The organism is Pseudomonas lijiangensis (genome assembly GCF_018968705.1).
Taxonomy (GTDB): Bacteria; Pseudomonadota; Gammaproteobacteria; order Pseudomonadales; family Pseudomonadaceae; genus Aquipseudomonas; species Aquipseudomonas lijiangensis.
The window spans coordinates 2223295-2280773 of record NZ_CP076668.1; the positions used below are offsets into that span (position 1 = coordinate 2223295).

The following is a 57479-nucleotide window of genomic DNA, read 5'->3' on the forward strand; positions in this document are numbered from 1 at the left end:
GCACCGCCCGACCACATTCATGGTGGGGTTATGGGAGGCTATGCAGAGGGTGTGCCAGTTTGCCGGAAGGCCTGTTTTCAGGGGATAGAGGCGTACAGGCGCAATGCAGGCCCGCTTTGCATTGGTGCGTCATGGGTGTCGATGCTGTAAATCTGTGCATGAATCAACCAGGGGCAATGAAGCACTTTGTGGGAGGCAGCTTGCTGGCGACTTCAGCGTACGACGCAGAATATCTGCCAGTTTCAAGCCTTTTTCGCCAGCAAGCTGCCTCCCACAAGTGTTGTTCGTTGTATTACTCTGCGTTACCCCATCCAGACCCATCGCCATGAACATCACCCTCACTGAAGTCCAGCCTGCCGATATCCCGCGCACCATCGATTTTGTCATGGCGGCCCGGGCCGAAATATTTCCGATGCTCGATGCCAGCGTCGTTCCGGCCGATCTGGCAGCCTTCGAGCAGGTGTATCTGAATGCGCAGGACGGCAGGTTTCTGATCGCCTGCTGCGAAGGCGAGATCGTCGCGGCCATCGGCTATCTGCCTTATGACCATCGCTTCGCCCAGCTGGATTACGCCGGGCGCAGGACGGTGGAGATCGTGCGTCTGTTCGTCAGTCATGAGTTCAGAGGGGCCGGGCTGGCAGGGCGGTTGTATGGAGCGCTCAAGGCGCATGCCGATGCCAGCGGCGTGGAGGTGTTGTATCTGCACACCCATCCGTTTCTGCCGGGTGCGATCCGCTTCTGGGAAAAGCAGGGTTTTGTAACGGTCGATGTGGAGGACGATCCAGTCTGGCAGACAACGCATATGCATTGTCTGCCTTGAGACGTGCCTGATTCGTTCAGGTCTTACCAGAGTGCAATTTCATAGGTGAGGTAGAGCCGGTTACTGTCACGGCCCCGTGCGTAATCCGAACGGTAGACATAGTTGCGCAGCTTCATGCCCAGCCCCTTGAAGGTTCCGCTCTGCAGCACATAGGCCAGCTCGGCATCGCGCTCCCATTCGTGCAGCCTCGCCGAGCCGGACTTGCCATTGTCGCCACTCAGGTATTTGGTCGAAAACGACAGGCCCGGTATGCCGACGCGGGAAAAGTCGTAGCCGTAACCGAGCATCCAGGTCTTTTCATCTTCTTCGATGAATTTGCCGATCCCGACGTTGGTGAATGAGTACACGGTTGCGCCGCTTATATAAGGCAGGCCCGCATCCCCGCTCAATCTCTGGTAACCGCCACTGAAGCTGTGTCCGGCCAGAGCGTAGGTCAACTGCCCGCTGAGCATGTCGTTATCGATCTTGCCATCCCGCGCCGCGCCGGCATCCACGCTATGGAAATAGCGCAGGTCGCTGGTCAGCACGCCTTTGCCAATCGGCAGGTCGTGCTGGATCGAAGCGAAGTTCTGACGATAGAAATCTTCAAGCTCGCCATAGAAGTAGCTGAGACGAATGTTCTTGCCGAGCTTGTAGTCCCCGCCGATGTAAGAGAAATCAGAACCTTTACCGGTAAAACCGTCGGGAATGATCGAGCGGCTGTCCGAGGAGTCCCGCAGCTTGAACTGATCCAGATGGCCGCCGGTGAGGGTCAGGTTCTCGATGTCGTTGCTGGTGAACTGGGTGCCCTGATAAGTCTGCGGCAACAGGCGCGCGTCGTTGTAAATCAGCACCGGGGTCTTGGGGAGCAGGGAGCCGTATTTGACCGTGGTCTTTGCCAGGCGCACCTTTGCGGCGGCACCCAGGCTGGAAAACTCATCCGCTGCACGGCCGTCAGCATGCACCGGCAGTAATCCTGTACCGCTGCGGCCCTTGCCGGAGTCGAGCTTGACGCCCAGCAGCCCGAGCGCATCCAGGCCAAAGCCAACGGTTCCCTGGGTAAAACCGGACTGGTAGTCGAGCAGAAAGCCTTGTGCCCACTCGGTGCGCTCGCTTTTTGCTGTACTTGCCGCACGGGCGCTCAGGCCGTTTTCATCCCGGAAGTTTTCATTGAAGTAGACATTGCGCAGTTGCAGCTTCAGCTTGCTGTCTTCAACGAAACCCGCTGCGCCGACACTGGCGCAGGGCAGGGCGCCCAGCACGGAAAAAAGGGCTCCACGTTTAATCATGCTCATGCTCGGTACTCATTGTTGTTATTGGAAGTGCAGTGATCTGCGGGTCCCTTTCAGGACCCGTGAGCCGTTGTGATTCAGGGCAAGGGTCAGACGAACAGCGTCAGGGCTCCGGTCAGCAAGGCCAGGGCCGTGATCACAAGGGAGGTCAGCACCGCCCACTTCAGGGTGGCCTTCTGGAATTCACCGATGTCTCTGTCGATCATGCCGACCAGCAAGAGGGTCGAGGCCACCAGCGGGCTCATCAGATGGACCGGCTGGCCCAGAATCGAGGCCCTGGCAATTTCCAGCGGGCTGATGCCGTAAGCGGCTGCGGCATTGGCCAGGATCGGTACCACGCCGAAGTAATAAGCGTCGTTGGACAGCACAAAGGTCAGCGGCATGCTGGTGAGGGCGACCACCAGCGGGAACAGATGCCCCCATTGCGGAGGAATCCAGTCCACCAGGGTCTGGGCCAGGGCATCGACCATTTTGGTGCCGGAAAATATCCCGGCGAATACCCCGGCTGCGAACACCAGCAGAACCACGGTCATGGCATTGCCGGAGTGGGCCAGAATGCGTTCTTTCTGCACATCCAGTTGCGGGTAGTTGATCATCAGTGCGATGACGAAACCGATCAGGAACAGCACGGCCGAGTGCATCAGGCCTGTTACCAGCGCAACCATCACCGCAATGACCAGTGCCAGGTTGACGTACGCCAGCCTGGGGCGTTTATGCGGCGTATCGCCGAGGATTTCGTCGATGTAGCAGTGACCGCCACCGCTTTGCAACTGCACGTTGCCAATGCGCTTGCGCTCGGCACGGCCCAGCAGAAACGCCGTGAACACCACCCAGGCGGCACCGCCGATCATGGTCGGCAGCAAGGGAATGAAATACTCGCCTGCATCCAGGCCCAGCGCTGCAATGGCGCGGGTTGCTGGCCCGCCCCAGGGCGTCATGCCGCTCATGATGCTCAGTGACAGCATGGCGATGATGCCGAGGATCATCGGGTTCATGCCAATGCGCTTGTACAGAGGCAGCATGGCCGCGCAGGTGATCATGTAAGTGGTTGTGCCATCTCCGTCGAGGGCGACAGTCAACGACAGCAGCGCAGTGCCCACCGCGATCTTCATCGGGTCGCCATTGACCCGCTTGAGGATCTTGCGGATCAGCGGGTCGAACAGGCCCGAGTCGATCATCAGGCCAAAGAACAGAATGGCGAACAGCAGAAGCGCTGCGGAAGGGGCGACCATTTTCAGGCCGTCGAGCATCATCTTGCCGGTGGTGCCGCCAAAGCCGCCAATGATTGCGAAAACGATAGGCACCAGGGTCAGTGCGACAATCGGGGACAAGCGTTTGGACATGATCAGGTAGGTGAACACCACGACCATGGCCAGGCCAAGGAAGGCAAGCATATGGATATTCTCTTGTTGTTATTCATGGACAAGCGAATGCAGCCGGGCCTGCCGGGCATCGCATGAACGATGCCTGACCTGCTCGAATGGTTATCGGTTGGGGTATGTGTGGGTCAGATGCGCTCGGCAGCCTGGGGTGCGCTGTCCCATTGCGGGGTTTCAGGCGTAGCCGCGATGGCTTTACCGTCAAGCCGCCGCATGAGCACTTCGCGGTCGCAGGCCTTTTCCGACAGGGAGATCACCACGGTCGCGACGGCGTTGCTGGCCAGGCTGGTCAGCGCCCGGGCTTCGGACATGAAGCGATCGATGCCGATCAGCAATGCCAGACCTGCCAGGGGAATGTCGTGGATGACCGTCAGGGTCGAGGCCAGGGCGACAAAACCGCTGCCGGTCACGCCCGCCGCACCCTTGGAGGACAGCAGCATGATTGCCAGCATGGTCAGGGTCTGGGTCATGCTCAGTTCGATATTGCACGCCTGGGCAATGAAGATGGCGGCCAGGGACAGATAGATCGCCGTGCCGTCCAGGTTGAACGAGTATCCCGTTGGCAGTACCAGGCCGACGACGCCTTTCTTGCAGCCCAGTGCCTGAAGCTTTTCCAGCATGCGAGGCATCACAGGTTCGGTCGAGGACGTGCCGAGCACCACCAGGAACTCTTCGCGGAAGTAGCGCAGCAGTTTCCAGAGGCTGAAGCCGTGAGCGCGACAGATCCCGCCCAGTACCACGAACACGAAGAAGCCGCATGCGATGTACAGGGTCATGATGAGCTTGGCCAGCGAGCCCAGTGAGGTAATGCCGTATTGACCCACGGTGAATGCCAGGGCACCAAAGGCACCGACCGGAGCGAAGCGCATCAGGTAGGAAAAGATCTTGAAGACCATGTGCGAGGCCGATTCCAGCACATTGAGCACTGGCTTGCCGCGCTCGCCCAGGGACGAGAGTGCGAACCCGGACAACACGGCGATAAACAGCACCGGCAAGACTTCACCCTTGTTGAACGCGCCGATGAAGGTGTCCGGGATAATGTGCATGAAAAAGTCCACGACACCCAGCTTCGCGGCGGAGTCGGTGTACTGGCTCAAACCGGCAGTGCTCAGTTTCGCCGGATCGATGTTCATGCCCACGCCTGGCTTGATCACATAGACCGCAATCAGTCCGATGAACAGGCTGATCACCGTCAGGGCCAGAAACAGCAGCATGGTCTTGCTCATCAGGCGCCCGAGAGAGCGCTTGTCGCTCATGCCGGCAATGCCGGTGACGATGGTGCAGAACACCACCGGTGCGATCATCATTTTGATCAGCTTGATGAATGCATCGCCCAGCGGTTTGAGAGCGATGGCTTGTTGAGCCCAGAAATGACCGACCAGAACCCCGAGGATTACGGCGCAGATAATCTGAAAGTAGAGCGATTTAGCGATTTTCATGTTGCATCACCCATTATTGGAGTTGTTCTGATGCGGTACTCAGTATCAGGCAGAGCAGTGTGCAGCGATAAACAATGTCAGCCCGCCAGCCGTTGTGCGACAGGGGCGTAGACCTCGCCGGAGAAAAGGCGACGTGCCGTTCTCACCACCGAAGCCCGGATGGTCTGTCCGTTTTCACCGACGTACGCCAGGGCGACCTGGATCGAACCGCTCGGATGCTCGATCCGGACTTCTTGCAGGCGCGGAGTCTGGGCGCTACCCAGCAGTCGGGCAACCACGGTGTCTTCACTGACGCAGGCTGTGGCCAGGCCGATGGAGCCAGTGATCGCCAGGGCCTTATGACAGTTATGCGGCATGAAATAGCGAACCTTGAGGGTGCCGCCTGCATCGGGCCGCGAAACCAGTACGGGTTTGGGGATCACCTTTTCGCTGACATCGCCCAGGCCCATGGCCAGTCCTGCCTGCAAACGCAAGGCTTCGAGCTTGCGAAGGAAATCCTTGTCGGCGTCGAGTTCGGCAGGCGTTTCGTCTCCACGCTTGCCCAGCAGGGACGCTTCGATGATGACCATGGGCATGGCCATGTCGATACAGGTCACGGGCACGCCGTCGAAGAGGTCGGTCTGTTTGCCGGTTGGGAACAGCTTGCCGGTCTTGCTGCCTGCTGCGTCCAGGAAAGTCAGTTGCACCGGGGCTGCGGTGCCCGGTACTCCGTCGATGCTGGTCTGGCCTTCGTAGCTGACCTGGCCGCCAGGGGTGCGGACATCGGCGCAGACGAACGTGCCGGTATTGAGGTTGCGGATGCGAACCTGAGTGACATCGCCAGTTGCCTCGACCAGACCCTGTTCCACTGCAAACGGGCCGACGGCGCAAAGCATGTTGCCGCAGTTGGGCGCAGTATCGACACGGCGCTGGGAAACCATGACTTGCACGAACAGGTAGTCCACATCGGCATCTTCATGAGTCGACGGGCTGACGATTGCCACTTTGCTGGTCTGGGGGCTGCCACCACCGATTCCGTCGATTTCCAGCTCATGGCCAGAGCCCATGAGAGCCAGCAGCAGTTCATCGCGCTCAGCGGTCGAAGAGGGTAAATCACTGGCAAGAAAAACCGGCCCTTTGGAAGTGCCGCCGCGCATCAGGACGCAGGGAATCGGTTGCATAGTTTTGGACTCTTATTGATCAATTGGGGTAATTGATGTGTTGGAAGCAAGAGTCCCATGGATTTTTAAGCGTATCCAATGCAAAGATCGTAGCTATTATTCCACTTCAGGCAATAATACTCCGCTGGTCTTGAACGCCCATCACAATCCACCAAAAGGAAAATAATGTGGAATATGAGCTGCAAGATATTCGATCGTTCGTGAAAATCGCTGAACTTGGCAGCTTTCACGAAGCTGCCGAAGTGCTGCATATTTCCCAGCCTGCACTCACCCGGCGAATCAAGAAGCTCGAGCAGGGGCTGGGCACATCATTGCTGGATCGCACCACTCGCCGGGTCAGCCTGACCAGTGTCGGACGCGACTTTTTCCCCAAGGCGCGACGACTTCTGGATGACTTCGAGGACTCGATCCTCAATATCCGGGAGTTGGCAGAGCGCCAGATCGGTCAGGTGACCCTGGCCTGTATTCCTACGGCCGCTTTCTACTTTCTGCCTTCGGTGATCCGCCTGTACAACGAGCGTTATCCCAAGATCCGCATCCGCCTGCTGGACCTCAGTGCCAATGAAGGGCTGGAAGCTGTTTTGCGAGGGGAGGCGGATTTCGGCATCAACATGATGAGCGGGCAGCATCCCGATATCGAGTTTGTGCCTCTCGTCAAAGAGCCTTTCGTGCTCGCCTGCCGACGTGACCATGAGTTGGCAAAGCGTGAGTCGGTTGCCTGGATGGAACTCAGTGAATATCGTCTGATCGGCGTTGGCCGCCTGAGCGGCAACCGGATGATTCTCGACCATGCACTGGCCGGTCTGAGCTGGCGGCCAAAGTGGTTTTATGAAGTGCAGCACTTGTCGACGTCGCTGGGCATGGTCGAGGCCGGGCTAGGCATCTCCGCCATGCCCAGCCTGGCCATGCCGGCTGAAGGGCATCCCACGCTGGTCAGCGTTCCATTGGTGGACCCGGTGGTTGACCGGACCCTGGGGCTGGTTTCCCGGCGCGGCGCTTCGCTTTCGCCCGCTGCCGAAAAATTCGTGGCCATGCTGCTGGAGCAATGGCCTCAGTAAGGAGCGCGCCGATCAGTTAAGGTCAATGAATCACTTTGTGGGAGGCAGCTTGCTGGCGACTTCAGCGTACGACGCAGAATATCAGCCAGTTTCAGGCCTTTTTCGCCAGCAAGCTGCCTCCCACGAGTTTTGTTTGGGCATTAACGGGTCAGCAAGGCCGCAGGCGCAGTATCCGTGCACCATCGAACGGATCGGTCAGCCAGTGGGCCCGTACTCCGAAAGTGGCGTGCAGGCGTTCAGGCGTCAGCACGTCCACAGGCTTGCCCAGCGCAACCATGCGACCGTTTTCCATTACCGCCACGCGGTCACAGCCCAGCGCCTGATTGAGGTCGTGCAGGGCGATGACGGTGGTGACCGGCAAGGACTTGATCAGCCCCGGAATCGACAGTTGATGCTGGATATCCAGGTGGTTGGTCGGCTCGTCCAGCAACAGGATCTGTGGGCGTTGCGCCAGTGCCCGGGCGATATGGGTGCGCTGGCGTTCGCCACCGGACAAGGTATGCCAGGCGCGTTTGATCAGGTGCAGCATGCCGACATCCTGCAAGGCCTGACGGACAATGGCGTCATCTTCGTCGCTCCAGGGTTCCAGCGCCGACAGCCAGGGCGTGCGACCCAGTTCGACGGCATCCAGTACGGTGATGGCGTCGCTGGTCTCGGCCTGTTGCTCGACCACCGCCAACTGTCGGGCGATATCCCGGCGCTTCATGCTGTTCAGTGCCTGCCCATTGAGCTGTACCTGACCGCTGGAAGGCGTCTGAATACCCGACAGCAGCTTGATCAGGGTCGACTTTCCCGAACCATTGGGGCCGACAATGCCCAGGGTTTCTCCGGGCGCAATGCTCAGGTTCACGTCCTTGAGCAGGATCTTGTCCTTGAGCCAATAACCCAGGCCCGAACAGCCGAGTGCCGGGGTGTCGACGATGGGCGAGAAGGCGTTCATCGTGTGGTTTTCCCCCGGATAAGAATCAGCGCAAAGACCGGCGCGCCGATCAGCGCGGTAATGACACCGATCGGCAACACCTGGCCCTTGATCAGGGTGCGGGACAGGATATCGGCGGCAATCAGGAACAGCGCACCGCACAAGGCGCTGAGCGGGACCAGACGGGCATGACGTACTCCGGCCACCATGCGTACGGCATGGGGAATCACCAGACCGACAAAGCCGATGGAACCGACGATGGACACCATCACTGCCGTGACCAGTGTCGCCGAGGCGATCAGCACGATTTGCACGCGCCGCACCGGAATGCCGAGGGACGCTGCCGAATCGCTGCCGAAGGTAAAGGCATCCAGCGCTCGCCGATGCCACAGGCAGACCAGCAAGCCAACCACCACCACCGGCACCGCCAGCCATACCGAATGCCAGCGCACGCCACTGAGATTGCCCAGCAGCCAGAACATGATGCCCCGTGCCTGCTCGGCGCTGGCTGACTTGGTGATGAGAAACGAAGTCAGTGCATGGAAGAGCTGTGAGCCGGCGATGCCAGCCAGAATGATGTGCGCTGCTGCGGTCGGACCATGTGAAGAGCGAGCGAGCAGGGCGACCAGGGAAAAAGCCGCCACGGCGCCCACGAAAGCCCCCGCCGACATGGAAATGGCCCCGGCACCCAGCCCCATGATTGCTACAAGCACCGCACCGGTCGAGGCGCCCGCGGAGATGCCCAGCAAATACGGATCGGCCAGCGGGTTGCGCAGCAGCGATTGCAGCACGACCCCGGAAATCGCCAGCCCTGCGCCACAGGCCGCAGCCACGATGGAGCGGGTCAGGCGATAGTTCCAGACGATGCCTTCGTCGATAGGGTCGAGCACGTACCCTGCTGCCCAGAGCTTGTTTGCCAGTACCTGGAAGACCACAGGCATGCTGATGGTGGTTTCGCCGATGGCTGCACCCGCCACGATGGCCAGCAGCAGAACGGCTGTCACCCAGAGCATGTGGCCGAGCGCAGTGGTCAGTTTCATTGGGCGGCGTTGTAGCGATTGGCGGCTTCGGCCAGTTCTTCGATACCGGTAAACAGCCGGATACTGGCCTGCATGGCATCGGCATCGATGATCACGATACGGTCATGCTTGACCGCGTCCATGTTGCGGGTCACCGGGTCGGACTTGAGGAATTCGAGTTTCCTGCGGTAGTCGTCGGCCGGAAAACGACGGCGGTCCATGCGCGCGATCACCAGAATGTCCGGATTGGCCTTGGCGATGGTTTCCCAGCCCACGGTCGGCCATTCTTCGTCGGATTCGACGATATTGCGCATGCCCAGGTTATTGAGCATGAAGTCCGGGATGCCCTTGCGGCCTGCAACGTAAGGATCAATGTTGATATCTGCGCTGGAGAACCAGAACACCGCGGACACATCCCGTTCCTTGTTCTGTTTGACGTTGGCGACCGCGTGGGCCAGGCGATTGCGCAGCTCTGCAACCAGTTGTTGCCCGCGATCCTGCACGTCGAATATCTGGGCGAGCTGTTCGATGCTCTTGTAGATGGTGTCGATGCGGAAGGGCTCAAGGCGTGTGCCATCAGCGCCTACCAGATTGTCCTTGCCTTCGCAGTCGGACGGCATGATGTAGGTCGGGATCTTCAAATCATGAAACTGCTGGCGTGTGCCGACCACGCCCTGGGCACCCACCATCCATTCAAGCTGGACGGGCACCAGTTCCGGGCGCTTGCCGATGACGGCCTCGAAACTCGGGTCGTTGTCCGCCAGGCGCTCGACCTTGTCGTTCTGTGCCTTGAAACGTGGCAGCACATCGTTGAACCACAGCGAAGTGCCCACCAGTCTGTCGCCCAGGCCCAGTTCGTAGAGCATTTCAGTGCCGGACTGGCCGATGGTCACAGCCCTGCGTGGCGCGTGCTCGAAGGTCAGCTTCAGGCCACAGTTCTCGACGGTCAGCGGGTACTGTGTGGGAGCAGCGAGGCTCGGGGTGGACAGGCTCAAACCGGCGATGAGTGCCGCAAGGCGAGGCAGTGACATGTAATGCGATCTCCGTTTCGTACGTGCAAGGCGCAATGTACAGACAGGAAACACATCCCTCGGCACTGCACAAAAGGCAGGGCAAGGCAGCCATGAACCGGCGCGCGGATGTCCTTCCCGGACACCCCGCCGGTCAGTTAACGTGCAGGTCGGCAGGTCTCCTGACTGGCATGTCATCACCTTGACTCCAGCCTTCCCGGAAAATCACCAGTGGCTGTCATGGAGCTGGCTCGATGCCTACAGTTGCGGGGGCAGTTTCGTTTGAGTCTGCACAGATGCGCAGCCCTCGAATTCCCTGTTAGTTCCTCTCGGAAACCGACGGGGCGCGATGGTAAACGATAAGCCTTCTTAGTGGCTAATCCTTTGCGCGAAAGCGCTGCAGGCAGTTGATCAGGTGCAGGCGCATCGCCGCCCTGGCCGCATCGCGATCCTGATGGGCGATGGCCGAGTAGATCTGCTCCTGTTCGCGCTGCTGGATCTGCGGGTCATCCATGAGCCGAGTCGACGGCACATTGCCGAAGCCGACCCGTGCGCGAGGCAGAATGCTGTTGCCCAGTTGCGTCATGACATCGGTAAAGAAACTGTTGGCGGTGCACTGCACGATGCAGCGATGAAACTCGAAGTCGGCCTGGGTCGTATCGGTTTCGTTCTGGTCGCAGCGATGCAGCTCGTCCAGCGCCTGTCGGATGGCTTCGAGTTGCTCCGGCGTGCGCCGTTGTGCGGCGAGGGCGGCGGATTCCGGTTCCAGGCTCAGGCGCAACTCGATGATGGCCGCGGCATCGGGAGGGCTGCCGGAGATGGCTTCCGGAATCTGGAAGTCCCGCGGGCGCGAAGCATCGACCACGAAGGTTCCGATGCCGTGACGGGTTTCTACCAGCCCCTCGGCCTGAAGACGCGACATGGCTTCGCGAACCACGGTGCGGCTGACACCGGTTTCCCGGATGATGACCTGCTCGGTGGGCAGCTTTTCACCGCTCTTGATCTCGCCTTCGCGGATCTTGCGCGAGAACTCGGCGACCAGTTGCTGGGTCAGGCTGGAGCGACGACCTGTCGGGGAAGAAGGGTGTTCCATGGGCGGGCTGATCGGGTCCGTGTCGGGTTGCTGAGTATAACCGTAGTCATGGTGTGTTTTGTGTCGTGATCGCAGCCTATACTGCGGCATTAGATCGAATTGAGGCTGCAATGTCGGACAACGTCGTTTCCTCGCAGAAAAACCATCGCCGTCTGGCTGAAACCCTGGTCGACCGTTTCGCCCAGCGCATGCGCGATGGCGTGCTGCAGCGTGGCGAGAAGCTGCCTTCCGAGATCCACATCATGGAAGCCGAAGGCGTCAGCCGAACGGTGGTGCGCGATGCCCTGTCGCGGATGCAGGCGGCAGGGTTGGTGGAAACGCGCCACGGGGTAGGGACCTTTGTGTTGGACATGCCGCCACCTGAAGGCTTTTCGGTCGGGCCGGCGACCATCGCGACCCTGTCCGACGTGCTCAATCTGCTGGAGTTTCGCATCAGCCTTGAAGTCGAAGCGGCCGGGCTGGCTGCGCAGCGTCGCAGTCCTGAAGCCTTGCTGGAACTCAAGCGGGCTTTCGATGCGCTGCTTGAAGGCCCGGAAAAGTCCGGGACTACCATCAATGCCGACTTCCAGTTTCACCTCAAGATCGCCAAGGCTTCGGGCAATGCCTACCTGATCGACATCATGAAACACCTGGGCACCAAGCTGATTCCGCGCACCCGCATGAATTCCGCCTACACCGGGCAAAGTGATCGCAGCGCCTACCTGGCCGGGATCAACGCCGAGCATCGGCAGATCTACAACGCGATTGCCGAAGGCAATGTGGATGCGGCCCGCTCGGCCATGTACCTGCACCTCAACGGCAGCCGCATCCGGTTGCGGCGTACTCATAGCGAGTAGAAAGTTTGTTCGCGATTGAATTGTCTGTTGTGGGAGCGGACTTGTCCGCGAAGACGGCTTCCCATACAGATAAATCTGTGTGGGATGTTCCGGCCCTTCGCGGATGAATCCGCTCCCACGGCTGTAGGAGCCAACTGGTGATGAAGAATCAGAGGAAGTTGTACTGAATCCCCACCCGTAACCTCAACTGACGCTTGTCATCCTCGGAATCGACCTTGATGTCGCCGACCTCGAAGAACGGCACCCATTGCTTGCTCCAGCGATACTTGAACGCCGCATTCTGTTCGTAGTCGCTGGTGCCGTTGTCGTAGCGGATGTAGTCGGCATCGAAATAGGTGAGCTGGTACTCGTAGGTCCATGGCCCCTTGGTCGAGTAGTTGATCCAGATGTCATAGCGATTGATTGACTGGTTATCCATCGCATTGTCGGGCATGGATTCGTTGATCTTGTCCCGGTCCAGCTTGATCGAGTCATAGCGGTAGCGGCCTGAAATGCTCAGCGTATCGGTGACTTTGTAGCCGACCTTGATACCGGTCTTGTAAGACGTGGACTTCTCGATGCTTTCCAGGGCCAGGGAAGGCGTCACGGTCCATTGGTCGTTGAGCTTGTGCTGATAGCTGATCGTCAGCTCATGGCCGTTGCCGACGGTATTGTCGAACGCCACATCCTGGCGGTCGCCCGCCGTCTTGTACTTCAGCTCACCTTCAAAACCCCAGCTGCTGTCCAGGCGTGTGCCGAACTTGACCCGGTCGGAGTGCATGCGGGTGCTTTCCGCGTATTGATGTCGATAGTTGATGTAGCCGCTGTCGGCATAGCTCCAGGCAGATGGCAACAGGGCGGACAGGGAGAGCAGAGCGATTGATTTTTTCATTTTTTTATTCTTGTTTGATTGAAGGTCTGGGTGTGTTGGAGCAAATCGCGGGCAGCCGAATCCCGCAGCCGTTCTGGCCTGGGGTCACGCTGTCAGCGGTGTTCGGTTTTTCAGGTCGTCAGGCGACGACCCCTCAGCCGGTGAGTCGTACGTCCATGTCGCGGCTGGCCTGGATCAATAATCGGGAATACTCGTGCTGCGCCTGGTTGTTCACCAACTGGCTGCTGTCGAGGGTTTCCAGCACCTGGCCCTGCTGCATGACTGCAACCCGGTCGCAGAGGTGCGCCACGACGCCGAGGTCGTGAGTCACCATCAGGTAGGTGAGGCCTTGTTGCTGACGCAGGTCGGCCAGCAGATTGAGGATTTCGGCCTGTACCGAGACGTCCAGCGCCGAGGTGGGTTCATCCAGCAGCAGGACGCGGGGTTCCAGGATCAATGCCCGGGCAATGGCCACACGCTGGCGCTGGCCGCCCGACAGTTGATGCGGATATCGAAAGCGGAAGCTTTCATTGAGGCCCACCCGTGACAGCACTTCGCAGACACGCCGGTCGCGCTCGCCGATGCGATGGATGCTCAGAGGCTCCTTGAGCGCCGCATCGATGGTGTGACGCGGGTGCAGCGAGGCGTAGGGGTCCTGAAAGACCATCTGCACGGTCCGGTAATGGCTGGCGTCCAAGTGACGGCTTACCGCCCGACCGGCCACGCTCAGGTTGCCGGTCCAGTGCTGGTATTGCCCGGCCAGGCAGCGCAGGACCGTGGTCTTGCCCGAACCCGATTCGCCAACCAGCCCGAACGACTGGCCTTCTGCGACTTGCAGATTAACGTCACGCAACACCTGATTCAGTCCTGGACCAGTACCAAAACTCAGGTTCAGTGAATCGACTCTGATCATTGCCATGGGATCATTCTCAGTGGGTGAGCCAAAGGGGATCGCGTTGCAGGACCGGCAGGCTGGCGCGTGGACGATCCAGGCTGGGCAGGGCGGCAAGCAGGCCCTGGGTGTACGGATGACGGGCGTGGTCCAGTTCGCTGGCCGCCAGGGATTCCACAACCCGCCCGGCGTACATCACCAGAACCCGGTCACAGAAGTGCCGAACCATATTCAGGTCATGGCTGATGAAAATCAGCCCCAGGTCGCGTTCGCTGACCAGTTCTTCCAGCACATTGAGCACCTGACGACGCACCGAGACATCCAGTGCCGAAGTGGGCTCGTCGGCGATGATCACTTGCGGATCGGTAATCACCATCATGGCGATCATGATCCGTTGCCCCATGCCGCCGGAAACCTCGTGAGGGTAGAGGTCGTAGACCCGTGCCGGGTCGCGGATATGCACCTTGGCCAGCATGTCCAGGGTGCGCTCGCGGGCTTCCCGTGCCGACACCTTGTGATGGGCCAGGTAGGCCTCGGCAATCTGCTCGCCGACCTTGATCACCGGGTTCAGCGAATATTTGGGGTCCTGCATGATCATCGACATGCGCCGACCGCGAATGCCCTGGATCTGCTTCTCGCTGCAACTGAGCAGGTCGGTATCGCCAAAGCGCAGGGTTTTGGCGGTGATGCGGGCGCTCGATGGGTGCAGGCGCAACAGGCTGCGGCCTACCGTGGATTTGCCCGAGCCGGACTCGCCGACGATGGCCAGTTTTTCCCGACCCAGATTGAACGAAACATCGCGTACCGCCGCCGTTGTCTTGCCAGCATTGGTGAATTCGACGCGCAAGTCTTCTACCGCAAGCTTTATCTGTGACATGGCTTTTACCTTGTTTTTGTTATTCGCTGCGTGGGTCCAGAACATCGCGCAGGCCATCACCCAGCAGGTTGAAAGCCAGGCTGACCAGCATGATCGTCGCGCCGGGTGCTGCCACCAGCCACCAGCTTTCCAGCATGTAACGTCGGCCGCTGGAGATCATCGCGCCCCATTCCGGCAGTGGCGCCTGAGCGCCCAGGCCCAGAAAGCCCAGTGCGGCGGCGGTGAGGATGATGCTGGCCATGTTCATGGTCAGGCGGATGATCACCGAGGACAGGCACATGGGGATGATGTGGCGACCGATGATGCGTAGCGCCGATGCGCCCTGCAGCTTGACCGCCACCACGAAGTCGGCGTTGCGCAGCGACAGGGTTTCAGCTCGCGCCAGACGTGCAATGGGTGGCCAGGCGGTCAGGGCAATCGCAATCACCGCATGTTCCAGGCCCGGGCCAAGCGCGGCGATGAACGCCAGTGCCAGAACCAGGCTCGGGAATGAGATGAAGATGTCGGTGATGCGCATGAACAGGCTGTCGACCCAGCCACCGAAATAGCCGGACACGGTGCCGATCAGCAGCCCGATCGGGCCGACGATCACGGTTACCAGCATCACGATGTACAGGGTGATGCGCGAGCCATAGACCAGACGGCTGAACACGTCGCGGCCATATTCATCGGTGCCGAACCAGTTCTCTGCGCCCGGTGTGCGCAGGGCGGCGGAGAGATCCTGGGCGAGGGGATCGTGAGTAGCGATCAACGGAGCGAACAGCGCGACCACCATCAAGGTGCCGATCACGATCAGGCCCGCCAGAGTCATCGGGTTGCGCAGGAGAAAGCGCAGCAGGCGTGAACAGCTGGCGGTGAAGGCCGCGAAGCTTGAAGCCGGTGCCTGGGTCATGGGCTTGATGCCGCTTGCAATGGACGTATTCATCAGCGGGTTCTCGGATCGAAGACTTTGTAGAGGGCGTCGCTGATCTGGTTCAGGATCACGAAGATCAGACCGATCAGCAGCACGCAGGCCATTACCGCATTCATGTCGCCCAGCAGCAGGCTGCTGGTGAGGTACTGGCCGAAGCCCGGCCAGGCAAAGACCGTTTCGATCAGCACCGCGCCCTCAAGCAGACCGCCGTAGGCCAGGGCGACGATGGTCAGCAACTGCACGCGAATGTTGCGGAAGGCATGACCCCAGACGATCCGCCGCTGTGACAGGCCCTTGACCCGTGCGGTGATGATGTATTCCTGGGAAAGTTGCTCAAGCATGAAGCTGCGGGTCATGCGGCTGATGTAGGCCACCGAGTTGAAACTCAGGATCACGGCCGGCAGCAGGATATGGCGCAGTGCGCTGCGAAAGGCTTCCCAGTCGCCGGACAGGGCCGTGTCGATCAGCAGCAGTCCGGAGCGGGTTTCGATCAGGCCGTCATAGGCCAGGCCGATACGACCGACGCCACCGGCCCAGCCCAGCCAGGCGTAGAACACCAGGAAAGCCATCATGCCCAGCCAGAAGATCGGCGTGGAGTAACCGAACAGCGTGATGACACGGGCAATGTGGTCGCCGGTGCGGCCCTGGTGGGTCGCGGCATACACGCCCAGTGGCAGGCCGATCAGCACGCCGAACAGGATTGCCAGGGTCGCCAGTTCCAGAGTGGCCGGGAACACCCGGGCGATGTCTTCGATGACTGGATGCCCGGTGAGCAGGGCCTTGCCCAGATCACCATGCAACAGGTCCTTGAGGTACAGGCCGAACTGGGTCCAGAGCGGTTTGTCCAGGCCCAGTTCCTGATAGGCCTGGGCGTAGGCGGCCGCATCGGCGTCAGGTCCGACGATGGCCAGCACCGGGTCCAGTGGCATGACCCGACCGATGAAGAAAGTGAGCAAAAGCAGTCCGAACAGGGTCGCCGCCACTGATCCGCCGCGTCGGGTGCCGTTGGCGACCCGACTGCTCAAAAGTGAAAATGATGCACTCGACATAATGATTCCTGCCTTCGTTGAACCCATGAGGTCAGCGTTGCTTGTAGACATCCCGCAGGCGCGTGGTGGCAGCGCTGTGGCCCAGGTATTGGCGTACATCGGCGTGGATCACCACTTCATCGGTCATTTGCGAGACCGGCATGATGGGGCCTGCCTTCTGGTCGTAGAGCGTCTGGATACGCTGGTACAGGCTGAGCTGTCTGGCCGCATCGCGCTCCTGTTCGGCCTGCTCGATCAACTGGTTGATCTCGGCGCTGTAGAACGAGGTGCGCCAGCCCTGAAAATTGCTCAGCTTGGCCTGCTCGCGGTTGTCCGGGTTGTAGATCAGGGCCCGCAGGCTGGAGTGAGGATGGCGTTCGGCACCGCCGCCACCGCGACCGACCAGAATGTCGAAGCGACGATCACGCATGGCGCCGTAGATCTGGTTGCCGGTGCCGGTGATGATCGTGGCCTGGATGCCAGCCTGGGCGAGGGTGGATTGCAGGCTGGTGGCGATATTGATGAACGGAGAATCGGTGAGTGAGCGAATGGTGATCTTGAAACCGTCGGGATGCCCGGCTTCGGCCAGCAGGCGCTTGGCCTGGGCGACGTTGAGCGTGTAGCCCGGATCGTCCAGGCGTGCCGCGAGGCCCAGTTGCAGCGGGCGCTGATTGATCAGGCCGTAGTGAGGCATCACCACGTTATTGATGCCCTGATAGTCGATCAGCGAACGAATGGCCTGACGCACCCGGATGTCCTGAAACAACGGCTGTTCCATGCTCAGGGCCACGTAATAGAGCGTGCCGCGAGGGATGGTCTGTACGCTGACTTCTTCGGAGCGGGTCAGGGCCTTGATGTCGGTGGCGGCCATGCCGCGTGCTACATCCAGATCGCCGCGCTCGACCATCAGGCGCAGGGCCTGTGACTCGGTCATGTTGCGCATGATCACCCGACGCATCTTGGCCGGCCCGCGCCAGTATTGATCGAAGCGAGTCATGAGGATCACGTCGTTGGCCCGCCAGATGTCCAGCTTGAAGGCCCCGGAACCGGCTGTGTGCGTGGTGAGCCAGGCTGCGCCCTGGTCGTCACCCTGGGCATGCTGCATGGCCGTGACGCGATCGATGACAAAGGCACTTGGCGACGTTGCCAGTGTGTTGAGCACCAGCATCGGGTCGGTTGCTTTGGGCAGTTCGAGAACGAAGGTCGAAGGCCCTTCGGCGCGCATCAGTTGGCTGACGTTCTGCGCTGTATAGCCATAGGCTTTCCAGGTCGAGGCAAGGGCTTTGTTGAGGGTGACTACGCGCTGCAGGGACCAGGCGACATCCTGGGCAGTCAGCGGGTTGCCGGAATGAAAGGTCACGCCAGGGCGCAGGTGAAAGGTCAGGCGCATGCGGTCCGGGCTGATTTCCCAGCGTTCGGCCAGTGCCGGGATCAACTGGTCCGGGCGGGCGGCGTCCTGTTCCAGCAGCATGTCGTAGACATTGGAGTTGACCTCCGACACCTCAAGGCCGGTTGCGCCTGCGGGGTCCAGGGACAGGAGGTTGATCATGCTCATGCCGACCACCAGTTGATCGACAGGTGTTTCGCCCCGTGCAGTGGCAGGCGGGGTGTGCAGAAATGTCGCCGTCAGGGCGAGGCATAGCAGCCAGGGCAGGCGCTTGGGCCAGAGTTTCATGGGGGCGGTCCTTTTTTATATTTATAAAGACACTTTGACGAGGGGCGCTCTGATCGCCCCTCGTGGTACAGCTGGTTCAGTAGCGTTGCAGTGTGTGAGTCTCGATATAGCTGAAGTTGATGTCTTCGCCCAGCCCCGGTTTTTCGGAAAGGTGCACGAAACCGTCGCTGTCCATGGGGTCGACCAGGGTATTGAGGTAGGCCGGCACCTCATCGTATTCAAGGAAGGGGTGCAGCAGGCCGCGCTCGTACCAGCGGCAGTTGCTGATGGCGCCGACCACGCTCAGGTTGGCTGCGCCGTTGCCGTGGACTTCGCAGTCCATGCCGAACGATTCGGCCAGGTGCGCGACCTTCATGCACGGCCCGATACCGCCGACGCCCGCCACACCGGCGCGCAGGATATCGCAGGCCTTGTTGCTGACCCAGCTGGCGCGGCTGTGATATTTGCCGGCAATGCTTTCCGGGCCGAGCACGGGAATATCCAGGTTCGCGGCGAGCCAGGCATAGGACTCGCTGGAGTCTTCCATCATCGGTTCTTCGAACCAGGCAAAGTCGAGCTTCTGCAGTTCACGGCCTATATAAAGGGCGTCGGTCCGGCTGTACCAGTGATAGCCGTCGAGCATCAGGGCGATGTCCGGCCCCACGGCTTCGCGCACGGCGGCGCAGGCCTGGACGTCCATCTGTGGGTTGGGAGCGAAAGAGATCGGCGGCATCCAGGTGTGCAACTTGATGCCCTTGTAGCCACGCTGGACCAGCTTTTCGGCGAACTGGCCGTATTCATCCGGCGTGGACAGGCCGCCCGGGATGTCGTCGCCGCACATGGTCGAACCGTAGGCCAGTACCTTGTCGCGATAGCCGCCCAGCAATTTGTAGACGGGCAGTTTCAGTGCGCGCCCGGCCAGATCCCACAGGGCTTGTTCAACCAGCGCCAGAGCGCGATCGGTGAACTGGCTGGCGCTGCCGCGTTGCCAGTGAGCCAGTTCCTGCCAGATTTTTTCCCGGTTCATGGGGTTCTGGCCGATCAGAACCTTCTTCACGAATGACTCGATGATATGTGGGCGAATCAGCTCGGGCGCACCAAAGGAAAAGCCTTCGCTGCCATCGTCACAGGCGATGCGCAGCATACCCATTTTGACCGGTTTCTCTTCGCCTGGATGAGCGTGCCCGGCGCTGTCCACGGCGCGGCGCGAGGGGTAGGTAAAGACATCGACACTGACGGAGGTGATTTTCATGGAGCCCTTCATTGGTCTTGTATTTATAAGGAGGTTATTCGTATGTCGTCATACAACATTGAGGCGATTATTTGCAGAAAACAGGAGGTCGGTCAATAGTGGTGTGATGACTATTTTGATTATTCGCGGTTTTTATAGGTGATTATGAAGGTTGTCATACAGGTAAAGGGATGACGTCCCTCTTGTTATCATACCTCTATGGGCGGGTAGGAGCGGATTCATCCGCGAGACGTCATTGAAGGCCTCTCGCGAATAAATTCGCTTACGGAATTATTTTCAGAAGACGCCGGGAGCAGAGGCTCCCGGCTTTTTGAGGCGGGGGTCAGGCGAGGGAGGGTTTGGCGTGCAGGGGATTGCTGGTCTGTAGATCCAGAGTGCGCTGGAAGAGGTTTGCCACGCTGGGCTGATGGCTGATGCCGATCACCAGCGTGTCAGGCAGTTCCTGTCGCAGGACGTTGAGCAGATGGCAGGCACTCTGGTCATCCAGTTGGTTGGTCGCTTCATCCAGATACAGCGTCTGCGGTGCATTCAACAAGGCACGAGCCAGGCCCAGGCGTTGCTGTTCGCCACCGGACAGCTCCCGTGTCCACTCGGTCTGCTGGTCCAGGCGCTGCTCCAGCTTCGACAGGCCAACCTGATGCAGCACCTGCACCAGGCGCGCATCGGACGGGCATTCGGTGGCCGGGTAGGTCAGTAACTGGCGCAACGGCATTTCCGGCAGATAAGGCTGTTGCGGAATCAGCAGGCTTGATCCGCCCGGCAGTTCCCAGGTTCCCCGGTAGTAGGGCCACAGGCCTTGCAGGGTGCGCAGCAGGGTGGATTTGCCCAGGCCGCTGCGGCCTTCGATGCGCAGCCATTCGCCTGCCGTGGCGCTGGCATTGATGTTGTCCAGCAGCACGCTGCCATCGGGGCGGTGGATTTGCAGGTCATCGATCCGCAAGGCCACAGTGCGTTCGATATCGCGAACCTGACCACGGGTGGCCTCGATGGCCTGATGGAACTGGCCAAGCCGTTCCACCGTGGCGCTCCAGGCGGCGAGCCGTGGGTAGACGTCGATAAACCAGCTGAGCGAGCCTTGCACTGCCGTGAAGGCGCTACGGATCTGCATCAGGCCACCGAGGGTGATGGTCTTGGCCAGAAAGGCGGGCAGGGCGGCGAAGACCGGAATGATGCGGCTGACCCGGTCATAACTCACGGTGAAGAATTGCAGCTTGCGCATCCGCTCCATGAGCTGCCACCAGTTGCCGGCGATGTGCTCGAAACGTTCGCCCAGCTGGCGTTTCTCGACAGCTTCTCCGCCATACAGTGCGATCTGTTCGGCATGGTCGCGCTTGCGCAGCAGGCTGGCTCGAAAATCCGCTTCGTACCGCTGCTGCTGAAAGTTCAGCGGCTGCAACGGGCTTCCGAGATAGTGAGTGAATGCCGTGCCGAGCACCGTATAAATCACGGCCGCCCACAACAGATAACCATGGATGGTGATGTCATGGCCCAGCACCTGGAAGTTCAGGACCCCCGAGAGGTTCCACAACACGCCAGCAAAAGCCAGCACCTGAGCCATGTTGATGATGAACGATGCCAGCAGCTCGACGCTGCGATCCACCAACAGGTCCACATCCTCGGCAATCCGCTGGTCGGGGTTGTCCGGCTCGCCGGTCAGCCCCAGACGGTAATAGGCCTGACCCTGCATCCAGGCATCGATGGTGGTTTTCGTCATCGCCCGACGCCAGCGCAGTACCAGCGCCTTGCGCAGCCATTCCAGATAGACAACGATCACCACGTAGCCTGCGATGTACAGGCAATACTGGCCCATCAGCGAGTACAGCGCCTCGGTCTTGAACTCCCCAAGGGTGTCGTAGAACGTCTTGCTCCAGGCGTTGATCCAGACGTTGATCTGCACCACCAGCAAGCCCATGCCGATCACGCTGAGCAGCAACACCCAGGACAGCCATTGCCTGCGGTCCAGCCAGTAAGGGCTGGCCAGGGCGTAGAAGGTTTTCAGGGTTTTCATTGACCGGCTACCGCCTCTTTCGGCGCAGGCAGCAGGCGGAATTGCACCAGGTTCTGCTGATCGAACAGCTCACCGGCCAGACGCTTGAGCGCCGGAACTGTCAGGGCGTCGAGCAATTGTTGTTGCTGGCTCAGGTAACGCGGGTCACCCCAGTAGCGATCACTGAGAATCAGGCGGCGCATCTGGGTCTGTGGATCGTCACGGCGCAGTTTTTCCTGATGGATCAGGTTCTTGCGGGCGGTCACGATGTCTTTTTCGCTGATGGTCTTTGGCAGCCCGGCAAGCGTGGTTCGGGCCAGTTGCCAGAGCTCTTCGACACGGGCCGGATCGGTGCTGAAGTTCAGGCTGGTTTCGATGCGTTGGGTCTGTTGATTGAGCGTGCTGTCAAAGTTCAGGCGATAGACCCCCGAGGCTTCGCCCCGAAGCTGCTGCTTGAGAGCGGCGAAAGCAATATCCCGCAAGGTCGCGATGCGTGCGGCGTCCACCGGTGTCCAGGCGCGAGGGTGGTAGCTGAAGGCATGCAGCACCGCACGAGGCTCGATGCCGATGGCCATTTCCTGAGCGTGGTAGCCGCTGCGCTGCTGTTGCTGGCTGGTCTTGAGGTCTTTGCCGCGCGGGATACCGGCCAGTTCCTGTTCAACCAGAGGCTGGAGAGCGCTGGCGTCGATATCAGCCATCAGGTAGTAGGTCACCGGTGCCTGACTCAAGCGTTTCCAGTCGTTATCCAGATCCCGGGGTTGTACGTCCTGAAGGTCGGCAATGGTTGGCGTCTGCCAGTTATCCTGACCGTATTGCAGCTTGCGCAGGGTTTTGTCCTGTAGCTCGCGAATATTGTCTGTATTGCGTGACTGACGCTCGATCAGCTCGTCCCGTGCCTGCTCGAAAGCCTCGCTGTCGATGCCGGCGGGTGACTGGCTCAGACGATAGGCTTGCAGCATGGATTGCAGGCGCTGTTGTACAGGAAGGTCTTTTTTCGCATCGTTCGTCGAGAGGTTCAGTTGCAGGCGAGCGGCTTCCTGATCGAGCGAAAAGCTTACGCCATGCTCTTTGCGCCAGCGGCTGATCTGTTCCTGGTTCCAGCCTTGCGGAGCGCTCTGGGCGGTCAGTTGCGTCGCCATCTGACTGCGCCAGGCCGGAATCTCGGCGGTCATGAAACCGGCGCTGGAGTCTGCTTTCATTTCCAGTCGACCGTTATCGCCATTGCGTTTGAGCCACACCAGGCGGTCGCCGTTGCTCAGCTGCCAGTATTCGACATTCTGTTCGGCGAATGCCTTGCGTTTCACCACCTGTCCCTTGGCCGCAGCCGCAGGCAAGGCGGGCAGGGCGTCGGGTGTTGCCGGAGCCACTGCCGTTTCGGTTTGCGGTGCGTCCAGCGGGCTGCCTTGAATGCGCGCCAGCAGACTGTTTACGGCTTCGACCGTAGGCAAGGTCAGCGGGCGCAGGCCAGGGGCCGAGAGTTGCAGAACCCGGTCCTGGCTGTCGGTCCAGCTTTTCAGGCGCTGATTCAGGTCCTTGAGGTCGATGCTGTCCAGGGCTTCCAGGTACTGCGTGGCGATGTCGTGGCGGGTGAGCACGACGCGACTCTGATTCGCGGCATCATTGAGATAGGTCACCCATTTCTCGAAGCTGCGTGGTTCGTCGTTTGCCAGCATCTTTTGCGCGATGGCCCGCAGTTCCTTTCTTTGACGGTTCAGGTCGGCATCGCGCAGGCCAAAGCGCCGGACACGCTCGATTTCCGTCAGCAGTTGCTTTAACGCAACTTGATGGGCGTCACCTTCCACACCGGCAGCAATGCCCAGCACGCTGGAGTAGTCGCCGATCAGGCTTTTCTGTGCGGTCAGGCTGCGCACGCCGGTTTCCCTGGGCTGGATACGCAACTGTTCAAGCAGGGCTGACAGGGTGATGCGGTCGATCAGGCGTTCGCGCAGGCCGTCTCGGGTCGGAGCGCGACTGGCAGGTTCATGCAGACGGAACAGCAGGGCCACTTGATTGGTGCCACTCTGGCTGTCCTGCAAGCGGACGACTTTCAGCGTGTTGTCGAGAGGCAACTCCCGATAGCTTTTCTCGGGCAGTTTCCCGGCTTTGGCCTTGCCGAACCAGTGCTCGATACGAGTGGGCAGGGTGGCTGGATCAATGTCGCCGACAATGGTCAGGACCATATTGTTGGGCACATACCAGCGCTGTCCGAAGCTCTGAAGTTCGGCCAGTGTGGCCGAGCGAATCGCGGCTTCGTTGCCGATGGTGCGATGCTCCGGGTAGCGGGAGCCGATACGTTGCGAGGCGGTGCGCTGATCGTTCATGCGCTGGGCGACACCCAGGCCGCCACGCCACTCTTCGATGACGACCGGGCGCTCCTGTTCCAGATTGTCTGCGGTGTAGTCATGGGCCAGTGTCAGGGTCGAAAGCGCCTGCAAGGCCTGCTCGGTCTGGGCCGCGCCACCGGTCGGGCTGAGCATGTACAGGGTGCGGTCGTAGTTGGTCATGGCGTTGTAGTTACGCCCCTGAGCCCAGCCCCACTGATTCATGAGTGTGCGGATGTTTGCATCCTGACCGGCACGGTTGTAGAAGTTCAGGTGCTCGACCATATGGGCGACACCCACCTGATCATCTTCTTCGTCCACGGAGCCGGCCTTGACCGTCAGACGCGCATCGATGCGGCCGCGCTGGCTGGCTTCACGAACCAGACGGTATTCCAGGCCATTGCTCAACTGACCGCGTATGACCTGTGGGTCCCAGGTCTGGGGTTGCGGGCTGCCGGGAAGCTGCGCGCAGGCACTCAGCACCAGGCCCGACAGGCTCATGATTATTTTTTTCATCAGGAATCTCGGTTAAAGCGTTTGGGGCGTGTTGGTTATTGCAGGCTCAGAAGCGGTAGCCGACTTCCAGCCAATACTGGCGACCCACTTCATAAGTGCTGCGAGCACTGTTGCTGATGATCGGGTTGATCTTGTCGGCAACGTTGGTCACGTCTACGGCAACGAAGGCGGCCTGATCCTTGCCGGTGGGCAGTTCCCAATCCAGGCGCATGTCCCAGGTGGGTGCGCCCTTGACTCTTGCCGTTTCGTACACGGCGACATCGTCGCCATCTATGACGACGTCATCGCCTGTATTGATGATCTGGTCGTAGCCTCCGCGGTAGCGGAAGAAGTTGCTCCAGGTCAGATTCAACTGCGGGATCTCGGTGATTGTGGTCATGCGGGCAGTCCAGGGACGGTTGAAGTCACTGGCAGGAAGGTCTGTGTATTTCATCCTTTTGCCGTCATAGAGCACGTCCTGATTGGTATACATCTCCGAGTTGATCGCATCGTCGTAGTTGCCATAGGCATCGCGAGTGCGGGACCAGTCGAAGGCCATCTGCACGCTGGTTCGGGTGCCCTGGAACTTGAGTTCATGCAAGGGCGTGATGCTCAGGGTGATGTTGTCGCTCTCACTCTGTCCTTCGTTGGTGTAGGTGTAGTACTCGGTTGCATAGCCAGTCTCGGTCGACAATCCCTGAACACGGGCCAGGGAGCGGTTGATCTTGTCTTTGCCCTTGCGGTTGACATATTTCAGGCGAAAGTCGGTATCCAGCCAGCGCTGGTCGATGCCCAGAGTCAGTTCGTCGTCATAGGGAATATCAAGCGTGGTGAACTTGTTGGTGCTGGCCTGGCGGGTACCCACCCAGGCACCGGTCTGGGTCTCGCGGGCGTAGCTGGTATTGAGTGCCCCACGTCCGTCTGCCAGACGGTATTTGTAGAGGTTGCGACCGTAATAGCGGTTGGCACCAAAGACCAGAACGGTACTGCGGTCCCCGAACAGGTCGTAGTCACCGGAGAAGCGCGGAGCGATATTCTTCTGCTCCATATAGTCGTCGCCCTCGAAGCGCAGGCCCGGGCGCAGGGTCAGCTTGCCGACTTCAATCTTGTCCTGAACGAAGAATGCGTATTTGTTTTCCGTCAGTTCAATCTTGCCGGCTTCATAGGTGGTCATCCGGGTCGCATATTGGCGGATGTTGCCGTTGAGCTGTCGGCCTATCGAGCACAGCGAATCGTTACCGGCGCAGGTGGCGACATTGTCCCTGCGGAATGTGGTTGCGGAAATCACGTCGTCGAGGCGTTCCCAGGTGGCGACCTGATGCGACAGCTCCATGCCCGTCGTCAGACTGTGGGTGGTGCCTGCAATCTGGATGGGGAACCAGTCGGCCTTGGTGTTATAGGTGATACCGCGCTGAGTCTGTTCGAGCGATCCCGATGACCCCTCGGCGCTGCGGGCGGTGTTGCTGTTGGGGTTGCCCCAGTTCTTTTCCGTCGAGTAATACCAGTTGATGTATTCGTCCGACTCCGCATCCCGTGAACTGGTCAGGTTGGTTAGCGCCAGTTTGTTGGTCCAGACGGCATTGTCGCCTTGCCATTTGGTAGTGATCGCACCCTGAAAACCACCGCCTTCGGTGGTGAAACCGGAGTTGATGCGGTTGGCCCGGAAGTAATAGTTTTCTTGTGGCGCATAGGTCAGGGAGGTGTCGACGGTCAGTCGCTCACTGGCGTTCCAGTAGGTCTTGAGCAGGTAGTTGTCGATGCGCCGGGTCTGATCCTTGCTGTTGGGCTGGGTCGGGCTGTTGTAACCGTTGTCGTAGGCATTGAGCGGAATCGTGGCGCGCTTCTGGGAGAAGTTGAGGATGGCCCCGAAGTTCTCGGTCAAATGGCCTTCGAGTGTGCCACGCACCGTGGTTTTCTCGAACTCGGGCTGGTACTGCTCATCCGTCGACGTTTCGAAGCCTTCCTGGTCGTTCTTGCTGATGTGGTATTTGGTCCACTCCGAGCGGGTCATCGAAGCCGATATCTTGCCGTGCATTTCCTGAGTCGGTTTGCGGGTAATGGCATCCACCACACCGCCATTGAAACCGCCGTATTCGGCAGGCACGTTGCTGTCGTAGACCCGGACTTCTTCAAGCAGGTCCGCATCCAGCGCAATGCCGTGAGAGCGGCTGGGTGCCGAGTCGAACTGACGAATCGAGTTGTAATCGTGCTCGCCCGGATCCAGGTCGTTATTGATCGAGATGCCATCGATCATGAAGTTGTTCTGATAGAACTTGGCACCGTTGATGCTGACGTCCGCCGGGTCGATTTCACCGGGGGCATTGGAGCTCTGCTGGGCATTGTTGAACTGCACGTTGGGATGCATGCGCAGCAGGGTCGTGATGTCGCCGTTGGCACCGGGGAATGCCTCGATGGCCTTGCGACCGATGACGGTCTGCCCCTGGAAACTGTTCTCTTCCGGCTCGCCCAGTACCACCGTGCTCTGCAACTCCATCGCTGCATCGAAACCACCGGTCCGGGTCTTGTGAAACACCAGGCTGCCTTGTTCATAGCCCCAGCCAATGCCGGTGCCATGCAGCAGTTTCGCCAGCGCCTGTTCACTGCTCATCTGGCCCTGGACGGCTTGTGAGTAAAGGCCGCCCAGCAAGGACGGGTCGACGCTCACTTGCAGGCTGCTCTGCTGGCCGAAGCTGATCAGTGCGGCCGAGAGCTCTTGCACCGAGATATCAAAACTGTGACGGGTTTGCAGGATCTGCTCACGCTCGCTCAGCGGTTCGCTGGCCATGACGGTCTGGCTGCTGATCATCCAGCACAGGCTCAAGGCACTGAGTTGTGTGGCGTGATTCAGGTGTTTGCGAATCGCTGCGCCCAGGCTTCGCGATGGCTGAGTGTTCGGTGTCATCCCACGTCCCCGTACGGGCTAAAACCCGCATTTTTGAATGAGAATTGATCTCAATGTTATGTGCGAGTCAAAGGACGGGGCAGCGCGGGAAATTTTCAGAAAATAATTAAAAAAACTTCATGAAGGGCGGGCGTGGGCCATTTTCAGACCGTTTTCAGTCGAAATTGAACAGGCGCTGGATCAGTTTCGGTGTGCTGCCGGTCCAGCGTTTGAAGGAGCGGCGGAAGTTGGCAGGGTCGTTGAAGTTCAGGTATTCGGCGACGGCTTCATTGCTCAGGCCCTTGATCTGGTACAGATGCAGAGCCACATGCTTGCGGGCCAGATCGTGCCGGGCCTGGAAGCTGGTGCCGTGTTTCTGCAGTTTGCGCTTGAGGGTTGCCGGGCTCATGGCAAAGGCCTGGGCAACCTGATCCAGGCTGGTGGCCTCGCGTACGTTGTCGCGCAGGTAGCGGTAGATCCGGTCCGGCAGGCTGGCGTACATGCCCAGTGCTTGCAGTTGTGCGCCGGCTTCCTGCTGGGCGACCTGTCCGGCAATTGGCGACGCGCCCGGCCATGGGCGGGTCAGGCATTCCCTGGGAAGCCGCATCATGTCCAGCGGCCGCCCGAACGAAGTGTTTTCCCCCAGATGTACCCAGTACTGTTCGACGTAGCGTGGTTCGTCATGACAGAAACTGCATTCCCAGGGCAGACGCTCACCGCCCAGGCCATGGCTCATGGCGATCAGCGCAGTCATGCCGGCTTCCAGCACAAACTGTTGTTGCTCGCCTGCGCCGCAACTGTCCAGCCAGTAGAGATAGGCATAGTGTTCGTCCAGTTCCAGTCGCGGGGTCAGCAGCGGGCTGAGCAGTGCCTGATGCTGGATCAGTATCTCCAGGGCCTGATGCAGATTGCGGGCATGGCGCAAGGCATGGCTGGCAGCGCCGTAATGTCCTGGAAACAGGCGCTGGCCAAACAGGAAGCTGGTGTCGTCGGCATCCATCTGCTTCCGGGCATTGGCGATCAGGGCGAAGAATTGCTGCGGGCTCAGGCGCGTCTTGCCCGCGATGATGTCCTCGTAGAACAGGCCGGTGCCCTTGAGCAGGCGATGACTGTCGATGCCCCGTGACAGCGCCAGATCGATCAGGGTCGCCGGCTGGTAGTGGCCGGGAATGAATCGGCTGTCGATTTCGTACCAGTCGCATTTGATGGTCATGGCAGGCCTCAGGCTATTCGCGGCAAAGGTTGCCGGGCGCGAGCCAGCGAAAGATTGAGGCGCTTGAGCAGGTTCTCGGGCGTCTCGTCCATGGCCATTACCGCGGCGGTACTGGCCGAGAGGTGAAGCCGCTCGCCCTGTTGCCGGGTCTTGTGGGCCAACCCGGCAACGGCTTGCTGCAATTCCAGGGCAAACAGTTTTGCCTGGCTTTCGCCGGTATTGGGCAGCAACACGACAAACCGGTCGCCCGCCAGGCGACAGAGCAGATCCTGACGCCTCAGGTTCAGCACCAGCAGATGGCTGAGCGCCGACAGGACTTCATCGCCTTCGGTATGGCCGAACGCCTGATTGATGGCGCTGAAATTATCGATATCCACCACCACCAGTGACAGCGGTTGCTGATTACGCTGGCTCTGTTCCAGGCTGATGACCAACTGGCGCTTGAGGTAATCGGCACTCCCCAGCGGGGTGAGTTTGTCGAACAGCCGATGTTCGCGAAAGCCGCGCTCACGTTTCTCCATCTGGGCGCTGATCGCCAACTGTTCCCGGTGCCAGTGATAAATGCCGATGGTCAACAGAATCAGTCCCACCGGCATCGGGCCGGACTCCAGCCAGTGATCCCAGCCGATGTCCTTGGGCAAGCGGATGAATTCGTCCAGCGCATCGATCCACCAGGAAAAGAACACGCAGCTCAGGCCCACCGACAGGTAATTGGTCACGCGCCCGGCCGGGCGGCTCTTGAACACCAGGAACAGCCAGATCAGCGCCAGGAGTGCAGAGCCACCTTCACCGATGATATCCAGCCATTTCCACTCGCTGACGTACTTGATATCGCCAAAAGCCAAAAAGGCGAGCAACCCCATATTGGCCGCGACCATCAGCAGGGCGAGTTTTCCGCGGTGGGGTTTGAGGATGCTGAACATGGCCTGACAGGCTCCCGGAGCGCTTGATGTCGGTCAGCACACCAGATGACTGTGACACTTGAGTGACGGGACACAGGGTCGAATCGGCTCATGGGAAGTGCAGGAGTCAGTTCGCTGCCGCGCTGCGGCCGGGTAGGAGCGAATTCATTCGCGAGACGTCATTGAAGGCGACATATCGCTGTCGGATGTACTGTTTTCGCGAATAAATTCGCTCCCACAAGACTTCAAAAAAGTTAAAAATCCAGGGTCAAATCAGCTCATTCCCCCTCCAATACCCTCGATTTCAGGGCTTTCCGGCATTTCCTGTCACGGAATCGTCACGCCTCGACTCTAGCTTGCGCCTCCAGTTGCCGGGTCATTTGCCTGGCCCATCGTGAAGCCTGGAGAGGACAGACATGTACAAGCGCCGCAGCAGGGCACAACTGGTCGGCTACACACTCAGCGCACTGGCCCTGGCGATTGCCAACGAGCGGCTTCAGGCTGCCGAGGTCGATGCCACCGAGCATGTCCAGGTCGTGGGACAGGCGGCAAGTATCGACCAGGCGCTCAAGGAGCAGCGCTCTTCGGACAGCATCAAGAGTGTGGTGCATGCCGATGGCGTGGCCCAGTTACCGGACCAGAACGTCGCCGAAGCGGTGCAGCGCCTGCCGGGGATCAGTGTTGAACGCGATCAGGGCGAAGGCCGTTTTGTCACCGTGCGTGGCCTGGCTCCCGACCTGAACAGCGTCACCATCAACGGCACGCTGGTGCCTGCGCCGGAAAGCGGTCGTCGGGCTGTGGCACTGGATGTGCTGCCTTCGGAGCTGGTGCAGTCGCTGTCGGTGATCAAGACCCTGACGCCGGACATGGATGCCAACTCCTTGGGCGGCACCGTGGATGTCGAGAGCCTTTCGGCTTTCGATCACAAGGGCCTGTTCTATACCGGCAGCAGCGAAGCCAGTTATGACAAGAACAGCGGCCAGACCAGCCCCAAGTTCTCTGGTGCGGCCAGTAACCGCTTCAGCCTGGGCGATGGCATAGACAACTTCGGTGTCGCGGCAGCCCTCAGTTGGCAGAAGCGCGATTTTGGCTCCGACAACGTCGAAACGGGCGGTGCCTGGGATGGCCAGAGCCTGCAGAAATTCGAGCAGCGCAACTACGACATCAGCCGCGAGCGAGCAGGCGGTGGTCTGAACTTCGATTACAAGCCGGACGATGTCAGCAGCTTTTATCTGCGGACCCTGTACAGCCGCTTCAAGGACGATGAAGTCCGCACCACCAATGGCTTCGAATTCGACAATGCACAGGCCGCCGGTACGCTGGGCGATGCCGAGGGAACCCGCAAGCTCAAGGCCCGTACCGAAACCCAGGAGATCAAATCCTTTGTGTTCGGCGGTGAGCGCATGTACGACCTGTGGACGGTCAGCGGTCAGGCCGGTTACAGCGAGTCCAGTGAAGACAGCCCGGGCCATATCGCAGGTGCCACTTTCGTGGGCAACAATGACTTTGCCAATACCGGTTTCTACGACAGCGAAAAGCCGCGCCCGATTGTCGGCTCCGGGTTTTACGACGCTTCGAACTTCACCCTCGACAAAGTGGACTGGGAAAAGCAGAACACTAAAGACAAGGAAAAGAATCTGCGTCTGGATCTGGCCCGCGATTACGATTTCAAAGGCTATGCCTCGCAGTTCAAGTTCGGTGGCAAGGTCAGCCGACGTGACAAGACCAATGATCTGGAAGTCTGGAAATACGAGGACTTCGATACGCTGGGTCTGACCTCCAGCGATCTGAATCTGACGCAATTCCAGAAGGGCACCATCGATTACCGGCTGGGCAATTTCGGCAATGGCATCAGCGCCAGTTCCATCAAGAACTTGCTGGGCGGGTTGAACGCGGCGGACTTCTACGATGAGTCGGAGTCGAGGGCCAATGACTTCACCATCAGTGAAGACATCAATGCCGGCTACTTCATGAACACCATCGATGTCGACAAGTGGCGCTTCATTGCCGGCCTTCGCTACGAAGGCACCGAAATGGACGCCAAAGGCACTGGCGTGCGCGACGGCGCATTCGAGTCGACCCAAACTCGCCGCGATTATCACCACTGGCTGCCGGGCCTGCATGCCCGCTATCAGATCGACAAGAACACACAGGTGCGTGCGGCCTGGACCAAAAGCGTGGTGCGTCCGACCTTCGGCCAGCTGGCACCGGGTTTTGTGATCGACGATGACGAAGCCAGTTTTGGTAATCCGGACCTGAAACCGCTGGAGTCCAGCAACCTGGATCTGGGCATCGAGCACTTCATGGGGCGTGCCGGTACGGTTTCGGCCCTTGTGTTCTACAAAAACATCCAGAATTTCGTTTACAACACCGATCTTGCAGGTACGGGCCAGTGGGCGAATTTTTCCGAGGCCAACACCTATGCCAACGGCGACAAGGCCAAGCTGTATGGCCTTGAACTGGCTTACTCGCAGAAATTCGACTGGCTGCCTGCACCCTGGAATGGCTTGCTGCTGGGGGCCAACGCCACGTTCAGCCGCTCGGATGCCAGCATCAAGGGCTTCGACCAGAGCACGGGCACCAATCGCAAGCGTGATATTGATCTGCCGAGTCAGTCCGACACGGTTGGCAACCTGATGCTGGGCTGGGAAAACGACAAGCTCAGCCTGCGTCTGTCGGCCAACTACAAGTCGGCCTATCTCTATGAGCTTGCGTCCATTGGCGACAAGGATCATGACCTGTACGTCGATGGCCAGACCTTCATCGATTTCAGCGCTCGTTACTCCCTGACCAAGAACCTGAAAGTCAGCTTCGAGGCGCAGAACCTCACCGATCAGCCGTACTTCGTCTACGCCGGCCATCACTCCCTCAACAGTCAGTACGAAGAGTACGGCCCGACCTACAAGATCGGCCTGACGTTCACTCATTTCTGATCCGCGCTGCCGGATAACCCTGTTCAAGGATTCAAGTGTTCATGAAGATTTTGTTGCCACGTAAAACGGGTTGCCTGTCGCTTTTGATCGGCCTGATGAGCGCCGCCGCACAAGCTGCGCCAACTCCCGAGATGAACATTGCGCGCTGGGCCGAAAGCGAACCGTTCAAGGCGCACTCCGTGGGCTTTCTGCCCGGCAGTGACGGGACGAAGCGCCTGGCGGCCAGTGTCAAGACCGGTCTGTTGTTGCTTGATGAAAAGGGTCACCAACTGGCCCGGATGCCAGGCTCTTATCAGGCCCTGGACAGTCGTCAGGCGGGAGAGACGGCATGGGTGGCGACACTGGACAATCTGCGCCAGCAACCGATGTTGAGCCGCATTGATCCTGTCAGCAATCAGTGGTCAAAACCGGTTTACCTGCCGGCTCGGGATTACGCGGTCACCGGCTTGTGCCTGTATCGCGATGACGCCAGCCATCTGTTTCTGTTTCTGGTGGGTGAAGAGGGCAGGGGTGAGCAATGGCTGGTAGGCAGCGGCGATAACCTTGATGAAACGCCGCGTCTGGTGCGCAATTTGCCGCTGCCGCCCAACGCTGAGTTCTGCCAGGTTGACGATGGGGCCAATCGCTTGTTCGTCAATGAACAGAACATCGGCTGGTGGGCTTACCCGGCGCATCCCGAGGCCTATGTGGCGCGCACGCCGGTTGCCTTGCGCGAGCCCTTTGGCACGGTCAGACAGGCGGCAGGTGCCATGGCGGTCGTTCCCGGCGGCTTGCTGGCGCTCGATCCCAAGGGCAAGGCCTTGCACCTCTATCAGCAGCAGAAGGATGGCGAGAGCTGGTCATCGGTGGCCGAGCTGTCGCTGATGAACCTGAAAAAGCCCGAGGGCCTGTCGGTTCATGAAAACCGCAATGGCCTGCAGTTGCTGCTCAACGATAATGACGGCGACCGCCTGTTTGAAGGCGAACTGAGCTGGAAACCGAAACCGGTCGCGCTGGCTGCGCCATTGCCCGGCGTGGCGGCTGTCGCCCAAAGCGAGCCCGTGGCACGTCAGGGCGATGCGGCTGACGATCCTGCCATCTGGATTCACCCGAAAAATCCGGCGCAAAGTCGCGTACTGGGCACCAACAAGAAGCAGGGGCTGCTGGTTTATGACCTCAAGGGCAAGCAGCTTCAGGAACTTGATGTCGGACGCCTGAACAACGTCGATGTACGGCCAGGTTTCATGCTGGGCAAACAGAAGGTCGATCTGGCGGTGGCCAGCAATCGTGATCGCAACAGCCTGAGTCTGTTCAGCATTGATCGCAGCAGCGGAGTGCTTCGCGAGGCGGGCGAAATTCCCACGCCGCTGGCGCAGATCTACGGCATCTGTCTGTTCCAGCCGGCCAGTGGCGAGATTTATGCCTTTGCCAATGACAAGGACGGCAGTTTCCTGCAGTACCGGATCAGCGCGCCTGATGGCAAGGCGAGGGGAGAACTGGTGCGCAGCTTCAAGGTGGACAGCCAGCCGGAAGGTTGCGTGGCCGACGATCAGCGCCAGCGGCTGTTCCTCGGCGAGGAAGACGTGGGTGTCTGGGCGGTGGATGCCCGGGCGGATCAACCGGCAACGCTTTCCAGTGTGATCAAGGTCGGCGATGTGGTGCATGCCGATGTCGAGGGGCTGGCGCTGTATCAGAGCGAGCAGCATGACTATCTGGTGATCTCCAGCCAGGGCAATGACAGCTATGTGGTGGTGGATGCCGAAGCACCTTATGCGCTGCGCGGTGCATTTCGTGTGGGCCTCAATGCCCGGCTCGGCATCGACGGGACTTCCGAGACGGACGGTCTGGAAGTGACTTCGGCCAACCTCGGCGGGCCATGGAGCAAAGGCATGCTGGTGGTTCAGGACGGACGAAAGCGTATGCCCGAACAGGCACAGAACTTCAAGTTCGTGCCTTGGGCCGATGTCGTGAAGACCCTCGCTCTGCCGTAAGCCGTTTGTCATCAAGCAGTGATAAACAATCGATTGATACCGGCACCGGCCTTGAGCGCAAGGTGCCGCATACAAGGAATTCCAAAATGCACGCCACGCTGGAACACATGACGATCTGGGGCCTGATCAGCAACGCCAGCATACTGGTCAAGGCTGTGATGCTGACCTTGTTTATGGCTTCGCTGACCAGTTGGTATCTGATCATTCAACGCAGCCTCGCATTGCGGCACGACGAACACTCTCTGGATGCTTTTCAGCAGCGCTTTCGTCACGAACCTGAACTGACTCTGCTGCATAACGAGGCCTCTGAGGCTCGTGAACAGGCCAACGGCATTCAGCGGATTTTCCAGGCAGGATATGCCGAGTATCAACAGCTCAGGCATCGCCCGGGCATCGAGCCTGATGCCGTATTGTCCGGCGTCGAGCGCTCGCTTCAGGTGGCGATCAGCGAGCAGGAACTGCAGCTGGAAAAGGGGCTGCAGTTTCTTGCCACGGTGGGTTCGGTCAGCCCGTATATCGGCCTGTTCGGTACGGTCTGGGGCATCATGAATGCGTTTATTGGCCTGTCTCAGGTGCAGCAGGCCACGTTGTCCACGGTTGCGCCCGGAATCGCCGAAGCCTTGATTGCAACCGCCATCGGCCTGTTCGCAGCCATCCCAGCCGTCATTGCCTACAACCGCTTTGCTGCACGTGGCCAGACGCTTGCCTCCCGTTACTACAGCTTCGGCAACGAATTGCAGGTGCGTCTGAACCGGACCTTGCAAGGCCTGACTCGCAACATGGCCGCTGCGGCCTGAGGGACTTTCCATGCTGGTCAAACCCCAACGCAAACATGGCCCGAAAGCCGAAATGAACGTCGTGCCCTATATCGACGTCATGCTGGTGCTGCTGGTGATTTTCATGGTGACGGCGCCGATGCTGACTCAGGGCGTTAAGATCGAACTGCCGAAAGTCGCCAGCGAAGCGCTGCCCACCGACACCAAGCAGCGCATCGTGACTCTGTCGGTCAAGGCCGAGGGCGGTTACTACTGGAACCTCGGGGAAAACGTCGACACCCATGCGCAGACCGATACCGCGGCCAGCCTGGAAGACATGCAGGAGCGCATCGCCAGTCTGGTGGCCGAGCGCGCCGACACCCAGGTGTTCATCCGCGCTGACGACAAGGCCGATTACGGGCGTGTGGTCGCCGCCATGGCTGCCTTGCAGCGCAACGGCGTGACTCATCTGGGACTGGTGACAGAGGCCCCGCAATGAACACCATGACACTGGAACTCGAGTCTCGTGGCTCCAGGGCCATGGACTGGAACACGCTACGCAAGAACGGACTGGCGGCCGCCATTGCTTTTGGCCTGCATGGCGCGGTACTGGGCGCATTGCTGTTCGGCTGGAGCCTTCAGGAAAAACCACCCGAACCGGTCAGAACCATGACGACTCAACTGTTCATCCTGCCACCCGCACCAGCACCTGCGATGATTGCTCCCGCACCTGTCATTGAGCCTGTGGTCGAGCCAGCGCCTGTCGTCGCCAAACCCATCGAGGCGCCCCGGCCACAGGTGGATACTCAACGCCAGGCTCGCCAGCTCGAACAGGCCGCACTGGCGCGCAAGCGTGTCGAAGAGCAAAAGCGCGAGCAGCGCCAGCGGGCTCAGGAGATCGAGCAGCAGCGTGTGGCGCAGCAGCAACAGGCCGAGCAACAACGCCAGGCCGAACAGGCCAGACAAACCGCCGAACGCGCCCGCCAGGTCCAACAACAAACGGCGGCCGCCGCCGACAGCAGCCAATACCAGCCTCTGAGCAAGGAAGCTCCCGACTATCCCCAGCGCGCGTTGGACAAAGGGATCGAAGGCGACTGCACCGTCATCTACGACGTTTCACCTCAAGGGCGGGTGGTCAATCCACAGGTCCAGGGGACCTGTCATCCACTGTTTATCAGGCCATCAATGACTGCGGCCGAAACCTTCCGGTATCAGCCGCGAATTGTGGAGGGAAAGGCAGTGACGGTTTCGGGGGTGAAAAATACGTTTCATTACCGGATCAGTCAGTAAAGCGGTAGTTCGTTTCAAACCTACCGCGAAATCACCAGCACCCAAGGCCCCCAGCCTTCGACCTTCGCCCCATGAGGTTGCGCCATTGCACGCAAGGCGGCTTCGGGGTTGCTGGTGTCATAAACGCCGGTAATGCGTTTATCGGCCAGTTGCAGGTCTTTTATCCAGAGGGTGCCGGGCAGGTAGCGGCGCAGTTCGTCGACCACTTCGGCCATACGGGCGTTGTCTGCGATGAGCTGGCCGTTGCGCCAGGTGGCGATGCGGTTGGCAGGCAGGGTTATCAGTTTTATCTGGCCGTTGCTGCGGTTGAAGTCCAGTTGCTGGCCTGCGGTCAGGCCTGGATTGAGGATCCGGTTCGAGCCATGTTCGGTGACTTTTACCGATCCGTGCTGCACGCCCACTTCGATGTTCTTCTTTTCCAGGTCGACATTGAAGGCTGTGCCGGTCACGGTCACGTCAAGGTCGTGTGCCCGTACATTGAAGGGCTTGCTGCGATCGGGTTTGACCTCGAAGAAGGCTTGCCCATCTAGCAGGCGAATATCGCGGCGGGTGGCCGTGAATTCAAAGGCAATGGCGCTGTTGCTGTCGAGCACGGCACGGCTACCGTCCGGCAACTGGATTTCACGTCGTTCGCTGGCAGTCTGGAAGTCAGCCTGCAAGGCCGTGTTCAGGCTCGGAGCCACGGCAGCCACCAGACAGGCGGCCAGCGCTCCGCCAACGGCCCAGCTCAAGGTGCGTCGGCGTCTTGGGCGGGCGGCGAGATGAGCTGGTGGTGCAGTAGCTGCCGCTACAGGCGGAATCGGCGGCCATTTATGGGCCGTAGCCGGAGCAAGCTGGCCGGTCAGGCTCCAGACGCGCTCGGCCTTGAGCAAGGCTTCGGCATTTTCCGGTGCGGCCTGCAGCCAGTCCTGAAGTTCAGTCTGCAAGCCGGCATCGTCGGGTGCCTCACGGACACGCATCAGCCAATCCAGGGCAATATCCAGACGAGCTTGGCGAGGTTCGGCTTGCGGCATGTCCGGCAAGGCTCCAGCGGTATAAAAGGCGTGGGAGGGTCGCACACTATGGCTCCCTTCTGCAAAAGACGTTTGGCCCGCATTTTTTTTCAGATTTTCCTGAAAATTCTTTGAATGGGGCTCAGCCATTGCCTCGCTCCAGCCAGGCTGCGCAATGACTCAAGGCATCATGTACCAGTTGATGCGTCAGCCCCACCGAGATGCCCAGCGCTGTGGCGATCTGTTGCAGGGTGTAGCCGCCGAGGCGATGCATCTCGAAAGCCATGCGGGTTCGTTCCGGCAATTGCGCCAGCGCATCCGAGACTTGTTGCAGTTCGTCATGGCTGACCGCTTCCTGTTCGGGGGAGGCGGTAGTGGCCGGCAGTTCTGCCAGCAGGGTGTCGCCGTCGGGTTGGCGCTTTTCGGTGGCGATGCTGCGCGTCAGATCCAGGGCCAGATTGCGTACGATGCGATACAGATAGCCGACCGGGTGGTCGATGGTGGTGTCTTGATTGGGCCGACCATTGAAACGCAACCAGGCTTCCTGAACCACATCTTCGGCGCGAGCACGGCAACCTACGATGGGCGCGGCATAGTCCACCAAGGCTGAGCGATGCGCCATATAGAGGTCAAGTTTGCTGGCGGACGAATCCACTGGGGTTGGTGCTCATATCCCGTGGGAAGGTGCGACATGTCCTACCCGAAAGCGAGCATGCTACCTGTTTTCGATAATCATTATCAAATGCGATTTATGTCTTTCTGCCACTTATTGTCAGGAGCGCAGCCTTGTTGCTGCGCCCCTGATTCCGGCACCTAGAAGATGTAGTCGGTGGTCAGGAAGCTGGATTCCCGGTTGCGGATGATGTCGCTGATCAGCGTCTTGTTGCTGTCCTGGAATTTGGTCGCCACCAGCGTACGGATCGAAAACACACGCAAGGCATCGTGAACCGACAGAGTACCCTCGGCGGAGTTCTTGCGACCGTTGAAGGGGTACTGGTCAGGACCGCGCTGACACTGAGCGTTGATATTGATCCGGCCGACCTGGTTGGCAAAGGCATCCACCAGTCGACCGACCTGGGTCGAGTCATTGCCGAAGATGCTCAACTGCTGACCGAAGTCGGAGTCAAGCACGTAGTCGATCACGCTCTGCAGGTCCTTGTAGACGACGACCGGCACGACTGGCCCGAACTGCTCTTCGTGGTAGACACGCATGTCCGGCGTTACGGGGTACAGCAGGGCAGGGTAGAAGAACGTCTCGCTGACTTCCGCGCCACCTTCATTGACTACCCGTGCGCCCTTGCCGGTGGCATCGGCGACGAGACCTTGCAGATAGTCGGTCTTGCCCGGCTCTGGCAATGGCGTGAGCGAAACGCCAGGTTCCCAAGGCATACCGGGCTTCAACTGCGCCAGTTTCTGCTGGAATTTCTCCAGAAAACCCTCCACGACATCTTCATGCACGAAGAGGATCTTCAAGGCGGTACAGCGTTGACCGTTGAAAGACAGTGAGCCGGTTACCGACTCGTTGACGGCGTTATCCAGATCCACGTCGGGCAGCACGATACCGGGGTTTTTCGCATCCAGCCCCAGCGCGGCGCGAAGGCGGTGAGGGCGCGGGTGCAGCTTTTTCAGATCGCTGGCAGCCTTGTTGGTGCCGATAAAGGCAAAGACGTCGATCTTGCCGGTCGCCATCAAGGCACTGACCGTTTCCCTGCCGCGTCCGTAGATCACATTGATGACGCCGGCCGGGAAGCTGTCACGGAAGGCCTCAAGCAGCGGACGAATCAGCAGCACGCCAAACTTGGCAGGCTTGAAGACCACGGTATTGCCCATGATCAGCGCCGGAATGAGGGTGGTGAAGGTTTCGTTCAGCGGATAGTTGTAAGGCCCCATGCACAGCGTCACGCCAAGCGGTACGCGACGGATCTGGCCAAGGGTGTCCTGCTCCAGCTCGAAACGGCTGGAACGGCGGTCCAGCTCCTTCAGTGCATTGATAGTGTCGACGATGTAATCGCAGGTGCGATCGAACTCCTTTTCCGAGTCCTTGAGATTCTTGCCGATTTCCCACATCAGCAGATTCACCACCGCCCGACGCTGCTCGCGCATGCGCTTGAGAAACGACTCGACATGCTGAATGCGCTCCACCACACGCATCGTCGGCCAGCGACCCTGACCGCGGTCATAAGCCTGAACCGCAGCATCCAGTGCCGTCATGGCCGTTTCTGCATCCAGCAACGGCGTACTGCCCAGAATCACCGACTCAAGCCCGGTTTCAGTTCTCAGGCAAACCGGACTGCGTACCGGAGCCAACGGCCCTTGCCATGATTGCAGGACACCATTCACCAGATATTCCCGCTGCTCGATGGCCGGGCCTGTACGGTACTGCTCGGGAATGTCGTCAGCGGCAGGGAACAGCGTTTCAAGACGGTTAGCCTGGGTCATCTCGTTCTCCTTTCTGTTATCAGCGTTGCAGGGGCAAGCGAACACACTACGCCACAGCAAACCCACGACGAAACCCTGCGTCTGCAAATGCCTGTTTATGCTCAATATTTTTTCAAGACGATGCTTGACTTACCTATTTTAATGAGTAAGATAGCGCTCATTCCGCGATAGCTCAGTTGGTAGAGCAAGTGACTGTTAATCACTGGGTCCCTGGTTCGAGTCCAGGTCGTGGAGCCAGAATTTAGCGATGTAAATCAAGGTCTTGCGTAGTTTCTGCTGAAAGCGCGAACCAATGACAGCGAATACGTCATTGGGCTTTCAGAAGTGAAACAGTGCAAGACCTTGTTTTTTTACATCTGGAAACAAGGTCGCACTCCCTATTTTGACGATCCGGCGCCGTCTCTTAATCAATCGATTTAGAGGCGTGCATCATGAGAATCGTATCCATCGTTTCAACCAAGGGCGGCCCTGGAAAAACCACGGTCACCGCCAATCTGGGCGCGTTCTGCGCCGATGCCAATCTCCGTACCCTGCTTATTGATCTCGACACTCAGCCTTCGTTGTCGTCGTTCTATCGTCTCGATCATGAGGCTCCCGGCGGCATCTACGAGTTCATCGCTCACAACGAAACACGCTTCGAGCAGATCGTCAGCCGCACCTGCATCCCCAACCTGTCTCTGATCCTCTCCAACGACCCTTTCAACCAGCTTAGCAACCTGTTGTTGCATGCGGCTGATGGGCGTCTGCGACTGAAAAATCTGATGTCGGCGTTTGCCGATGACTTTGATCTGGTACTGATCGACACCCAGGGCGCTCGCTCGGTCATGCTGGAAATGGCTTTGCTGGCTTCAGACATGGCGGTTTCGCCCATCTCCCCCGATATGCTCGCCGCCCGTGAGTTCTATCGGGGCACTCAGCAACTGCTCATTGGCGGCAGTTCCCACTTCTCCGGTCGCCTCAGAGCGCGCAATCCCCCCAGGTTTTTAGCCATCCACCGGTTGGGCGGGAAGGGGGCGCGCCTCTCAGAGGCTCATCGGGCAAGCATTGCATACTCCCCGCTTGAGCCCCCACCGGGCAGCGTTTCTGTGCTTCTATCGACACTGCACATAAAAGGAGCAGGGCGCATGCGGCATAACTTAGAGGCTTTATCTGTTGTCTCGCCGCGTTGATTTCGAACGGGTGTTCCATACACCGGCCAACTGGAAGTTAGCGAAGTTTCAGTCCTTGCTCATACCGTGACAGAAAGCCTGAAGATAGCCTCAATGTGATTCAACCACTGCTGCTACGCGATCAAAGTTCCGGACCGCCAGGTCTTCCTTGGCGATCCAGAAAGTCGCTTGGCCGCAATCCCCGAAATTGAGGTTGATGGCCGGGTCCCAGGCGAGCTGAAGCAGGCATACTGGCTCCCCCTCGATATCAGGCATGGTGCCCTGCAACAGCGGAACATGTCCCAGCAACTGATGAACCCTGGCCCTGGCACAGTGCTTGCGCCCATCGGGATGCTGGCGCAGGCTTTCCTCATAGGGCAAGTGCTCGCCTTCCAGGTCGCGGTATAGCCTCAGTGGGATCAACCCGGCGGCCTCAGGTGAGCCAGCGGCGTACGCGACAGTCGCCAGCAGCCCTTTGCGTAAGACACGGCCCATTATTCGCTCGTGCAACGTGGAGCCTTCATCGCCGATCTGTTCAATGAGCCAGTTTCTGAATGCCTCCCTCGTGGCTTCATCGGGAACATTATCCCAGCCGAGCAGCGCAGCGTGATCCACCCAGCGCAACACATCCTCGTCAGCTACAAACTGCCGTGTTTGCTTGCTTCGCTCATTGCCTACAATGCGCGCCAGGCGATCTATCATGATGCCGACCTGTGGGAAATCCAGTTGATAGCGCAGCGATGCGGACAGCGGCGGCTTCCATTGGAAACCAGCGTCGGCGTCAGGCATTAGGCCTGTCGCAGCCACTGCGGCTCCCAGACTCAGCTCGGACCAGCGCTGCAGGTAGGCCGCGAAGTCTGGCATCGAGCCGTTCTGCGGCGTCGGCAAACTGTCGATGTCTGGCCAGGTTTCCATCCGCCGCGCAACCAGTGGCCATTGAACGTGCAGGCATGGACCACTTTCACCGGGTAGCAGCCAGCCCGGTCCCGTAAAGGGGCTGTGCGTTGCGAGCACGCCTAGAATCGGGCGCAGCTGTTCCGGTGCCTGGCGTTCGGGCTGGTCCTCTGGCACATGTGGCGCATACAGCACCCGGACACGTTCCTGCGGGGCGTCGGTATCCCAGATCTGTTCTTCTTCATTTACAGCAAAAAAGAACAACATCCCCTGTGTTGGCATAGACGATTCGATAAGGGGCAATTCTGCGCAGTCGATCTGAGCAAGAAAATGCATGGGCGTGGACTCGCCATAACTGACACCCAGTGGCCATTCAAAAGCCTGTGGCAATTGCGGCAGGCCGCCGAGCCGACTGCGCACGCGGGGAAATGCGGTGGGTGGATAAATCCGTTGCAGCACGATGCCCGTTTTGCGGTGCTTGTGGAAGTAAGCCTCAAGCTCGGCTTCCGCCTGGTGATCGCGCAGACTGGCGTCGTAAGAGGATTGCGTTTGAATGTCCATTGCCTGAAATCTTCTAGGTTGCAAAGTTGCAAAGCGTCAGAACACCGCTGTGACTCGGCAGTACGCGCTTTGAGGTGTACTGAAAGGAAGACAGTAATCGAGCGGCTGATGCTTTTCGATAGCACAGGTGTGCTATCGAATTGATGACGCTTCGAACACGGCCTCGTCGTGGCCTATGCATTTTTTGATAACGAAGCTGTGCTCGACAACAGTCAGGCCTGCATTGCCGCGTTGCAGATCCTGGCTGATACATGAGAAGAAGGATACGTGCCAAGCGATCCATGCCATGGACTGTCGAAACCCTGCCGAAATTTGATTTAAATTATAAATTTGAGTCTGTACATTTATTTGGAATACCAGCTGGAATACCGCGGTCACAGTCAGTTCGCAACGATCCGTATTCCAATCTCGCATTAGCTCGATGACTATTCTCAATGGTAGCGGGCTCAGTGATCTACCAGGCGCTGTGATACGTCTGCCGGTGTTGCCCTGCTTGGGAAGGCGGGCGGCAATTCTGCATCAGCGGCAACAGCCTGAGTGCCAAAGGGATCAGGTAAGTTTACGTCGCGTGCTGTCTCTGACCACGAGATTAGTTGAGAAGATGACAGGGGGCAGCTCATCGAGCGCTGACCCTTCAAGCTTTTTAAGTAAAAGATGTATGGCGGTTGTCGCCATATCAAATAGCGGGGAGTCAACACTGGTCAAGGTAGGAATGCTGAATTCATCATATTGCATGTTGTCGAAGCCAACGACACAAACATCGTCGGGAACTTTCAGTCCAGCATCGTACAACCCCTTCAGGGCGCCTAGCGCCATTCGATCGCTGGCAAAAATCATTGCATCGGGGCGTCGATCAAGTGCACAGAGGTATTGGGCCACTTGCATTCCACTGGCCATTGACCAGTCACCTGCAATCTTCCAGCCATTGTCCAACGATAAATTATACTTTTTTAACCCTTCGAGATAACCAAGGTAGCGCTCTTCGATATCCTGATTGGTGTGCCCATTTCGTTCCCCGGCGATAAATGCGATATGACGGCAACCACCGCTGTAAAGATGATCAACTATCTGTGCTGTAGCGATTCGGTTGGCTTGAGCAACATAAGTAAAGTCTGGATCCATCGTCCCGAACAGAATGATGGGGACATCATGTTTTCTGAGTGCTGACAATACGGGGTTATCAGGCTGTTCGGTGACTGCAATGACACCGACGATACTCCCGGAACGGTAGAGCCCCAGGATTTCTTCGAGGGCCGGTGCCTGGAGGGCTGAGGGCTTGCGTTGCAGGAGTGAATAACCCACCTGGTCTGCAGCTAATCCCAGCGACTGTACAACGTTGCTCCAGTAGGTGTCTTGATTCTGTCCGGAGCGGTTGTCATAGGGGCTGCGCTCGCCGAAAAAGATACAGGCCACCGTTTTTGTCGGAATGTTGCGCAGCGAGCGCGCCGCCACACTGGGTACGAAGTTCAGTTCACGAATCACACCCTGGACCTTGGCGAGGGTCTTCTTTGCAACTTTTTCAGGGTGGTTGATGACCAGGGAAACTGTCTGAAAACTAACCCCGGCGGCATCGGCGACATCCCGAATGGTGATTCTTTTTACTTCACTTCGCATAACTCTCCGTACACGCCCCATGCCGCGAGCGTGAGTTCAACAGCCCAGCCAGTAGAGGCCTTGGCGGCGATTCTGGCTGGAACCTGTTTTCTGTGCAATAAGCGCCTGCACGCAGACTACCTCATAGGCGTGTACTCAATGTGACGAAGGCGCTACGCGGCGAGCCGACCTTTAAAATTTGCAGGTTGCCTGACGGGTCACTTGCTGCGCTGGAGTCGGTGTTTATGGTCGAGATGTAACGACGGTCAAACAGATTGACGAGATTGAGCGACAGCGTTGTCTCCTTCAAATCCCCGAACTTGCCGAAGTCGTAGCCCATGCTGGCGTTGGTCACCCAGTATGCATCGACGCTCGAGTCGTTCGTGTAGGTGTAATAGCGCTTGTCCATGTAGTTGGTTTGCACCCCGGCGTTCCAGCGATCCCATTGCCAATCAAGGCTGCTGGAAAGCATCCAGCGGGGGGCGTCGATGACATCTTTGCCCTTGACCGCAACCTGAGCGCCGTTACTGGTGTAATTGTCTTCATAAACACTGCGGTTATAGGTCATGGTGTTGGACCAGCGCCAATGGGGATCTGGAGTCAGCGTCAGTGCCAATTCCAGGCCACGGCTGCTGACCGATCCCACGTTGGCCACGCCGTTCTGGCAAATCACAATCCCGGTACAGTTAGCGATGGCCAGTAAACGGTTATCGAAGCGTGTTCCGTAAAGCGCTGCCGAAGCTGCATAAAGCGGGGTGCTGTGGCGCATCCCCAACTCAACGGTTTTTGAAGTTTCCGGTTTCAGGTCCTTGAAGCCGTTAAGTGCATCCAGTGTGGTCTGGCTGGTGAACAGCGGGCTTGAGGTGCCACTGGGAAACGCCGCCATATTCTCTGCGTAGGATGCGAAAACTTCGTTTTGCTCGTCAATTTTGTAAGTGGCGCCGATCTGCGGAAGAAAGTTGTTACGGGCTTCGAGTGAACCGCTGGCTGAGGTGCCCGAGCCTTTGGCTGTTGAGGTGGTAACGACGTGTTTGGCACCGTATTCAAGCTTGAGGCGGTTATCCAGCAGCGTCCAGGTATCACGAATATAGAACTGGCGAGTGAGGTCGTTGTAATCCTGGGCCTGGATCGTTGCCGCCCGGGGCAAACCGCTGACCTCGACAATGCCGCTTTGCGGCGCTGTACCGGTTGTATCGAACAGGTAACGATCTGCGGAATTCTTGTTGGACTGTACCCACATGCCAGCCTGGAACACGTGGTCTGCGACGTAGTAGGACAATGAGCTTTGAAAACCCGTGCGGTCAATGCCGTAAAAGGTGCTGCGAATCGAGTTGCTTGGGACTGTAGTCGACCCGTTGTTGAAGACGAACGGATAATAGGAGTTGCCGGCCCCCGAGTTGTGATGATGATAAACGGTGGTATCAAGTACCAGAGCATCACTCAAGGCGAACGTGCCACTGAGAACGTCGAGTTCGTCGTTACGGATGTTGCTTGAGTTATATACAGCATCGCTGACGCTGTTTACGCCGCCGCTGAATATTCCATTGGCAGCGTTCACTGCGCGTTGCCAGTCGGGTGAATAGTTGGTCCAGTTGTAGCCGAGTCGGTCGATCTGGCTTCGTGAAAGCGATGGAATTGTCGATTCTTTGTATTCCGATTGGCTGTGAAAGAAGCTCAAGTGGTTATCGCCAAAATCATAAGTGACTTTGGCGTTCAAGGCGTGCGAGCGTTGTGGGCTGTCGCCTTTCCAGGTCTGGGCATCGTAGTTCTCGGCTGCAACGTAGGCGGCGAGCCCTTGGTACTGACCTGTATCGGCTCGCAAAAAGGTACGGGTGGTGTCGTAACTGCCAAAGGTTTGCGACAGACGGAGGCCTGGGGTCTGATCCGGATTGGCGCTTTTGAACTGCAGAGTTCCGCCCAGATCGCTGGTCGAAGAGGTACCTAACGCTCCCGTACCTTCGGCCACTTCAGTACTGACGATGTTTTCCGGAATGATTGCGCGGTTAATCGTCAGGCCATTGAAGTTACCGAAACTCATGTCCCCCAGCGTCACACCATCCAGCGTGTAACCAAGATGATGCATGTCGAAGCCACGCAGGCTGATACGCTGGCTGCCCAACTCCCGGCCCAGCGGGTCGCTCGACTGGAAGTTGACACCTGGCAAGCGCTGCAGGACTTTCATGGGGTTGCTCCCAGGCGCATAGGCCTTCGTGTCCTGCTCTGTAACTCGTTGAACCTGTCGCGTTTCTCCTTGGCCCATGACTGAGACCGTCCCCAGCGTTATTGATGTCGCACCAGTGTCCTGCTGCACATCGGCCTCTTCGGCTTTTGCCTGGCCAAGGGGAAGCAGAGGCAGGGTCAGGGCGATTTTCAGGCAAGCGGCGGTTAGCCGTTGCCAATTGAGCATCGGTTTGAAGTTCATGTAACTCATGTCCTTTCAGGCAGCAGGGCGCGATGAAATGCAGGCGTGGATGTTGGAGTTAGGGTGTTTCTGTAATCACGGATAACTGAGTGATACCCGCATTGCGAACTTCAGCAAGAACTTGCGCAACTTTTCCATATTCAGCGCTGCGGTCCGCTCGTAATGTAATTGCCGTATCAGGTTCCTGTTGATGCAGGGTTTGTAATGCGGCAGGTAGTTGGTCTATCGACAGGACATTGGTGTCCAGAAACACTTGACCCTTCGCGTCCACACTGACGGCAACTGAGTGTTGTTGTGTTGCCTCCCCGGTGGCTGCAGTTTCAGGCAGGTTCAAGGCGATGGCATTGGTCAGCAAAGGGGCGGTTACTATAAATGCCACCAGCAAGACGAGCATGACGTCCACCAGCGGCGTGATGTTGATGTCACTGATGACATCGTCACTTTGATTGCTTGAAAATGCCATTTCACATGACCCCGCTCAATACGCTGTTTTCTTTGCTGCGCGGTACGGCGGTCGGACGTTGCACTTGAAATGCATGGACCTGGGACAGGTTGAGGAACTCGACCGCAAACTTATCCAGATCGGCAACCAGCAGTTTCACCCGGCGCATGAAGAAGTTGTAAGCAAGTACGGCGGGAACCGCGACGGCGATACCCACGCCGGTGGCAATCAGTGCTTCACCGATAGGGCCGGCGACGACCGCGATACTCGCGGACTTGGCCGTGCTGATTGCGCTCAGCGCATGGATGATGCCAAACACAGTGCCGAACAAGCCGATAAAAGGTGCGGTGCTGCCAATGCTAGCCAACCAACCCAGGCCACTTTCCATTGCTCGTCGTTCATCGACGATCAGCTGATGCAGATTACGCTCCAGCAAGTCTTGGCGATTCCAGGGGTGGCCCAGCTCCGTAATGCCTTGTCGGGTGGTCAGCACTTGCGCGCCAGTTGCCCCCAGTCGCGCTGCGGCACTTCCGTTCTGCGCCACGTCTAGAGCCGCTTCAAGGCTTTCTGCGGTTTTGAAAGCATTTATGTATTCTCGACTCTTGCGACTTTGTCGCCACTGGTTCAGGCCTTTGAGCAGGAGCAGTGCCCACGTGACGATAGAAAAAAATAACAGGATTCCCAGAGACACCTGAGCGATGAGCGTTGCGTAGGCGTTATTCATAAGTAACCTCAGTTTGAGAGTTTGAAGGAGAGAGGAACGTTGACCCAGCCATCCGTGGCGACTTCTCCACGCTTGGCGGGCATAAATGTCCACTGGTTGACGGCTTTGATAGCGGCCTGGTCCAGGCTGTCGAATCCGCTCGAAGTGAATACCTGAACCTCCTCCGGGCGACCGTCCGCCCGGACGTGTACCCTCAGCACCACCACGCCTTGCTGGCGTAAGCGGGCAGCAACGGGCGGATACGTCGGTGGCGGGTTGTTCAGGTAACCCGCGCGTCCGTAGGGGCCCACCAGCGCCGGTTCAGTGGCGGAGGCGGGAGGCTTGCCCGGGACCGTCTGTGGTGGTTGCGCCGACTCTTTAACGGGTTGCTCGGTCGGTTGTGCGGGGGACGGCGTTTTGTTCGCTATCGCGATTTTTTTCGGTGCTTGCGTGGGTGCCGGTTTAGGTTTTGGTTTTTGAGGTGCAGGCGTTTCAACGGGCTTTGGACTCTGGGGGGCAGGGGTAGCTGCCGCAGGTTCTGTTGGCGCGGATGAGCTCATTGGGGGCGCGACGGGAGGTGCTACCCATTGCATCACCACGGGCGCGGGTGGTGGGGTGGTTGGAATGTCGGCGGGGCTTTGTATCATGAGCCAAGCCACCAACCCGTGGACACCGATCGCCAGAAACAGACACAACAGAGTGTCCCTGCCCAGGTGTCCAGGCATGGAAATCGCGGGCAGTTTGATTGAACAGCCTGTGGCCCGAACGGCAATCGCGTTAGGCATCAGAGGCTCTAGATAATAATCCGGGCTTGGGCGCCGACGTACGCTAAACGATGACATGGACAGGCTCGCTGTAAAGGCTTGGGTAGACGCTGTCAAAGCGTTACAGGACGCTGGCCGATGGCGAACTTGTCGTCAAAAGCCAACATATCGTTAAAGGTACAAAAGCGAGGGCTCTCCAACGTCAGAACACTTAATGTTTTCTTCAGATAAGCCCTGCAACTTTGTTGAACGAGCTCGTAGTCTTGGATTTGTTGAGCGTTCATCCACTTCACGAGATAGCCCAGCGTGATGTGAAATCCATAATCATCATGATGGGGTGAGCGAATCCCCAGGCAGTTGGCTAACCGATCTCGCACATCATTAAGTTTTTGAGTCTCGTGGCTATTGGCAGGGACCAACCGCACTGTTGCACCGCTGTCCTTGTAAACATTGAAGTCATCGATGTGCATCTGTATCTGGAAATTCTCTTCAATAAAGAAATTCTTCAACCGCGCAGTGAAATATTGTGTGCAGGCTTGGATGGGCGCATTGCTGGGGACTTCACTTGGCCAGAACGGTGCCTTGCGTTTTTCGTCAATAACACCTTCAAAGACAGTCATGTGATAGCTGGAAGGCGGCAGCAGGCTCAAGCATTGACTGAACTCGTAATTGGCCAAGGTATTCCTGACGACGGTGAGCGCCTCGTTCAGAGGTGTGCGCAACGGTATCTGACTGATAATGGTGTTGCCGGCGAACGGTCGCGCTGTACCGTCTTCATAGAATTTACGATTAACGTCGTAAGGTTTTTCGCTGTCGTCCTCGGTGGGGAGAGGAAGGGTAGACGCCGGCGAAGAGGCAAACGCGACGCTGGCTGTCATGACGCATGATTGCAGCAAGAAGGCGCGGCGCGTGTTGACGTTCATCATGAGATTAATTCCATTCATGCTGGGTTGCCAGAGCTTGAAAATCAGTGATCGTGGAAATTAGAACGTTCTAATTTTCAGCCAACCTAGCGCGTTTTTATGACGAAGAAATGACATTCATGACGATTTGAGCGGGACTTTTGAACCTTCGCGGACTGAGTCCTGGTTCTGGCAGGTCCAAGCGGCAATCCGGTATCAGTTCAATGCAGGCGTCCCACACACGACGTCTTGCATCTGATCCATTTTGAAACTCAGCAGTAATGAGCGAAGTTCTGCAGGACGCTCGGGCTTGGGCAGAATCGGGATATCCGGATCGTTGAGGGATTGTTGTACGTATTGCAACTCATGGCCGGTAATCACAATTGAGGGTATCCGACGGCCTTGCAGTTCGCGCAGATAGCAATACTGTCGGCACCGGTCGCGGCGCGATCAAGATCAAAGTCGGTGACGACAAGGTCGTAATCAACCCGAGTCTTGGGAATTGCTGAAGCTGTCTGCACATCGCAGCCCAATTTTCGCAGCAGCACTCACGCCGATCCTTGTATAGAACCGTACGATGGTTGCTCCACGTTCAGCGGCCGGTCCATTGGTGCTCGTACAATCTGCTCGTGAACTTTGAAAAATCATGGTTCCCTGCGTATCGCAAAGGCATGGGCATTCAACGAGACAAAACAGGATCAGTAAAATATAGTCATAATTAATACATCTATCGTGTATTAGTATCCTCACCATTTGAAACGAACCCGCGTGGCGACTCTAGGTTCGTACTCTTTCGATGGTGAGCTGATTCCATGTCAACCATGATATTGCCCCGCCGCCTACCGCCGCATGAGCGCTGCCTTTGGCCTGAGCCGCCTGCTGCCATGCTTCCTGCTAAGCCATCGTCGCTGTTTGTAACGCACCACAGCGGCGTCCCAATTCAGGTGGCAATTGCCCACCAAGCACCAGAGCCTGGGGGTCGAACAGACCTGCCAAGTCATTGACCAGGCTCTCATGCCTTTCATCCATAAAATATTACCCATGCTGGCGCTGCTGTCACTTGCCACCCATACCCTGGCTGCATCAGCAGAGTTCTGGTATAGCCACGGCGGCGCGCCGGGTAGCGCCATCGTCGACCTGTGCAAAAGCTTCAATGCCAAACGTGATGAAGGTGATCGCCTCCACTGCATCCGTCAAGGAACCTACGAGCAGACCCTGCAGAAAACCGTGGCGGCTTATCGGGCCGGCTTAGGCCCAACGCTGGTGGAGATTTACGACGTCGCCACACCCGACATGTTGCTCGGTGGCGCCACCAAGGCTGTCGAGACCGTCATGGCTGATCACCAGAGGGCCTATTCCAGCGACACTTTCCTGCCCGCATTGCGACGCTATTACGCGGACAGTCACGGCGTTCTGGCGGCCCAGCCGTTCGCCGTCTCGACTGCCGTCCTTTACACCCATCGAAACGCTTTGGCCGCCGCAGGTATCAACGAGCCGCCCGCCACTTGGGAGGCGTTTGCGACTGCATTGCGTGGGTTGAAGAACAGCGGCCATACCTGCCCCCTCGCTACTGATTTTGCACCCTGGATCTGGCTGGAACAGACCAGTGCGGCACAAGGCACGGATGTTGCTCTGCGTATTGACGTGGCTGATCGTTACCAGTTCGACAAAGGCACGCACTTGCGCCTAATGAATGAACTTGCGCAATGGACCGCTCAAGGACTGGTTCGCTACGAGGATTCGACCCGCAGCGGTCAGCAGACGCTGGCATTCGCCAGCGATGAGTGCGCGATGCTGCTGGACTCGACCGGGGCATGGAATGTCATGCACGGTTCGCTCGAATCCGACATCGACGTCACACCGCTGCCGATCTACGCCAACTCCATTCGCAAGGCCAATGTCCCCGGTGGCTCTTCGCTGTGGGTGATGCGTGGGCATTCAGAGCAAGAGTATCGGTTAATTTCCGAATTCCTGACGTTCTTGCTGCTACCGGAAAACCAACGGGTGTTTAGCGCAAGGACCGGCTACCTGCCGGTCACTCAGGCAACAGCTGCGACATTACTATCCAGTGAACAGAAGCCGTCAGCGGTGACGGCAGGTTTGACTGCGCTCAATGAAGCAGAAAAGCCACCTTCCACGCCCTTGCGGTCTGGCTTCATCACACAGATGCGCCTGATCTGGTCGCAAGAGATGGAAAACGCACTGGCAGGCCGACAAAGCGTTGATAGCGCGCTGCGCCAGTCAACACTGCGCGCCAACGAACTGCTGAGCCTGTTTCAACAAATGCACCAGGCTCAGGCCAACGACCCGACTCACGAGGCTACGCCATGAAATCCGGCGCGCATTTTCCACAACCGCGTCTGGCGCTGCTGTTTGCCCTGCCGCAACTGTTGGCGCTCGGGCTGTTTTTTTATTGGCCTGCAGTCAAGGCACTCTGGTGGTCGTTTCATCTGGTACCGCCCTTCGGAGGTGAGAATATTTTTGTCGGCTTGAGCAATTACTGGCGCGTTTTGAAAGACCCCGGCGTCCTCGCATCGCTGGGCTCGACGGTGGTCTTCAGTCTCTCGAGCGTGGTGCTTTCGATTCTCATTGCGCTGGTGTTGGCCTTATGCCTGGAGCTGAAATTGCGCGGCACCGCTATTTTTCGCAATCTACTGATCTGGCCATACGCGGTATCGGGCGCCACCATCGGTATCGTCTTTCATGTGTTGGCCAATCCGGTGATGGGTATTTTTGGTTGGCTCAACGCCATTGCACCGGATACCTGGGAACCCTATGCCAACCCGGTGCAGAGCATGCTGTTGTTGATCGTGGCCTATGCATGGTGCCTGGTACCGTTCAATTTTGTGATGCTGGTCGCGAGCCTGAAATCGGTGCCGGACGACTACCTCGCCGCCGCAGCGCTGGACGGTGCCAGCCCATTGCGGCGCATGCTCGATATCCAGTTGCCCCTTATTGCGCCGTATCTATTGTTCGTGTTCGTTATCGACCTGCTGGAAAGCCTGTCCAACAGTTTCGCACTGGTGCATACCCTGACCCAGGGTGGGCCGGGCGATACCACCAACGTGCTGGCCTACAAAATTTATACCGACGGTTTCATGGGGCTGGACCTGGCAGGCTCATCCACACTTTCGGTCCTCATGCTGCTGGCGTTCGTAGTGTTGAGCGTTGCCCAGTTCAAGCTCATGTCTCATCTGAAGCGCCGCGGGGCCAAAGCATGATCGAGCACAACCGACTGCTCAACGCAGGCGCCTACCTGTTACTGACTCTGGGCCTGGTGTTCGCATTGGGGCCTTTGTATATGGCCGTTTGCTCAGCAACGGTCAGCAATTCGCAGCTGTTCACTCAAGGTCTGGCAGTGGTCCCCGGGGACCAACTGCTGGTGAATCTGCAGCAAGTGACAGCGCGCCTGGACTTGCTGCGTTTGCTGGGCAACAGCCTGCTGGTCGCGACATTGGTGGTGATCGGCAAGCTGACGCTGTCGGCGTTGACCGCTTTTGCGGTCGTGTATTTTCGCAGCCGTTATACCTCAGTGATTTTCTTCGCTGTTTTAGGTGCGTTATTGCTGCCGCTGGAAGTGCGCATCATCCCGACCTACGCCGTGGCCAGCGATCTTCTCGGCCCTTTTCGCAGCGTACTGCAATGGCTGGGAATCCAGTGGTTGCCGATACCGACGATCAACTTGCTGGACAGCTACCCCGGCCTTGCCCTGCCACTTATTGCCTCCGCGACCGGTACGTTTCTGTTCCGACAGTTTTACCAGACACTGCCTGCAGAACTGGCCGAAGCTGCACGAATGGATGGCGCCGGGCCGTGGCGATTCTTTGTGGATATTTTGTTGCCTCTGTCGAAGACTAACTTTGCGGCACTTGGCACTCTGGTGTTCATCGGGGCCTGGAAAGACTATCTGTGGCCATTGGTTGCGACCAATCGTGAGGATATGCGCACGCTGGTGCTGGGCGTCGCCAGCTTCCTGCCGACGGATGCCACTCAAATCCCCGAATGGAACCTGCTGATGGCCGCTGCCGTGGTCAGCATGCTGCCCCCTATCCTCGTCATTGCTTTCATGCAGCGATGGTTCGTCAAGGGCCTGATTGGAGTCGGTAAATGACCGCGCTCACCCCTATTGCATGCGCTCCGGATATCGCCCTCAAAGGTCTGCACAAAGCCTATGGTGCCGAGCCTGTTTTTCAAGGGCTCGACCTGTCCTTCAAGGCCGGCGAATTGAGCGTCATTCTCGGCCCGTCCGGCTGCGGCAAGTCCACCTTGCTGCGTTTGGTTGCGGGCCTGGAAAGTGTTAACCAGGGCCAAGTTGTTATGGGAGGCCTTGACGTTACCCGGCTGCCGCCCAAGGAGCGCCGCTGCGCCATGGTGTTCCAGAATTACGCGCTCTATCCACACATGAGCGTGTCCGAAAACATAGGCTATGCGCTCAAGCTGGGGGGCGTCTCACGCAAGGAACGAGAACAGCGCATTCAAGCCTGTGCTATCTCGCTGGGGCTGGAGGGCCTGCTACAACGCAAGCCCGCTGAACTCTCGGGGGGCCAACGCCAGCGAGTGGCAATCGGGCGTGCGCTGATTCGCAAGCCGCCAGTGCTGCTGTTCGATGAGCCTCTGTGCAATCTGGACAGCGCATTGCGTCATGAGATGCGTCTGTTAATCCGGCATCTGCATCAGCAGACCGGTGCCACGATCTTGTACGTCACCCACGATCAGACCGAAGCCATGACGCTCGCTGACCAAGTGATGATTCTCAACAAAGGCAGCGTCGAACAGGTGGGTACGCCTGCCGAGATCTACGATCAACCGTCCAGCACATTTGTCGCCGGTTTCATCGGTACCCCTCCCATGAATCTGCTGCCCGTACACTGCCTGGAGGACAACTCCCTGATACTCGCGGACGGCCAACGCCTGCCTTTCAAGCTCGGCGTTGCCACCAGTCATGTGGGCAAATGGTTGATAGGGCTGCGGCCTGAAGCCTTCACTCTGGGTCAGCAAGGTGTCACGGCAACTGTGGAGTCCTCGGAAAGTCCGGGCAGCCATAGCCTGCTGTATTGCCAACTCGCGGGAACCCGCTGCGTTGTAAGTCTAGCCGGACGCCAGCACCTGATACCTGGTACCCAGATTCAACTGGCAATCAACGCCACCCCGTTGTTGTTCGATATCCAGAGTGGTCAACGTCAGTTCGTCTCTTTTTCTCAACCCGCCAAGTGACCGTCTATGCCCATACAATCTCGCTTCGTCCGCTCGCCGCTGATCGTTCACCGCGGCGCCAAGGCCTATGTGCAGGAAAACACTCTTTTAACCCTCGAAACAGCTGCTGAATGCGGCGTCCAGTAGGTTTAAATAGATGTGAAACTGACTTGCGACGCGCAGCCATTGTCATTTATGACGACCTGCTGGACCAAACTAGCAACGGAAGCAGCGCTGTGGTCCTGCGTGATCTGGATGTCATTCGCACACTCGACGCGGGCAGTTGGCTCGCACCTGAATTCGCAGTTCTGCAGATCCCGACTTTCGAGGAGATCGTGGCCTGCGCCTTGCGCCTGAACCTGGGGCTACAGGTCGAACTCAAGCCCACCATTGGCGACGACATCGAGACAGCGGGAGTCGTCATGCCAATCCTCAAGCGACTATGGCCAGCCGATAACCACAAGCTGTTTGTATCCAGCTTTTCAGTGGGTTCACTCACCGCCGCACGCCGGTTACGGACCTACGTACCATTGGCCATTGCCTCAGTAGTCGCACCTGTGTTAATAGGTGCTGTTGGTAGCAGCAATACTCTGAAGAAGACATGAAGTTTAAAAAAGGTCGTTCTTGGCTCATGTTCAATCTAAAAATCTAAATAGAACATGAAGCAAAAAACTAAGCTTGAAAAGTCGATGTCAGCTAAAGCATAGTTTGTCGGCTGTTGTGCCAATATAGATAGGCGAGCCCCACGGGAGCGATGAAGATTGCGAAGGACCAGCACATCGACATCGTTATCACTTTTGCTGCCAGCATAAATGCCGCATTTACAAAAAATATATTCCCGCCCATTATAAATCCAACCACGCGTTCGTAGAGAAAGCGCGAATAGGGGTAAAGCAACGTATTGAAAAAAAGCAAGGCAATCATACCAGGATTGGCTGACATTCCTTTAGTTGAGCTCGACAGTACCCAAAGGATTCCCGCGGTAATCAGCGCCCCAAATATGAGCTGCCGAGTATAGTAACTAGGGGTAAGGCCACCAAATGTTTTAGAGAAGAAAGATTGCATATAATCCTCTGGGTATGGGTGAGCAGGGAGGGGACACCGGGCTTTGCAACGTCGCGGTGGAAATAATCGAAACTGCCAGCAGGGCGTTTGCGCGGGTTCGCCAGTGAGCAAGTGTATTCATCACAGCGCCTCCGACCATTCTTTGTGGATTGCTGCGATGCGTGCTGCGTAAGCTACATAGAGGCAGACGGCATCCTTGCACGTGCGGGCCAAGGCATCACGCCACTTTTTCTGCTGTGCGCCCATGGGGTCCAGCGCCTTGCCGGTCTCACCATCGACTCCCTTGGTTTCTGCCCTCACGTCGTCGACCAGATTCAGCATTTTGGTTTCCTGAGCTCGCAGGCTGGCACTGGAACAGGCGATATCTTCGAGCGTGGTCAACTTTGCACTTTCATCGTCGCAGCGCTCGGCAAACCCAAAATCGGAATAGCCGGGCGGAATATCGTCGGCTCCAGCATTCGCGTGCAGGGTAAAGGCAAGGAGAAGGGCGCTTGTAACGCACAGACCAATCCTTTTTTTCATCTGTCTGCCTATTTCTATATTGATCGACACAATAGAGTGCCTTTCGACGAATTAGAAATACTACACCTGTACTATTGGAAAACCTTTGGCTTTGGGAAATGAAGTCGGTGGCAGCCTGTTCATTGTTGCTCCGGCAACGACTGCCTTCACCGTCGATCAGAGTCGACCTGGTAACCTTCGCCTGTTCGCACTTGATTCCCAGGCTTGTCAGCAATGGATCAAGGCTCTGGATTTTTTGCTCTCGGAAGCATCCGATTCTACAGCGTCTGGCGCGGGCTGAAGGCGATAGTGGGCAAACGGTACCTCAACATAACCTTCCGGGATATCATCTTTGCTCAGCGGAACAGGTGTTAGCGGCAGCTTGCCGAAGTCTGCCAGTAACAGGCGCAAGTTGGCGGTGCTGTCATTGCTGGGGCTAAGAAAAGGAAAGTTGCTGCAAACGCTGAATTGATGAGTGTTGACCGGCTAGGTCGTTGCGCAGGAGTCATCATCACTTGCCTGAGCCTGGAAAGCAGTGATCGCACTTACAGCAAGAGTCAGAATAGTCAGCAAGCGTTGGTGCATAAAACATTCTTAAGATAACTAACAGATCGCGATGCGCATGATGAGCATTGATAAAATGTTATACCCAGGGCGTACACGAACAAATAGCACATATGTGCTATTGAAAACGGTCCGGCATGAATGAATTAATTGCCGTCGTTGGTTACACATTTTCGAAGTCGACCACTAAACGCGACTTGCGACAGGCGAGAACGATCAGAATCCATGAAGGGGCTGTCCATGGAGTTGCCACTTGCGCTTAACGTTAGAAAAGTCTTTCGAAGTGCAGCCCTGCACGGGGCAGGGATCGCCATTGGAATTGTCATCGTCCTGATGTGGGACTCGGTGCGATCCAGGATTGTGTCAAGACATCAGCCGAAATTGAATATTTGATATGTGCCGATTCCCGTCTGCTCACTGCTGACTCCGTGACAGTATTGATGCACGGACAGGTGAGCCATACATACGGCAGGCGCAGAGCAATATTGTGCTGAAAGCTATCCAGGATCGTACCCGGCAATTGGGTCGGATTTCAGATCAGGCATCGCCGAAACCTGAGCTGGTTAAGCGAGCTATTGATCAAAGTAAGTTTGATGCAGGATTTACAGGCGGGCGTTACGCGGGAAGTAACGTCTCCTGCGAGTTTGTGCCGCAAGCGGATGCCTATGCTTACGGATGTTTCGGGACTCGCTTTCATCAGAATAAGAACCGCGTCTGCAGTCTTTCTCAGGACCGGGCTAGCGGGGACCTGTATCAGACCCTTGCTCTGGCAGATATTGTTGACCGGAAGCCGAAGCTGATTTTGACGTGCAAGCCCGGTATCAAGGATTGCGCTGAAGGCAGTTCTGGCTGGAATGCCTGGTCCGATATTCCGGATGCAGACACGCAACGTATTTTTGAGCAAATCGATGTCGGCGAGGTGGTCATCCGATATTTTCTGCTGATAAATGCCGTTTGTATAAAAACCAGTAGAGAAGCTGGTCTGGATAACATCGCTACCTGGCGCAACATTGAATGCTTTTCCGCGAGCGAACAGGACACTTCGGTTCGCCCGCCCATTCCAACCTCCAATACGTGAT

General features: G+C 58.2%; 46 protein-coding genes, 1 tRNA gene, 2 pseudogenes and 1 riboswitch. Of the genes and pseudogenes, 16 read left to right on the forward strand and 33 right to left on the reverse strand.

Annotated elements, in window-relative coordinates:
• The first annotated feature begins 325 nt into the window (after positions 1–325).
• Positions 326–820, forward strand: a complete 495-nt coding sequence (locus KQP88_RS09725; protein ID WP_216705516.1) for a GNAT family N-acetyltransferase — start codon at positions 326–328, stop codon at positions 818–820.
• A gap of 23 nt (positions 821–843) precedes the next feature.
• Here KQP88_RS09725 and KQP88_RS09730 read toward each other — a convergent pair whose 3' ends face one another.
• From KQP88_RS09730 to KQP88_RS09745, 4 genes are all read right to left on the reverse strand, one after another.
• Positions 844–2088 (reverse strand): OprD family porin, encoded by a 1245-nt coding sequence (locus KQP88_RS09730; protein ID WP_407681834.1) that lies wholly within the window; start codon positions 2086–2088, stop codon positions 844–846.
• A gap of 92 nt (positions 2089–2180) precedes the next feature.
• Positions 2181–3485, reverse strand: a complete 1305-nt coding sequence (locus tag KQP88_RS09735) for a CitMHS family transporter (RefSeq protein ID WP_216705518.1) — start codon at positions 3483–3485, stop codon at positions 2181–2183.
• 113 nt (positions 3486–3598) lie between these two features.
• On the reverse strand, positions 3599–4909 hold the full coding sequence (locus KQP88_RS09740; protein ID WP_200993051.1) for a dicarboxylate/amino acid:cation symporter: 1311 nt from the start codon (positions 4907–4909) through the stop codon (positions 3599–3601).
• Between the two features lie 77 nt (positions 4910–4986).
• Entirely contained in the window at positions 4987–6069 is a 1083-nt protein-coding gene (locus KQP88_RS09745; protein ID WP_216705519.1) for a 4-oxalomesaconate tautomerase, read from the reverse strand.
• A 167-nt stretch (positions 6070–6236) separates the two neighbouring features.
• On the opposite strand from KQP88_RS09745, the gene KQP88_RS09750 reads away from it, so the two are divergent.
• Complete coding sequence (locus tag KQP88_RS09750) at positions 6237–7127, forward strand: LysR family transcriptional regulator (protein ID WP_201012962.1); 891 nt, start codon at positions 6237–6239, stop codon at positions 7125–7127.
• 148 nt (positions 7128–7275) lie between these two features.
• On the opposite strand, the gene KQP88_RS09755 is transcribed toward KQP88_RS09750, so the two are convergent.
• From KQP88_RS09755 to KQP88_RS09770, 4 genes are all read right to left on the reverse strand, one after another.
• The gene (locus tag KQP88_RS09755; RefSeq protein ID WP_216705520.1) at positions 7276–8067 is read right to left on the reverse strand and encodes an ABC transporter ATP-binding protein; all 792 of its coding nucleotides are present in this window, start codon (positions 8065–8067) and stop codon (positions 7276–7278) included.
• The gene (locus KQP88_RS09760; protein ID WP_216705521.1) at positions 8064–9086 is read right to left on the reverse strand and encodes a FecCD family ABC transporter permease; all 1023 of its coding nucleotides are present in this window, start codon (positions 9084–9086) and stop codon (positions 8064–8066) included. Before KQP88_RS09760 ends, KQP88_RS09755 begins: the two co-directional genes overlap by 4 nt.
• Complete coding sequence (locus tag KQP88_RS09765; protein WP_200993046.1) at positions 9083–10096, reverse strand: ABC transporter substrate-binding protein; 1014 nt, start codon at positions 10094–10096, stop codon at positions 9083–9085. The genes KQP88_RS09760 and KQP88_RS09765 overlap by 4 nt, the downstream gene beginning before the upstream one ends.
• 133 nt (positions 10097–10229) lie before the next feature.
• Positions 10230–10431: riboswitch (cobalamin riboswitch) on the reverse strand.
• Positions 10432–10451: 20 nt separating this feature from the next.
• Complete coding sequence (locus tag KQP88_RS09770) at positions 10452–11168, reverse strand: FadR/GntR family transcriptional regulator (protein WP_200993045.1); 717 nt, start codon at positions 11166–11168, stop codon at positions 10452–10454.
• Positions 11169–11278: 110 nt separating this feature from the next.
• Here KQP88_RS09770 and KQP88_RS09775 point away from each other — a divergent pair, with 110 nt between their 5' ends.
• Positions 11279–12004, forward strand: a complete 726-nt coding sequence (locus tag KQP88_RS09775; protein WP_198727307.1) for a FadR/GntR family transcriptional regulator — start codon at positions 11279–11281, stop codon at positions 12002–12004.
• 148 nt (positions 12005–12152) lie between these two features.
• Here KQP88_RS09775 and KQP88_RS09780 read toward each other — a convergent pair whose 3' ends face one another.
• The 12 genes from KQP88_RS09780 to KQP88_RS09835 form a co-directional block, all read right to left on the reverse strand.
• Entirely contained in the window at positions 12153–12875 is a 723-nt protein-coding gene (locus tag KQP88_RS09780) for an oligogalacturonate-specific porin KdgM family protein (RefSeq protein ID WP_216705522.1), read from the reverse strand.
• A 133-nt stretch (positions 12876–13008) separates the two neighbouring features.
• Positions 13009–13773 carry an ABC transporter ATP-binding protein gene (locus tag KQP88_RS09785; RefSeq protein WP_198727303.1) on the reverse strand — a complete coding sequence of 255 codons (765 nt, stop codon included), beginning with the start codon at positions 13771–13773 and terminating at the stop codon, positions 13009–13011.
• A 10-nt stretch (positions 13774–13783) separates the two neighbouring features.
• Entirely contained in the window at positions 13784–14623 is an 840-nt protein-coding gene (locus KQP88_RS09790) for an ABC transporter ATP-binding protein (protein ID WP_198727301.1), read from the reverse strand.
• A gap of 19 nt (positions 14624–14642) precedes the next feature.
• Positions 14643–15548 carry an ABC transporter permease gene (locus tag KQP88_RS09795; protein WP_200993042.1) on the reverse strand — a complete coding sequence of 302 codons (906 nt, stop codon included), beginning with the start codon at positions 15546–15548 and terminating at the stop codon, positions 14643–14645.
• Positions 15548–16585, reverse strand: coding sequence for an ABC transporter permease (locus tag KQP88_RS09800; protein ID WP_025259706.1), 1038 nt, complete (start codon positions 16583–16585; stop codon positions 15548–15550). The genes KQP88_RS09795 and KQP88_RS09800 overlap by 1 nt, the downstream gene beginning before the upstream one ends.
• Positions 16586–16616: 31 nt before the next feature.
• A complete protein-coding gene (locus KQP88_RS09805; protein WP_200993040.1) occupies positions 16617–18239 on the reverse strand; it encodes an ABC transporter substrate-binding protein in 1623 nt (540 codons plus the stop codon).
• A gap of 76 nt (positions 18240–18315) precedes the next feature.
• The gene (locus KQP88_RS09810) at positions 18316–19470 is read right to left on the reverse strand and encodes a mandelate racemase family protein (protein WP_200993039.1); all 1155 of its coding nucleotides are present in this window, start codon (positions 19468–19470) and stop codon (positions 18316–18318) included.
• A gap of 322 nt (positions 19471–19792) precedes the next feature.
• Positions 19793–21478 (reverse strand): ABC transporter ATP-binding protein/permease, encoded by a 1686-nt coding sequence (locus tag KQP88_RS09815; protein ID WP_216705523.1) that lies wholly within the window; start codon positions 21476–21478, stop codon positions 19793–19795.
• Complete coding sequence (locus tag KQP88_RS09820) at positions 21475–24294, reverse strand: M16 family metallopeptidase (RefSeq protein WP_216705524.1); 2820 nt, start codon at positions 24292–24294, stop codon at positions 21475–21477. Before KQP88_RS09820 ends, KQP88_RS09815 begins: the two co-directional genes overlap by 4 nt.
• 46 nt (positions 24295–24340) lie before the next feature.
• A complete protein-coding gene (locus KQP88_RS09825; RefSeq protein WP_216705525.1) occupies positions 24341–27175 on the reverse strand; it encodes a TonB-dependent receptor in 2835 nt (944 codons plus the stop codon).
• Positions 27176–27329: 154 nt separating this feature from the next.
• On the reverse strand, positions 27330–28367 hold the full coding sequence (locus KQP88_RS09830) for an AraC family transcriptional regulator (RefSeq protein WP_216705526.1): 1038 nt from the start codon (positions 28365–28367) through the stop codon (positions 27330–27332).
• Positions 28368–28375: 8 nt separating this feature from the next.
• A complete protein-coding gene (locus KQP88_RS09835; RefSeq protein ID WP_200993034.1) occupies positions 28376–29290 on the reverse strand; it encodes a GGDEF domain-containing protein in 915 nt (304 codons plus the stop codon).
• Between the two features lie 395 nt (positions 29291–29685).
• On the opposite strand from KQP88_RS09835, the gene KQP88_RS09840 reads away from it, so the two are divergent.
• The 5 genes from KQP88_RS09840 (at position 29686) to KQP88_RS09860 (ending at position 36217) form a co-directional block, all read left to right on the forward strand.
• Positions 29686–32202 carry a TonB-dependent receptor gene (locus KQP88_RS09840; RefSeq protein WP_216705527.1) on the forward strand — a complete coding sequence of 839 codons (2517 nt, stop codon included), beginning with the start codon at positions 29686–29688 and terminating at the stop codon, positions 32200–32202.
• 41 nt (positions 32203–32243) lie between these two features.
• Positions 32244–34172 (forward strand): phytase, encoded by a 1929-nt coding sequence (locus tag KQP88_RS09845; protein ID WP_200993032.1) that lies wholly within the window; start codon positions 32244–32246, stop codon positions 34170–34172.
• An 86-nt stretch (positions 34173–34258) separates the two neighbouring features.
• A complete protein-coding gene (tolQ, locus tag KQP88_RS09850; protein ID WP_216705528.1) occupies positions 34259–34969 on the forward strand; it encodes a protein TolQ in 711 nt (236 codons plus the stop codon).
• Positions 34970–34979: 10 nt separating this feature from the next.
• Positions 34980–35426 carry a protein TolR gene (gene tolR / locus KQP88_RS09855; RefSeq protein WP_216705529.1) on the forward strand — a complete coding sequence of 149 codons (447 nt, stop codon included), beginning with the start codon at positions 34980–34982 and terminating at the stop codon, positions 35424–35426.
• On the forward strand, positions 35423–36217 hold the full coding sequence (locus KQP88_RS09860; protein ID WP_216705530.1) for an energy transducer TonB: 795 nt from the start codon (positions 35423–35425) through the stop codon (positions 36215–36217). Before tolR ends, KQP88_RS09860 begins: the two co-directional genes overlap by 4 nt.
• Positions 36218–36237: 20 nt before the next feature.
• Here the strand turns inward: KQP88_RS09860 and KQP88_RS09865 are convergent, their stop codons facing one another.
• From KQP88_RS09865 to KQP88_RS09875, 3 genes are all read right to left on the reverse strand, one after another.
• Positions 36238–37275, reverse strand: coding sequence for a FecR family protein (locus tag KQP88_RS09865; RefSeq protein WP_253950571.1), 1038 nt, complete (start codon positions 37273–37275; stop codon positions 36238–36240).
• Between the two features lie 76 nt (positions 37276–37351).
• Positions 37352–37831: a sigma-70 family RNA polymerase sigma factor gene (locus KQP88_RS09870; RefSeq protein WP_198725959.1), complete on the reverse strand. Its 480-nt coding sequence runs from the start codon at positions 37829–37831 to the stop codon at positions 37352–37354.
• Positions 37832–38022: 191 nt separating this feature from the next.
• Positions 38023–39648 carry an NADP-dependent glyceraldehyde-3-phosphate dehydrogenase gene (locus KQP88_RS09875; protein WP_216705531.1) on the reverse strand — a complete coding sequence of 542 codons (1626 nt, stop codon included), beginning with the start codon at positions 39646–39648 and terminating at the stop codon, positions 38023–38025.
• A 161-nt stretch (positions 39649–39809) separates the two neighbouring features.
• Between KQP88_RS09875 and KQP88_RS09880 the strand changes: the two genes are divergently transcribed.
• Both KQP88_RS09880 and KQP88_RS09885 read left to right on the forward strand, forming a co-directional pair.
• A tRNA-Asn gene (locus tag KQP88_RS09880) sits at positions 39810–39885 on the forward strand.
• Between the two features lie 194 nt (positions 39886–40079).
• Positions 40080–40817 (forward strand): ParA family protein, encoded by a 738-nt coding sequence (locus KQP88_RS09885; protein ID WP_253950572.1) that lies wholly within the window; start codon positions 40080–40082, stop codon positions 40815–40817.
• 90 nt (positions 40818–40907) lie between these two features.
• Here KQP88_RS09885 and KQP88_RS09890 read toward each other — a convergent pair whose 3' ends face one another.
• The 8 genes and pseudogenes from KQP88_RS09890 to KQP88_RS09925 all read right to left on the reverse strand — a co-directional run.
• Positions 40908–42251, reverse strand: a complete 1344-nt coding sequence (locus KQP88_RS09890; RefSeq protein ID WP_216705532.1) for a DUF1963 domain-containing protein — start codon at positions 42249–42251, stop codon at positions 40908–40910.
• Positions 42252–42800: 549 nt separating this feature from the next.
• Positions 42801–43865 (reverse strand): LacI family DNA-binding transcriptional regulator, encoded by a 1065-nt coding sequence (locus KQP88_RS09895; RefSeq protein WP_216705533.1) that lies wholly within the window; start codon positions 43863–43865, stop codon positions 42801–42803.
• 121 nt (positions 43866–43986) lie between these two features.
• The gene (locus KQP88_RS09900; protein WP_216705534.1) at positions 43987–46266 is read right to left on the reverse strand and encodes a TonB-dependent receptor family protein; all 2280 of its coding nucleotides are present in this window, start codon (positions 46264–46266) and stop codon (positions 43987–43989) included.
• 58 nt (positions 46267–46324) lie between these two features.
• On the reverse strand, positions 46325–46729 hold the full coding sequence (locus KQP88_RS09905) for an ExbD/TolR family protein (protein ID WP_200993021.1): 405 nt from the start codon (positions 46727–46729) through the stop codon (positions 46325–46327).
• Between the two features lies 1 nt (position 46730).
• Positions 46731–47432: a MotA/TolQ/ExbB proton channel family protein gene (locus KQP88_RS09910; protein WP_200993020.1), complete on the reverse strand. Its 702-nt coding sequence runs from the start codon at positions 47430–47432 to the stop codon at positions 46731–46733.
• 8 nt (positions 47433–47440) lie between these two features.
• Positions 47441–48253 carry an energy transducer TonB gene (locus KQP88_RS09915; RefSeq protein WP_322973082.1) on the reverse strand — a complete coding sequence of 271 codons (813 nt, stop codon included), beginning with the start codon at positions 48251–48253 and terminating at the stop codon, positions 47441–47443.
• 35 nt (positions 48254–48288) lie between these two features.
• A complete protein-coding gene (locus tag KQP88_RS09920; protein ID WP_092194263.1) occupies positions 48289–49101 on the reverse strand; it encodes a DUF1868 domain-containing protein in 813 nt (270 codons plus the stop codon).
• Between the two features lie 192 nt (positions 49102–49293).
• Positions 49294–49625 (reverse strand): annotated as a pseudogene (locus tag KQP88_RS09925) (hybrid sensor histidine kinase/response regulator); the annotation flags it as partial.
• A gap of 466 nt (positions 49626–50091) precedes the next feature.
• Here KQP88_RS09925 and KQP88_RS09930 point away from each other — a divergent pair.
• The 5 genes and pseudogenes from KQP88_RS09930 to KQP88_RS09950 all read left to right on the forward strand — a co-directional run.
• Entirely contained in the window at positions 50092–51408 is a 1317-nt protein-coding gene (locus tag KQP88_RS09930) for an extracellular solute-binding protein (protein WP_216705535.1), read from the forward strand.
• Positions 51405–52298: a carbohydrate ABC transporter permease gene (locus KQP88_RS09935; RefSeq protein ID WP_216705536.1), complete on the forward strand. Its 894-nt coding sequence runs from the start codon at positions 51405–51407 to the stop codon at positions 52296–52298. Before KQP88_RS09930 ends, KQP88_RS09935 begins: the two co-directional genes overlap by 4 nt.
• A complete protein-coding gene (locus KQP88_RS09940) occupies positions 52295–53188 on the forward strand; it encodes an ABC transporter permease subunit (RefSeq protein ID WP_200993016.1) in 894 nt (297 codons plus the stop codon). The genes KQP88_RS09935 and KQP88_RS09940 overlap by 4 nt, the downstream gene beginning before the upstream one ends.
• Positions 53185–54291, forward strand: a complete 1107-nt coding sequence (locus KQP88_RS09945) for an ABC transporter ATP-binding protein (protein ID WP_216705537.1) — start codon at positions 53185–53187, stop codon at positions 54289–54291. Before KQP88_RS09940 ends, KQP88_RS09945 begins: the two co-directional genes overlap by 4 nt.
• Positions 54292–54297: 6 nt before the next feature.
• Positions 54298–54827 (forward strand): annotated as a pseudogene (locus KQP88_RS09950) (glycerophosphodiester phosphodiesterase family protein); the annotation flags it as partial.
• A gap of 139 nt (positions 54828–54966) precedes the next feature.
• Here the strand turns inward: KQP88_RS09950 and KQP88_RS09955 are convergent.
• Both KQP88_RS09955 and KQP88_RS09960 read right to left on the reverse strand, forming a co-directional pair.
• Positions 54967–55335, reverse strand: coding sequence for a hypothetical protein (locus KQP88_RS09955; RefSeq protein ID WP_200993192.1), 369 nt, complete (start codon positions 55333–55335; stop codon positions 54967–54969).
• A 120-nt stretch (positions 55336–55455) separates the two neighbouring features.
• On the reverse strand, positions 55456–55887 hold the full coding sequence (locus tag KQP88_RS09960; RefSeq protein WP_216705538.1) for a hypothetical protein: 432 nt from the start codon (positions 55885–55887) through the stop codon (positions 55456–55458).
• Between the two features lie 1000 nt (positions 55888–56887).
• Here KQP88_RS09960 and KQP88_RS09965 point away from each other — a divergent pair.
• Complete coding sequence (locus KQP88_RS09965; protein WP_216705539.1) at positions 56888–57478, forward strand: hypothetical protein; 591 nt, start codon at positions 56888–56890, stop codon at positions 57476–57478.
• The last annotated feature ends 1 nt before the right edge of the window (position 57479 follow it).

What these genes read in the sequence shown, in the direction of transcription:
- KQP88_RS09805 (WP_200993040.1), bottom strand. Translation starts at nt 18,239, where the DNA reads ATGAAACTCTGGCCCAAGCGCCTGCCCTGGCTGCTATGCCTCGCCCTG.
- KQP88_RS09800 (WP_025259706.1), bottom strand. Translation starts at nt 16,585, where the DNA reads ATGTCGAGTGCATCATTTTCACTTTTGAGCAGTCGGGTCGCCAACGGC.
- KQP88_RS09725 (WP_216705516.1), top strand. Translation starts at nt 326, where the DNA reads ATGAACATCACCCTCACTGAAGTCCAGCCTGCCGATATCCCGCGCACC.
- KQP88_RS09825 (WP_216705525.1), bottom strand. Translation starts at nt 27,175, where the DNA reads ATGACACCGAACACTCAGCCATCGCGAAGCCTGGGCGCAGCGATTCGC.
- KQP88_RS09885 (WP_253950572.1), top strand. Translation starts at nt 40,080, where the DNA reads ATGAGAATCGTATCCATCGTTTCAACCAAGGGCGGCCCTGGAAAAACC.
- KQP88_RS09840 (WP_216705527.1), top strand. Translation starts at nt 29,686, where the DNA reads ATGTACAAGCGCCGCAGCAGGGCACAACTGGTCGGCTACACACTCAGC.
- KQP88_RS09860 (WP_216705530.1), top strand. Translation starts at nt 35,423, where the DNA reads ATGAACACCATGACACTGGAACTCGAGTCTCGTGGCTCCAGGGCCATG.
- KQP88_RS09920 (WP_092194263.1), bottom strand. Translation starts at nt 49,101, where the DNA reads ATGATGAACGTCAACACGCGCCGCGCCTTCTTGCTGCAATCATGCGTC.
- KQP88_RS09760 (WP_216705521.1), bottom strand. Translation starts at nt 9,086, where the DNA reads ATGAAACTGACCACTGCGCTCGGCCACATGCTCTGGGTGACAGCCGTT.
- KQP88_RS09830 (WP_216705526.1), bottom strand. Translation starts at nt 28,367, where the DNA reads ATGACCATCAAATGCGACTGGTACGAAATCGACAGCCGATTCATTCCC.
- KQP88_RS09775 (WP_198727307.1), top strand. Translation starts at nt 11,279, where the DNA reads ATGTCGGACAACGTCGTTTCCTCGCAGAAAAACCATCGCCGTCTGGCT.
- tolR (WP_216705529.1), top strand. Translation starts at nt 34,980, where the DNA reads ATGCTGGTCAAACCCCAACGCAAACATGGCCCGAAAGCCGAAATGAAC.
- KQP88_RS09945 (WP_216705537.1), top strand. Translation starts at nt 53,185, where the DNA reads ATGACCGCGCTCACCCCTATTGCATGCGCTCCGGATATCGCCCTCAAA.
- KQP88_RS09955 (WP_200993192.1), bottom strand. Translation starts at nt 55,335, where the DNA reads ATGCAATCTTTCTTCTCTAAAACATTTGGTGGCCTTACCCCTAGTTAC.
- KQP88_RS09755 (WP_216705520.1), bottom strand. Translation starts at nt 8,067, where the DNA reads ATGAACGCCTTCTCGCCCATCGTCGACACCCCGGCACTCGGCTGTTCG.
- KQP88_RS09915 (WP_322973082.1), bottom strand. Translation starts at nt 48,253, where the DNA reads ATGTCATCGTTTAGCGTACGTCGGCGCCCAAGCCCGGATTATTATCTA.
- KQP88_RS09765 (WP_200993046.1), bottom strand. Translation starts at nt 10,096, where the DNA reads ATGTCACTGCCTCGCCTTGCGGCACTCATCGCCGGTTTGAGCCTGTCC.
- KQP88_RS09835 (WP_200993034.1), bottom strand. Translation starts at nt 29,290, where the DNA reads ATGTTCAGCATCCTCAAACCCCACCGCGGAAAACTCGCCCTGCTGATG.
- KQP88_RS09795 (WP_200993042.1), bottom strand. Translation starts at nt 15,548, where the DNA reads ATGAATACGTCCATTGCAAGCGGCATCAAGCCCATGACCCAGGCACCG.
- KQP88_RS09785 (WP_198727303.1), bottom strand. Translation starts at nt 13,773, where the DNA reads ATGGCAATGATCAGAGTCGATTCACTGAACCTGAGTTTTGGTACTGGT.
- KQP88_RS09845 (WP_200993032.1), top strand. Translation starts at nt 32,244, where the DNA reads ATGAAGATTTTGTTGCCACGTAAAACGGGTTGCCTGTCGCTTTTGATC.
- KQP88_RS09810 (WP_200993039.1), bottom strand. Translation starts at nt 19,470, where the DNA reads ATGAAAATCACCTCCGTCAGTGTCGATGTCTTTACCTACCCCTCGCGC.
- KQP88_RS09900 (WP_216705534.1), bottom strand. Translation starts at nt 46,266, where the DNA reads ATGAACTTCAAACCGATGCTCAATTGGCAACGGCTAACCGCCGCTTGC.
- KQP88_RS09875 (WP_216705531.1), bottom strand. Translation starts at nt 39,648, where the DNA reads ATGACCCAGGCTAACCGTCTTGAAACGCTGTTCCCTGCCGCTGACGAC.
- KQP88_RS09870 (WP_198725959.1), bottom strand. Translation starts at nt 37,831, where the DNA reads ATGGCGCATCGCTCAGCCTTGGTGGACTATGCCGCGCCCATCGTAGGT.
- KQP88_RS09895 (WP_216705533.1), bottom strand. Translation starts at nt 43,865, where the DNA reads ATGCGAAGTGAAGTAAAAAGAATCACCATTCGGGATGTCGCCGATGCC.
- KQP88_RS09740 (WP_200993051.1), bottom strand. Translation starts at nt 4,909, where the DNA reads ATGAAAATCGCTAAATCGCTCTACTTTCAGATTATCTGCGCCGTAATC.
- tolQ (WP_216705528.1), top strand. Translation starts at nt 34,259, where the DNA reads ATGCACGCCACGCTGGAACACATGACGATCTGGGGCCTGATCAGCAAC.
- KQP88_RS09770 (WP_200993045.1), bottom strand. Translation starts at nt 11,168, where the DNA reads ATGGAACACCCTTCTTCCCCGACAGGTCGTCGCTCCAGCCTGACCCAG.
- KQP88_RS09790 (WP_198727301.1), bottom strand. Translation starts at nt 14,623, where the DNA reads ATGTCACAGATAAAGCTTGCGGTAGAAGACTTGCGCGTCGAATTCACC.
- KQP88_RS09905 (WP_200993021.1), bottom strand. Translation starts at nt 46,729, where the DNA reads ATGGCATTTTCAAGCAATCAAAGTGACGATGTCATCAGTGACATCAAC.
- KQP88_RS09940 (WP_200993016.1), top strand. Translation starts at nt 52,295, where the DNA reads ATGATCGAGCACAACCGACTGCTCAACGCAGGCGCCTACCTGTTACTG.
- KQP88_RS09820 (WP_216705524.1), bottom strand. Translation starts at nt 24,294, where the DNA reads ATGAAAAAAATAATCATGAGCCTGTCGGGCCTGGTGCTGAGTGCCTGC.
- KQP88_RS09780 (WP_216705522.1), bottom strand. Translation starts at nt 12,875, where the DNA reads ATGAAAAAATCAATCGCTCTGCTCTCCCTGTCCGCCCTGTTGCCATCT.
- KQP88_RS09935 (WP_216705536.1), top strand. Translation starts at nt 51,405, where the DNA reads ATGAAATCCGGCGCGCATTTTCCACAACCGCGTCTGGCGCTGCTGTTT.
- KQP88_RS09730 (WP_407681834.1), bottom strand. Translation starts at nt 2,088, where the DNA reads ATGATTAAACGTGGAGCCCTTTTTTCCGTGCTGGGCGCCCTGCCCTGC.
- KQP88_RS09910 (WP_200993020.1), bottom strand. Translation starts at nt 47,432, where the DNA reads ATGAATAACGCCTACGCAACGCTCATCGCTCAGGTGTCTCTGGGAATC.
- KQP88_RS09890 (WP_216705532.1), bottom strand. Translation starts at nt 42,251, where the DNA reads ATGGACATTCAAACGCAATCCTCTTACGACGCCAGTCTGCGCGATCAC.
- KQP88_RS09735 (WP_216705518.1), bottom strand. Translation starts at nt 3,485, where the DNA reads ATGCTTGCCTTCCTTGGCCTGGCCATGGTCGTGGTGTTCACCTACCTG.
- KQP88_RS09930 (WP_216705535.1), top strand. Translation starts at nt 50,092, where the DNA reads ATGCCTTTCATCCATAAAATATTACCCATGCTGGCGCTGCTGTCACTT.
- KQP88_RS09745 (WP_216705519.1), bottom strand. Translation starts at nt 6,069, where the DNA reads ATGCAACCGATTCCCTGCGTCCTGATGCGCGGCGGCACTTCCAAAGGG.
- KQP88_RS09815 (WP_216705523.1), bottom strand. Translation starts at nt 21,478, where the DNA reads ATGAAAACCCTGAAAACCTTCTACGCCCTGGCCAGCCCTTACTGGCTG.